The sequence below is a fragment of the Puniceibacterium sediminis genome (assembly GCF_900188035.1).
GTDB classification, from domain to species: Bacteria; Pseudomonadota; Alphaproteobacteria; order Rhodobacterales; family Rhodobacteraceae; genus Puniceibacterium; species Puniceibacterium sediminis.
Map to the genome: position 1 here is coordinate 1 of NZ_FZNN01000016.1, position 57211 is coordinate 57211.

Below are 57211 nucleotides of genomic sequence, written 5' to 3' on the forward strand. Positions count from 1 at the left end.
TCAATGCCCTCGGCACTGCCGAGATCATTCGCGTGGCATAACGCCAGCGGGGTAAGGGGAAGTCATGCCTCAGGCGTGAGTTCTGCAACAATGCCCAGCGGACCGACCGAACATGGGCATCGGCGGCATCACACCCGCACAGAAACTGAAAATGGCCGCGTGAATTCTACGGCAGCACCACGTTAAAAATGGGCGGATTACCCCAACGCGATACGCACGGCACCCTTACTGAATTCAACCGTTCTTCCAGGCCCCATGGATCGTCTCCTTTGGTGAAATAAATGCTATCAAAGGGGCGGCATTAAACCGCGGCAGGTCCAGTCCGACACGGTCCGGCTCTCGTTCAGCACCCATGATCTGCTCTCAGAGCCCCACAGTGTTTAATCCCGTAACTGTCGGTAGACACTGGCCCATTTGCCAAATTCATTCGGTAAGTCACGCCAGGGTGCCCCAGTCCGAGCGATCCAGAAAGTCCCGTCAAGAACAGGACCTGACCTTGGCCGCTGGTCGTTGGCGAATAGGATCACATCCGACACGAGTTGGTCCGCTTGCCGGGCGAGCGGACCAACAAGAATGAGGGCGGCAGGGCGTTCAAAGACCCTGCCGCTTCCGGCCAGATCCCGGGTTTTCAGATCATCGATTTCAGGGCACGTTCGATCCCGCGTACCTCTGATAACCCGCGCAGGCGTCCGATCAGGGGATAGCCGGGAGCGGTCCTGCGAGTGACGTCATCAAGGATAGCGTGGCCGTGGTCGGGCCGGAAGGGCAGGGTGATGCTCTGGTCGCGCTCTATTTCCAGTACCGCGCGGACAATTGCGACCATGTCGACGTCGCCGTCAAGATGCGGTGCCTCGTGAAAGGATAGCCCATCCGCCTCGCGGCGCGTCGAGCGCAGGTGAAGAAAATAGACTCGGTCGGCATGGGCCTTCAGCATTGAGGGGAGATCGTTTTCCGCGCGCACACCGTAAGACCCGGTACAAAAGGTGAAGCCATTGGCAGGTGATGGTGACATCGCTGCAATAGCCTCCATATCGGCAGCGGTGGACACGATCCGGGGCAGACCAAAGATCGGGCGGGGCGGGTCATCGGGGTGGATGGCAAGGACGATGCCAGCCGCCTCTGCTGCGGGCAGCACAATCGCAAGAAAGGCGGCAAGGTTCGCGCGCAGATCGTCCGGGCCGATCCCGTCATAGGCGGTCAGTCTGGCTTTAAACCCTTCTGCAGTATAACTTTCTTCGGACCCCGGCAGACCGGCGAGGATGGTGGCGGTCAGCGCGTCACGGTCGGCTTGGGTTATTTCGACCGCGCGGGTCGCGGCGCGGGCGCGCATGTCGGGGTCGTGGTCATCCTCGGCCCCCGGACGGCAAAGCACATGGATGTCAAAGGCGGCAAAGTCGGTGGCGTCAAATCGCAGGCAGCGCGCGCCATCGGGCAGTTCGTACCACAGGTTGGTGCGGGTCCAGTCCAGCACCGGCATAAAGTTGTAGCAGACTGTGCGGATGCCGCAGGCGCCAAGGTTGGTAAGGCTTTCCGCCCATGCCAAAGCGTGGCGTTCCCAGCCGGGGGCGGCGGTTTTGATGTCCTCATGTACCGGAATGCTTTCGACCACGTCCCAGGTCAGGCCGACGGCGGTAATCATGTCGCGCCGTGCGATGATTTCGTCGCACGGCCAGACGGTACCGTTCGCCAGATGATGCAAGGCGGTGACAATTCCACTGGCCCCAGTCTGGCGGATCTCTTGCAGGCTGATGGCATCGTCTGGTCCGAACCAGCGCCAGGCTTGTCTCACATCATTCTCCGTAAATTGGGTGGTTTGGTCAGACTTCGGGAAGGCTGGCCGGGGTGAAGAGGAAGCCGTCAAAGGCGGTATCCCCCACGTCCGACAGTTCCATCAGGGTGTCGCTGACATTGGTGAGGTGCTGTCGCATGGCCAGCCGGGCGCGGGCGCTGTCGCGGGCCTGAAGGGCAGCAAGGATTTCGTGGTGGTCGTCAAGCCATTGGCGGCGATAGCTTTCATCGAAGATGCGATCGTGCAGCTGTGCCCACATCCGGCTTTGGCGACGTTTGGACCACAGCGTTTCGACCATTTCGACAAGGACGCCATTCTGGGTCGCCTCGGCGATCAGGCGGTGAAAGGCTTCGTCGCCGGAATAGTCGTCCGACTTTGCTTCGATCCCGCGGCGCTCGGTTTCAAGCGCCTCGCGCATCCGGGTGATATCGGCCTTGGTAACCATGGCGGCGGCAAATCCGGCGATCGCGCTTTCGATCAGCTGGCGCGCCTGAAGCAGTTCAAACGGGCCGATGTCGTCATGGGGGGGCTGCTCTTCGCCCTTGGGGTCGCGCATGAGGTAAATGCCCGAACCCTTGCGGACCTGAACGATGCCCTCGACTTCGAGCATGATGATTGCGTCGCGCACAAGGCCACGGCTGATTTTCATGTATTCGGCGATCTGGCGTTCCGTAATCAGCCGATCCCCCACAGCGTAGCCTTCGGAGACGATGAGTTTCCGAAGGTCGCGGGCAACGTCCTGATAGAGGCGGGCTGAATTCTTCATCCTGATGCCTTCCTTACTAATCACATGACAGACGCGCGGACAGGGGTTTATCTGCAAGAGTTGCCGGATTTGATCAATGCGGCGGGATGCCCGTCGCGCCATGGGGGCTGGGGTCTGATCCCCGGCCCCCCAAACGTGACGGACAACCCATCACATCCGTTTTGCTGCGTCTAGTTCGCCGCTTTCTGGATGCGGTCGATCAAATCGCCAATGCGTTCGCTACTGCCAGCGGTTTCTTCGATCATCGGGCTGACGGCTGCCATGAACGGGGCCTTGTCTACCTCGTGGATGGATACACCCATGTCGGCCTTGGCCTCTGCAAAGGTGGCATCGACGATGCCCTGCCACTGGTCGCGCTGGAATGCCATGGATTCCTTGGCCGCTTCGTTCAGAGCGGTTTTTTCTTCGTCGCTCAGGTCATCCCAGGCGCAGTTCGAGATCACGACAACCGAAGGTACCATGGTGTGTTCGTCCAGCGAATAATGCTTGGTCACTTCGCCGTGGCGGCCGGTGGTCAGCGCGGTCGGGTTGTTTTCGGCCCCGTCGACGACACCCTGCTGAAGCGCGGAATAAAGTTCACCCCAGGAAATCGGGGTCGGGCTGGCGCCAAGCAGTTCAACCATGCGGATGGCCGAGGGGCTGGGCTGCACGCGGATCTTCATGCCCTTGAGGTCATCGGGGCTGAGGATCGGCTTGTTGGCATAGAACGACCGCGCGCCTTCGGTGAGGTAAGAGATGCCGCGAAAGCCATGATCGACCGAGGCGTCCAGCACGTCCTGACCGATTTCACCATTTATAACGTTCCAGAAGTGTTCTTCGCTTTGGAACAGGAAGGGCAAGTTGAAGGCGGCGTAATCGGTGTCAAAGGCTTCGAGCTCGGAGGTGTTCGATTTCGCCATGTCGAGCGAGCAGTTCTGCACCAGCTCCATCGATTCGCGCTGGGTACCAAGCTGCGAGTTGGCGTAGACGCGGATTTTCAGATCACCGTTGGTCAGTTCCTCGACCCGGTCCGCCATCAGCTGCATTGCCACGTGAAGCGGGTGTTCCGGCGGGTTGTTATGGTTCAGACGCAGGGTTTTGGCGTCGGCGGCGGTACCGAGTGCAGTGAGCGCGGTGGCGGCCAGGGCCAGGGTGCGCAGCGTATTTCTCATTTGGGTCTCCCCCCATTTGTATTAGCCGGAAGATCGGTTTCCAGCGCAGATTGGTCAACTTATTTTGACCTTTCAGCCAAGGAAGGTCTAATTTCAACGCCATGATGTCAACCAAAATTTAAAATAGGTTGACCAAAGCAAGCCGCTTGGTCATGGTCGCGCCACTGTTGAAACGGCGCGGCCGTTACATCACACGAAGATCCCGGAGGAGGGGGCATATCATGACATTGGCATTCCGTGCGGGAGGACGTCCCGCATGAAACAGGCCCTTGATTCATTGCAACGAAGCGTAATCGTTGTTGTTTTCGTCGTGCTGGTCATCTGCGTCAGCTGGCAGGTCATCACCCGGTATATCCTTGGTGTGCCATCTACCATCACGGACGAAATCGCCCGCTTTTTGTTCATCTGGCTGGCGCTGTTAGGCGGGGCCTATACCTATGGGCAGGGTCGGCATCTGGCGATCGACACAATCGCCAGATCCCTGACCGGGCGCAACCGACTGATTGTCGAGGCCTGCATAACCGTCCTGGTCGCCGCTTTTGCTGCCTGTGTGCTGGTCTGGGGCGGTTTGCAGCTGGTGTTTCAGACGCTGTCGGCCGGGCAGATATCGCCGTCGCTGCGTATTCCCATGGGCTATGTCTATTGCGCCGTGCCGATCAGTGGGGTCGTCATCCTGTGCTACGCGGTATCGCAGTTGATCACGCTGGCCCGCGGGCGGTTGCCCGACGCAATCACCCAAGATGTACCGCCGGTAGAGTGAGGACAGTCAGATGAACTGGGCAGTAATAATCCTTTTCGGGTCGTTCTTTGTGCTGATGGCGGTGGGTGTTCCAATCGCCTTTTCCATCGGCATCTCGGCCACTCTGACGTTCCTGCTGTTCATGAGCTTTGACCAGTCGGTCTTTGTTGTGGCGCAGCAGATGGCGTCGGGGCTGGACAGCTTTACCCTTCTGGCGATCCCGTTCTTTATCCTTGCGGGCAACATCATGAACCGGGGCGGGCTCGCCATACGGCTGGTTGCGCTGGCGCAGGTTTTGGGCGGGCGTCTGCCGGGGGCGCTGGCGCATTGCAACGTAATCGCCAACATGATGTTCGGGTCTATTTCCGGCTCTGCCGTTGCCTCGGCGGCGGCTGTGGGTGGGGTGATGGCGCCGCTACAGAAGAAAGAGGGCTATGACCCAGCGTTTTCCGCTGCGGTCAACATCGCATCTTCGCCGACGGGGTTGCTCATCCCGCCGTCGACCACCTTCATCGTCTATTCATTGATCACCGGCGGCACGTCGATTTCGGCGCTGTTCGTCGCGGGGTATTTGCCGGGAATACTGATGGGCCTGTCGCTGATGATGGTGGCCGGGTTCATCGCGAAAAAGCGGGGCTATCCGCTGATGCCACGCCCAAGCTGGCGTGAGGTCGGCATCACCGTGCGTGACGCGATCCTGCCGCTTGGCCTGATCGTTGTTGTCATGGGCGGGATCGTCGGGGGCATCTTTACCGCGACCGAGGCATCCGCGGCGGCGGTTATCTATTCGTTGTTTCTGGCGCTGATCTGGTACGGAGAGTTGAAGATCCGCGACCTGCCGAAGATCATTCTGGACAGCGCCGTGACGACGACAACCGTACTGCTGATGATCGGCGCGTCGATGGCGATGTCGCGGGCGATGGCCTTTGGCGACATTCCCTATACCGTTTCGGATCTTTTGCTGGGGTTGTCGGACAATCCGCTGGTTGTGCTGCTGTTGATCAACGTGGCGCTGCTGGTTGTGGGCACATTCATGGACATGACGCCGGCCCTGCTGATCTTTACGCCGATCTTTCTGCCGGTGGTGCAGAATCTCGGCATGGACCCGGTGCATTTCGGCGTGGTGATGACGCTGAACCTGTGCATCGGGGTCTGTACGCCCCCGGTGGGGTCGGTGCTGTTTATCGGCTGTTCCATTGCGAATGTGCCGATTGACCGGGTCATCAGGCCACTACTGCCGTTCTACGCGGTGCTGATCGCGCTGTTGCTGCTGGTGACTTATGTCCCCGACATCAGCCTGTTCCTGCCGCGACTTATCCTCAATTACTGACACGGGGCTATGCCATGAAGACACTGAAAACCTGGGCGCTGGACGGGCAGGATGCCACTGGTGTGACGTTGACACTGGGGACCCGTGGGCAGCTGCGGATCGCGGTGCTGGAGGATGCGCTGTTCCGCGTTTCGCTGGTGCGGGATGCAGGTTGGAGGCAGGGGCGCACCTGGTCCATCGCCCCCGATGGGGACACACCTTGGGAAGGCCGGTCGCGCGATAGCGTGGAAGGGTTCAGTTGCCCCGGGTTCACTTTGGATCAGGGCGAATCCACGCTGACAATCGCCACGGGCGCGGTGCGGCTCACTGTGTCGACGCCGCTGTGCCTGACATGGCAGGCGTTTCACGATGGCGCATGGGTGACCTTTGCCCAAGAACGCCCGACAAGCGCCTATATGGCGGGTATTCGCGACTACCGGCATTCACATTTCCTGCTGCGCCGCCCCGGAGAGCGGTTCTATGGTTTGGGCGAAAAGACCGGGGAGCTGGAGCGGTCAGGCAGGCGCTATGAGATGCGCAATCTTGACGCCATGGGCTACGACGCGGAAACCACCGACCCACTGTATAAACATCTTCCGGTGACACTGACCAAAACGCCGGATGCGGGCAGTTATTCGCTATTTTACGACAACCTCGCGACCTGCTGGTTTGATCTGGGCAATGAGCTGGACAATTATCACCTGCCGTTCCGTGCCTACCGGGCCGAAGACGGCGATCTGGATTATTATCTGCGCTGGTCGCCCGACCTGCTGGGGCTGGTCAAGGGGCAGGCGCGGCTGACCGGCGGCACCGCCTTTCCGCCCCGCTGGGCGCTGGGGTATTCCGGGTCCACGATGAGCTATACCGACGAGCCGGACGCACAGGTACGGCTGAACACTTTCCTCGACCGGCTGGCAGAATATCGCATCCCCTGTGACAGTTTCCAGATGTCATCGGGATATACCTCGATCGGGGCAAAGCGGTATGTGTTCAACTGGAACACCGCGAAGTTTCCCGACATCGACAGCATGACGGCCAGTTTTGCGGATGCTGGTGTGAACCTTGTCGCGAATATCAAGCCGTGCCTGCTAAAGGACCATCCAAGGTATGATGAGGTGGCCGAAGCCGGGCTGTTCATCACCGACAGCGAAGACGCTACGCCCGAGATTTCGACATTCTGGGATGCAGAAGGGTCGCATCTGGATTTCACCAATCGGGCAACCGTGGACTGGTGGAAATCCAACGTGACGACGGCCTTGCTGGACCATGGCATCGCGTCCACATGGAACGACAACAACGAATACGAGGTCTGGGACGATACGGCGATTTGTGCGGGCTTTGGCAAATCCATCGACGTCAGTCTGATCCGCCCGCTGCATTCGGTGCTGATGACCCGTGCATCCGAAGAGGCGCAGATCGAACATGCGCCGGATGTCCGGCCCTATCTGATTTCGCGTGCCGGTGCGCCGGGCATCCAGAGGTACGCGCAGACCTGGACCGGGGACAACCGCACGGCGTGGAAGACGATCCGCTACAACACCTACATGGGCCTTGGCTTGTCGATGTCGGGCATATTCAACGTCGGGCATGACGTTGGCGGCTTTTCCGGCCCAAAGCCCGGGCCGGAACTGTTCCTGCGCTGGATTCAGAACGGCATTTTTCACCCCCGATTCACCATCCATTCGTGGAACGACAACGCGACGGCCAATGAGGCCTGGATGTACCCCGAGATCCTGCCGCAGGTGCGCGACGCGCTGGCGCTGCGTTATGCGCTGGTGCCCTATCTTTACACGCTCCTTTACCGAGCGGTTACGGCGGATGAACCGATGCTGCGGCCCACCTTTCTTGACCACGAACAGGATGCGCGCTGTTTTGAGCAGAGCGATGATTTCATGCTAGGCCGCGATCTGCTGGTTGCCAGCGTGATGGATGAGGGCGCAACCGAACGGCGTATCTGGCTGCCTGCGAATGTGACCGGCTGGTGGGATTATCACGCCGGCACCTGGCATGAGGGCGGGCAAGAGATCACGCTGCCGGTCGATCTGGGGTCGATCCCGCTGTTTGTGCGGGGCGGGGCGGTCATTCCGCTGGCCGAAGGGGCGGCGCGGGCGGATGCGGCATCGGGTGCGCGGGTGCTGGCGGTGTTCCCGGCAATGGGTGCACAGGATGGCACATCGCTGCTCTACGAAGATGATGGGCAGGCCGCGGATGCGCTGGACGGCAATCACTGCCTGATCATGGCGCGGCTCTCAGGGGATCAGGCGCTGAAGCTGGAATTGTCGATGACGGGCGCATACACGCCGGGCTTTGATAGCGTAAAGGTTGTGCTGCCACGGGGCGAAAAGCGGATCCTGTCGGCGAATGGCATCTCCGTGGCCACAGGTGATATAGTGACACTTGGCGCCACGTGATGGAAACCGTGCGCCTGCCCCCAACTTATGATCGATCCGCGCTGAGACCTCGCATTCTGCATCTTGGCTTTGGCGCTTTTGCCCGGGCGCATCCGCTGGTTTATCTTGACGGCGCGATTGGGGTTGGCGGGGTTGCGCAAGACTGGGGTGTGGTGGCCGTGCGGCTGAATTCGGGGGTCGGGGATCTGACGGCGCTGGATGCGGCGGATGGGCTATATACCGTGCTCGAGGCGGACGGCGACAGCGTGACCGCCCGCCAAATTGGTGCAGTTGTGGCCACTTGCCACCCCGCACGTGATGGGCACGATGCGCTGCTGGCTCTGTTCGCCCTGCCGTCGATGTCCATCGTGTCGCTGACCATCACTGAAAAGGGGTACTGCCTGTCGGGCACATCGCTGGATCGGAATCATCCCGCGATCCGCGCTGATCTGGCCGATCCCGGTGCCCCGCGTACCGCCATCGGCGTGATTGTCGAGGGGCTGTCGCGGCGGCGGGCGGCGGGGCTGGGCGGATTAACCGTTCTGTCCTGTGACAACCTGCCAGAGAATGGCAGGCTTGCGCGGGCGGCAGTGCTTCAATTCGCACGGGCCCGCGACGCGGATCTGGCGATCTGGATCGAGGCGCATGTAACGTTTCCCGCCACCATGGTGGATCGGATTGTGCCGGCGCTGGACGCCGAAGGGCGCGAGCTGATCACCCGCATGACTGGCGAACCCGACCCTAACGGCATTGTCTGCGAGCCGTTCCGCCAGTGGGTGATCGAAGATGACTTTGCTGCCGGTCGCCCCGCTTGGGAGAAGGCCGGAGCCCAACTGGTGTCCGATGTCCGTCCCTATGAAGAGATGAAGCTGCGGATGCTGAACGGGGCGCATACCTTTCTTGCCACGCTTGGCGCGCTGGCAGGGCATGCAAAGATTGCCGACTGCATGGGGGATCCGGTTTTTCGCCGCGCCGCTCGGCAGCTGATGCTGAGCGAACAGGCGCCGACGCTTGCGCAATTGCCGGGGGTGGATCTGCCGACTTATGCCGATGCGCTGCTGGCACGGTTTTCGAATTCGCGTCTGAACCACCGGACGACGCAGATTGCGACCGACACCTCGGCCAAGCTGCCGCAGCGGATCTTGGCGCCTGCGCGCGTGCATCTGGATGCAGGTAAAGGCTGGCCGCTGCTTTCGCTCTGCATTGCGGGGTGGATGGCCTATGTGCGTGAGGCAGCTGTTGATGCGACTGCGCTGCCGCTGTCCGACCCGCTTGCCGAACGTCTGCGCGACATTGCCACAACCAAGGATGCTGATATCTATTTGCGTCGTATGCTGGCTCTGCGAGAGGTCTTTCCCGAAGATCTGGCAAAGCGCGGCCCGTTTTGTGACGCAGTCGGCGGTGCCTATGCGCGGATCACGGCTGTGGGCGCGCGTGCCGCTGTGCAGGAAAGACTGCGCTGAAAGCCGGTGCCGCGGCCGTGTGACATCGCCATTGGTTCCTGAGCCGACACGACTTTCCGCCCCGGACCATATTTTTTCTGCTTTGGCGCTCTGCCTCTCGATTTTCGGAACGGGGTTGGGTATGCCATTGTAGACAACAAAAAAGGCGTGAAACACCATGGCAGACCAGAAGACCCCCGATATCGTTTACACCAAGGTGGATGAAGCGCCGGAACTGGCGTCGGCATCCTTTCTGCCGGTCATCCGGACCTTTGCGGCGGCAGCCGATGTAACGATCGGGACGCGCGACATTTCGCTGGCGGGCCGCATCATCGCGGCATTCCCGGAAAACCTGACCGAGGCGCAGCGCCAGTCCGATGATCTGGCAATACTGGGTGAGCTGGTGAAAACGCCGACGGCGAATGTCATCAAGCTGCCGAACATCTCGGCCTCTGTGCCGCAGCTGGTTGCCGCGCTGAAGGAATTGCAGTCGCAGGGCTATGACATTCCCGACTACCCGGAAAACCCCGAAACCGACGCCGAAAAATCCGCGCGCGCCCGGTTTGACGCGATCAAGGGGTCGGCGGTGAACCCGGTTCTGCGCGAAGGCAATTCGGACCGTCGCGCGGCGATCGCCGTCAAGAAATACGCCATGGCAAACCCGCATTCGATGGGTGTCTGGACGGCGGACAGCAAAACGCATGTATCGACCATGGGCGCCAATGATTTCCGCGCCAACGAAACATCGGTCACGCTGAGCACTGCGCAGGCCGGTGCCGCGCGGATCGAACATGTGGCCAGGGACGGCACTGTCACCGTGCTGAAGGACGCTGTGAGCTTTCCTGCGGGCACGGTTGTGGACGCGACGTTCCTGTCGGCCAAGGCGCTGGATGCCTTTCTGGTCGAACAGATCGACGCGACCAAGGCGGATGGTGTGCTGTTTTCCATCCACCTGAAGGCCACGATGATGAAGGTCTCGGACCCGATCATCTTTGGTCACGCGGTCAAGGCGTATCTCAAGCCGGTGTTTGACAAATACGCAGCCGAACTGGACGCCGCAGGCGTGGATGCGAATTCCGGTCTGGGGAGCCTGCTGGAGGTGGTCGCGACCGCCCCCAAGGGTCAAGAGATCCTGGCCGAAATCGACGCGGTGATGGCAACGCGCCCGCCGATGTACATGGTGAATTCCGACAAGGGCATCACCAACCTGCATGTGCCGTCTGACGTGATCATCGACGCATCGCTGCCCGCGCTGATCCGCGCCGGTGGCAAGGGCTGGGGCCCGGACAACAAGGAACACGACACCAATTGCGTGATCCCGGACAGCTCCTACGCTGCGGTCTATGCCGAGGCGATCAACGACTGCAAAAAGAACGGCGCGCTGGACCCGACCACCGCAGGCACGGTGCAGAACGTCGGCCTGATGGCGCAGAAGGCCGAGGAATACGGATCACACCCGACAACCTTTGAAATCGCGGCGGACGGCGTGGTGCGGATGATCGCGGCCAACGGCGATCTGCTGCATGAACACACGGTCGAGGCTGGTGACATCTGGCGTTCGGCATCGACCCGCAAGGCCCCGATCGAAGACTGGGTGCAGCTGGCCATCGACCGTCAGGCGGCTGAGGGCTGCGAGGCGATCTTCTGGCTGGACGAAGGCCGTGCCCATGACGCCGAGCTGATCAAATACGTCAAGCCCCTGCTGGAAGCCAAGGGCGTGTCGGACAAGTTCCGCATTCTGGCCCCGGCCGAGGCGACAAAGGTGTCCTTTGCGACGATCCGCGCGGGCAAGACATCCATCGCGGTCACCGGCAACGTGCTGCGCGACTATCTGACCGACCTGTTCCCGATCCTGGAGCTGGGCACCTCGGCCAAGATGCTGTCGATCGTCAAGTTGATGAACGGCGGCGGGTTGTTCGAAACCGGGGCAGGGGGATCGGCCCCCAAGCACGTGCAACAGCTGGTCGAACAGAACCACCTGCGCTGGGATTCGCTGGGTGAATTCTGCGCGCTTGGTGAAAGCCTGAAGTACCTGGCCGAGGTCAGTGGCAACGCCAAGGCCCGCATTCTGGGCAAAGCCGTGGATGTGGCGACGCAGGGCGTGCTGGACCACGACAAATCCCCGGGCCGCAAGGTCGGTCAGCCGGACAACCGCGCCAGCCACTACTACTTTGCGCTCTACTGGGCGCAGGCGCTGGCCGGGCAGTCGGACGACCCCAGAATGGCCGCGCATTTCGCGCCGATGGCCAAGGCGCTGGCCGATAATGAAACGGCAATCCTTGCCGAACTGACGGCGGATGCGGGCAAGCCTGCGGACATCGGCGGGTATTATCACAGCGACCCGGCCAAGACGGCGGCGGTCATGCGGCCCTCGCCGACGATGAACAAGATCATCGGCTGATACGAAAAAAAGCCCCGCCAGAGTCATTCTGGCGGGGCTTTCCTTTGCCCGGGTACCGGTAGGGCCGGTGTTACCGTTTGGCGGCGTAGTAGGCGACCTTGCGTTCCAGATAGGCCAGAAATTCCGAGATCGAAAAGGCCAGTGCAAAGAGCACGATAAGCACCGCCCAGAAGTGGGTCATCAGGAAATTGCTGGCGTAGAGTTCGAACAGCGCACCGAAGCCGACGATGGAAATCAGCAGCTGGCCGATGATCACGCCCTTGACCGCGCGGATCACCCCGATGCGCACGCCACCGAGGATTTCCGGCAGGGCGGCCCAGAAGTAGATCTTCACAAAGGCGTCCAGTGGTGAGGCACCAAAGCTGGTCGCCATTTCGACAAGCGAGCGGTTGATCTGGCGTACGCCCGCGCGGGTGTTGAGGATGATGATCCAGATCCCGAACAGCGTCGTGGTGATGATGATCGACGTCAGGCCAAAGCCGAACAGAACCATCAGCACCGGCACAAGGGCGGTGAGCGGCGCGCTGACAAAGATGTTCACCCAAGGCAGCAGCAATTCGTCCAGCAGGCGGCTTTTGCCCATCAGGATGCCGGTTGGAATGCCGATCACGATGGAAAAGAACACCCCGGCCAGAAAGGCCTGCGCCGTTTCGGTCAGCGCGGTCACAAAGGCCGGTGTGCCGATGATCTTGAACAGGGTCACAAAGACCTCTGACAGGGGCGGGACGAAAAAGGTCGCCCCTGTCTGCCCGATGATTTCCCACAACAGCGCCCAGAGCAGCAGGGACGACATGGCGGGGAGCTTGTGTCCGTAAATCCTCATGTCCGTCCCCTATTCGACATAGTTGCGCAGCGAGGCCCAGATTTCATCCACGATATCAAGGTATTCCGGGTCGCGACGGATGTTGCCGACGCCCTTGGTACGGAAGCTGGTGGGGCGGATGATTTCGGACACGCGGCTGGGGCGGGGCAGCAGGATCGCGATCTGATCCGAGACATAGACCGCTTCTTCGATGGAATGGGTCACGAAGATGAAGGTCTTGTTCTCATTCTCGACCAGCGCCAGCAGATCCTCCTGGAACTTGCGGCGGGTCTGTTCGTCGACCGCCGAAAAGGGTTCGTCCAGCAGCAGCACTTTGGAATCGACCGACAGCGCGCGGGCGAGGCCGACACGTTGACGCATCCCGCCCGAGAGTTCATGCGGAAAGGCGCGTTCGAACCCGGCAAGGCCGACATCGCGGATGTATTTCTCGGCCTTGGCTTCGCGTTCAGAGCGGGGCACCCCGCGCAGTTCAAGGCCAAAGGCCACGTTGCGCAACACGCTGGCCCAGGGCAGCAGCGCGAAATCCTGAAAAACAAAGGCGCGGTTGGGGCCGGGGCCTGACACCGCCTTGCCGTTCACGATGATTTCGCCGCTGTCGGGTTTCAGCAACCCGGCGATGATCTTGAGCAGGGTCGTCTTGCCACAGCCCGACGGCCCCAGAAGCGATGTCAGCTGCCCGCGCGGGAATTCCAGCGACATGTTCTTGAGCGCCTCGACCGCGCCGTAATTCTTGGACACACCGCGTACGGAGACGGCGATGTCCTGATCCGACGGCTGCGCGTCGTCAAACGCCTGTCTAGTCTGTGACATAACCACGGTCATTCCCTTCAAAGAGTATATTTTCTATTTTTTCCAGCAGGTTGAGGAACAGCACCGCCAGAAGGATGATCGAGAAGATCGCCGCATACATGCTGGGATAATCCGCGATCGAACGGCTGTAGGAGATGATGTCGCCAACCCCGGTCGGCGTGATCTTGAGTTCCGACAGGATCGCCCCGATGAAGCCCGCGGAAACCCCGAGCCGCAGCCCGGAAAAGATCACCGGCGAGGCGGCGGGGATGATGATCTTGAGCAGGACATCGCGATCCTTGGCCAAGAACGACCGCCCCATTTCCTTGAGCGATTCGGGCGTGTTGCGCACCGCGCTGGAGGTGTTGAGCACGATGACCGGCATCGCCATGATGCAGACCACGAAGACCTTGGACGTGAGGCCAATGCCGTAGGCCATGACCAGCAGCGGGATCAGCGCGGCCAGCGGGGCGGCCTGCATCACGATGAAGATCGGTGAGAACAGCCATTCGAATTTTTCGCTGAGCCCGATCCAGAGGCCAAGGCCGATGCCAAGCACGGTCGAGATCGCCACACCGACGATCAGGGGCTTCAGCGTTTCGGCGTAGGCGTGAAATATGCTGCCATCCAGCGTCATGCGCAGCAGCGAATCCATCGATTCAAGGAAGGTCGGAAAGGCATAGCTGACCGGGATGCGGCCAGCGATTTCCCAGGCGCCAAAGACGACGGCAGCCGACAGGATCTTGAGGAGCAGGGATCTGTGTATCATGAAACCTCGGGTGTCGGGTTCGGGTGGCAGAAGGGCAATGTGCCCCCGACCGGATTATTGGCCGGGGGCAGGAAGCGCTTACTTTGCCGCAGCGTCGAGCGGCGCGAGGTACCAGAAATCCTCGATGTTCAGTTCTGCGGGATTCCCGTCAAGCTGACCGGCGGCAGTGTACCATTCAAGGTCAGCCTGAGCGGCCTTGCGGCCCCCACCGTTGGGATCATACAGCCCGCCTGCAACGGCTTCGGTATAAAAGCCGTCGAGTTCACCAAGGATTTCAGCCGGCAACTGACCGATGGGACCATCGGGGTTGGTTTCGCGGCTGATGATGGTGGGATCGGCGGACATGTCCTGCCAGACGCTGAGCAGGGCAGAGACAAGGATATCGACCTGTTCGCTGTTTTCCTTGATCCAGTCGAGGTTGGCAAAGAGCGCCTCGTCGCTGGCGTCCACATCGAACATCGGCAGGACGTTGAAACGGTCATCCGCTTCGGCGATGATCTTGTTCTTGTTGGACAGGTCCAGAATGGTGGCTTCGGCCTGACCTGCCAGCATTGCCACGACGCGGTTGGACGACCCCGGCACATAGGACCGTTCACCGAACTTGATGCCGATGCGTTCCTCGATCACGTTGGCGATGGAATCCGTGCCGCCGCCGCGCGAATGCAGCATGATCGGATGCCCGTCGAGCTGTTTGAGGTCGGTGTATTCCTCGACCGCGACCGGGAAAAACTTCAGCTTGGAGAGCTGAAAGATGATCCGCAGGGGCGCTTTGGACCGCTGCATGGCCGCGTAGGGCGTGCCGAAACCGATGTCCATCTGACCGCTGAGAATGGCCTGAATGGCCAGCTCTTCGTCGGCAAAGGCGGTCCATTCATAGTCCAGCCCGTTGGCCTTGGCCCGGTCCAGCGCCACGAAGAATGCGGCGAGTTCGTCCGAGGGTGTTTCCGCCAGCGCGATCTTCAGCGGCTCGGCGGTGACGGCTGTCACCATCGTCGATATGGCCAGCGCGGTGGCTGCGATATACTTTCCGAAATGCATCATTGTTGTTCTCCTCCCAGTGAACTTTTTCGATGTGTTGGTCGTGCCGGTTAGGGCCGACTCTCCGACTGCCGTCGTTTTTGTGGCTTCGTTTCAAGCTTCTCCAAAAAGGCGGTCGGATACGGAACGCAGGTGCGTTCGCATGGCTTCGTAGGCGGCGTCGGGGAACCGCGATTCAATCGCCTGAACGATGGCGGCATGTTCGGCAAAACTGGTGTGGGTGGCCGGGGGGCGGGGGGTGTCGCGGATCACACTGCCCCAGACCACGGCGCGCCGCACCTGGTTGAGATGTTCGAACAGGGACACCAGCAAGAGGTTGTCGCTGGCCTCGGCGATATGGCTGTGCAGGTGGTCGTCCTGTTCCTCGTACTCGGCCCAGGTGGTGGCGGAACGGGCGCGTTCCATCGCGCGCTTCATCTGCGACAGATCCTTGCCCGAGGCGTTGATTGCCGCCTCGCGGGCGATGGCGGGTTCGATCACCAGCCGCGCCCGCATCATCCGGAAGGGCGTGAGGTTGCGCCCCAACTGGACCAGTTCATCCGAGGCGCGGTTGCCGTCGGGTTCCGCAACAAAGGTGCCCTTGCCCACATGCCGCCAGATGAATCCTTCGCGCTCCAACGCATCCAGCGCCTTGCGCAGCTCGGTGCGGCTCATCTCCAGCCGGACGGTCAGGTCGCGTTCGGCGGGCAGCCGATCACCGGCGGTGTAATCACCCTCCTGGATGAATTCCCGCAGCTTTTCGACCATTGGGTCAGCTTTCAAGGCGCGTTCGGAATACTGCAAGGTCACCCCTTATTGGTGCACCAATGTGGTGCGATTCAGCAAAGATATGCCAAACCATTGACGATTACATCGAACAGATCAAGTATTTTATGATTGGTTGGGATTGATTTATGCAAAACGCTCGGCTATCCAAATGGTGAAATTGCAGCCACGAGAGGTCATAAATGCCAGATTTTGTTATCCCCGCTCCGCCCGTTCCGACGATTCCTGTCGTCGGTGGCGGGGATTTTCCGGTCCGCCGCGTCTACTGCATTGGTCGGAACTATGCCGCGCATGCCATCGAGATGGGGCACGACCCCGACCGCGAGGATCCGTTCTTTTTCCAGAAGAACCCCAACAACCTCGATACCACGGGCGAATTCCCCTATCCGCCGCACAGCTCGGATGTGCACCACGAGGTGGAACTGTCGGTGATGCTGAAATCCGGCGGCAGCAATATCCCGGTCGAATCGGCGCTTGACCATGTCTATGGCTACGCGCTGTCGCTGGACATGACCCGCCGCGACCGTCAGGGCGAAATGAAGAAGGCAGGCCGCCCCTGGGAAATCGGCAAGGCGTTTGAACGCTCTGCGCCCACCGGCCCCGTGCATCCGGTTGCCGAAGTCGGCCACCCGGACAGCGGCGCCGTTACCCTGAAGGTGAACGGAGAGCTGCGTCAGGAAGGTGACTTGAACCAGCTGATCTGGAAGGTGCCGGAAATGATTTCCTACCTGTCGGAATACTTCGAACTTGCGGCGGGCGATGTGATCATGTCGGGCACGCCGTCCGGCGTCGGTCCGGTGGTCAAGGGCGACAGCATGGAAGTCGCGATCGAGGGCCTTGGTTCCATGACGGTCGTCGTCGTCTGATAACCACGGCACTTTGGCGTCGGCAGTTACCTGCCGACGCAGCCGATCTTGACGGACATCGCAGGGCCCCGATTTATTGGCCCGCTGCTATTTAATAGACGGCTGGGTCCCCGGGCATTTCATTCGGAGGCAGATCCGGCTGCTCTTGGGGCACTTGCACAGGGTTCTCTGGCGGATTTGCGGGCGGCTCTTCGTTGGGCTGCTCAACAGGCGATTCGTTGGGCGTGTCGTCCGGAATGGACTGCGGCGCATCGGGGTCGTGTGGCATGACTGATATCCTTTATTGTGGTGAATCAACGAATTTTCCCCATCCCCGGTTCCCCGCCGGTCGCCCCAGACAGTTAGCCAGAACCAACGGGCGGCCCTGTCTGCTGCTTTCTTGTGCATAAGAGCTGAACGGCAAAGCGTGTGGCGAGAGACAGCCCTACACGTATAACGGGTTTTGCGAGCCGTGAGAGCCAGTTTGGTTTCATTTCAAGTATATGAAATTCAAATACTTATCCCATCATGGATGGCTTTTCGCATGTCTGAGGCGCCCTCAATGTATAATAACAGCTTATATTTCTAGTCGAATAATAATCCTGTTCTATACTGGCTTTTCAGCGCCGCCGCGGGCCAATTGGGGTCAAGGATGCACCAAAGAACGTGCGTCCACCTCTTGTAACCGACAGGATCCCGCAATGCTGAAACAATTTCTCCTCGCCTCCACCACCACGCTGTGCCTTGCCGGTGCGGCCTTTGCCGAAGTGGCCCCAATCAAGGCCGACGGTTATGCCGCAGCGCTTGACGGGACCTTTGCGCCCCATGCCATGCCGACGATGTCCGGCGAAGTCGAAGGCTTTAACATCGACCTGGCCGCCGCCATTGCCGACAAACTCGGCGTGCCGGTCACTGTCACCGCGGCACAGTTTTCGGGTCTGATCCCGGCGCTGCAGGCGGGGACCTATGACTTTCTGGTCGCGCCCACCACTGTCACCGAAGAGCGTGCGGAAAACCTGCTGTTTACCGAAGGCTTCATGGACACCAACTTTCGCTTTGTTGTCCCCACCGGGTCAGAGGCTGCCGGGTTTGGCAGTCTTGAGGCATTCAAAGGCATGACCATCGCGGTCAACAAGGGGTCGGTCTACGAACGTTTCCTGGAAGAAAAGACCCCCGAAATGGGTTGGACCATCGTCAGCTTCGGCACCAACACCGACGCTATCCAGGCGGTTCTGTCCGGCCGTGCCGATGCCAACATGGCGGGCGCGACAGCATCGGCCTGGGCGGCCAAGAAAAATCCGCAGGTTGAACTGTCCTATGAACATCCCACCGGTCTGGTCTGGGCCATGCCGTTCCGCAAGGATGATGCGGCCACCCGCAACCTGATCGACAGCGTGCTTGAGTGCCTCAAATCCGACGGGACCATGGTCGCCCTGTCTGAAAAGTGGTTCGAAGTGACGCCAACCGAAGGCACAACCATCGTGACCCCGACCCCGGGCTATGGCGTGCCGGGCTTTGCCGGATACGAAGACAGCGACCACGCAGTGACCTGCGATTTCTGATCCTGCCCGATAGGAAATGGCGGGGCCTTTGGGGCCCCGCCGAACAACAGACGCGCTAACCGCAAGGCGACACAGATGACCCAAGGCCGCACCATGCTCGAGATCACGGCTCTCGAAAAACGGTTTGACCAGACCGCAGTCCTGAGGGCCATCGACCTGAAGGTCAGGGAAGCCGAGCTGGTCTTTGTGATCGGCCCGTCGGGTTCCGGCAAATCCACCATGCTGCGCTGCTGCAACCGGCTGGAAGAGCCGACATCCGGCGCGATCATGATCGACGGGCAACGGATCACCGACATCCCCCGGCGTGATCTGGACCGGATGCGCCTCAAGGTCGGGATGGTGTTCCAAGGCTTTCACCTTTACCCGCATATGTCCGTTCTGAAAAACGTCGTTCTGGCGCAGACCAAGGCGCTGAAACGTCCCAAGGCCGAAGCCGAAGCGCGCGCGCTGGAAATGCTTGATCAGGTAGGGCTGAAGCACAAGGCCGAGGCCATGCCAAATGAGCTGTCCGGCGGTCAGCAGCAACGTGTCGCCATCGCGCGGGCGCTGGCGCTGGACCCCAAGGTGATGCTGTTTGACGAACCGACCTCTGCGCTGGACCCCGAGCTGGTGGGGTCCGTGCTGAAGGTGATGAAGGATCTGCGCGCCAAGGGCATGACCATGCTGGTGGTCAGCCACGAAATGGCCTTTGCCCGAGAGGCGGCCGATCGCGTGGTTTTCATGGACGGCGGATACATCGTTGAACAGGGCACGCCCGAAGAGGTCTTTGGCAACCCGAAATCCGACCGCCTCAAAAGCTTTCTGGCGCGGGTATCCAATCCGAACGAGGATGCAGCCTGATGGGGTTCCTCGATACCTTTTTCAACATGCAGGTCATTGCGAATTACCTGCCTGATCTGATCGACGCGGTGTGGGTGACGCTTGGGCTTGCCGTCGCGACGATCATCAGCGGCGTGCTGGGGGGTGCGCTGATGTCGTGCCTGCGTGTGGCCGGGGTCCGCTGGGTGAACTTTTTCATCATCGTCTTTGCCGACGTGATGCGGGCGCTGCCGCCACTGGTGTTGATCCTGATCCTGTTTTTCGGGATGCCGTCGCTGGGGATCAACCTGTCGGGCTGGATGGTGATCTACATCGTACTGACGGCGGTTCTGATCGCCTTTTCCGAAGAGGTGTTCTGGGGCGGACTGACCGCGGTTACCGCAGGCCAGTGGGAAGCGGGCCGCGCCACGGGCCTGTCCAAGGCGCAAACGCTGTTTTACATCGCCTTTCCGCAGGCCGCCCGCATGGTGATCCCGCCGCTGATCAACCGGGTGCTGGCCACCACAAAGCTGACAGCGCTTGGGTCGGTCATCGGGGTAAAGGAAATCCTGTCGGTCTCTTCGTCCGCCCAAAGCTTTTCAGGCTCGGCCACGCCGCTGACAATGGCCGCCATTGCATATCTCGTCATCTTTATCCCTGCCGTGATCGTATCCCACCGGATCGAACGGCATTACCACTACGCGACTTAGGGGACACAGATGGAAGCGTTCCTCAACACATTCTTCAATTTCGAAATCATGGCCCAGTCGGCGCCGCTGCTGCTGAAGGGCGCGCTGATGACGCTGAAGCTATGTTCAGTCGTGATTGTCTTTGGCCTGATCGGCGGGCTGATGCTTGCCCTGGCGGCGCGGTCGCACAGCCGCCTGCAGAAATGGTGCGCGATCGTCTGGATCGACTTCTTTCGCGCCCTGCCGCCGCTGGTCCTGCTGGTGTTTGTCTATTCCGGCCTGCCATTCGCAGGCATCAGGCTAAGCCCCTTCATGGCCGTGGTCATCGCGTTTTTCCTCAACAACTCTGCCTACTTTGCCGAGGTGTTCCGCGCCGGAATCGCAGCCATCCCCAGGGGCCAGTCAGAGGCCGCCCGCGCCACCGGCCTGTCGCCCGCACAGGTCATGTACCATGTGGTGCTGCCGCAGGCGGTGCGCAACGTCCTGCCCGACCTTCTGTCGAACACGGTTGAGGTGGTGAAACTGACCTCGCTTGCCTCTGTCGTGTCGCTCTCCGAGCTGCTCTATTCGGCCAATATGGCCCGATCTGTCACCTATAATGCCTCGCCGCTGGTGTTTGCGGCCGGCCTTTATCTCCTCGTGCTTTGGCCGCTGGTGCGCGTGATTTCGCGCTATCAGCGTGGCCTTGCCGTGAAATGACCCGAAAGGAAACTGTTATGACCAAGATGATGATCGGCGCTGCCCAGATTGGCGGCATCCAGAAGGACGAAACCCGCGAACAGGTCGTCGCCCGCATGATCGCCCTGATGGACGAAGCCCATGGCAAGGGCGTCGGCTTTCTCGCCTTTCCCGAAATGACGCTGACCACCTTCTTTCCGCGGTTCTATGTCGAGGATCGCGCCGACTTTGACCATTGGTTCGAAACCGAGATGCCGAATGCCGCCGTTCAGCCGCTGTTTGACCGCGCCCGGGAATACGGCATGGGATTTACCTTTGGCTATTGCGAGCTGACCCCGGAGGGCGAGCATTTCAACACCTCGATCATCGTGTCGCCCGAGGGCGAGATCATGCTGAGCTATCGCAAGACCCATCTGCCGGGCCATGCCGAGTTCGAGCCCGAGCGCACGCACCAGCATCTTGAGAAACGGTATTTCCTGCCGGGGGATACCGGATTCAACGTGGTGCGCAGTCAGGGCATCATCATGGGCATGTCGATCTGCAATGACCGCCGCTGGCCCGAAAGCTGGCGGGTGATGGGCCTTCAGGGTGTGCAGCTGGTATCAATCGGCTACAACACGCCGTCGCAGAACAACCTGTCCAAGGACGAAGGCATAGAGCGGCGGATGTACCACCACGAACTGTCGGTCTGCGCCGGTGCCTATCAGAATTCGACCTATGCCATCGCGGTTGCAAAATGCGGCATGGAAGACGGCAACCACATGTTCGCTGGATCGATTATCGTGGACCCGGACGGATTTGTGATAGCCAAGGCACAGGGCGAAGGGGATGAGCTGATCGTGGCCGATGCCGATTTCGACAAATGCGCCTTCGGTAAATCCACGATCTTTAACTTTGACGCGCACCGCCGGATCGAACACTACGGGCTGATCGCGACACAGACCGGCGTAAAGGAACCTTTGAAATGAATTTTGATACTGTCATTCACGGTGGCACGATCGTCACTGCCGACGGACAGTTCAACGGCGATGTCGCCATCACCGAGGGGCGCATCACGGCCATTGCAGAAACCCTGGACGGCGGGGCCGAGCGGATCGACGCGGGCGGCCGTCTGGTCATGCCCGGCGGGATCGAGGCCCATGCCCATATCGCGCAGGAAAGCTCTTCTGGTGTGATGACGGCGGATGACTATCTGTCCGGGTCGATCTCTGCGGCGTTTGGCGGCAATTCGTCGTTCATTCCCTTTGCAGCGCAGCAGCGCGGCCAAAGCGTCGATGACGTGATCGCCACCTATGACGCCCGTGGTGCGCGCTCGGTGATTGATTACAGCTATCACCTGATCATCTCTGATCCGACAGAGGAGGTGCTGCGCGATCAGCTGCCCCGCGCCTTTGCCCGTGGCATCACGTCGTTCAAGGTTTTCATGACCTACGATCTGATGAACCTTGGCGATGGCGGCATGCTGGATATCCTCGAGGTGGCCCGCCACCACGGCGCGATCACCATGGTCCATGCCGAAAACAACGACATGGTGAAATGGATGAACCGCCGTCTGGCCGACAAGGGGCTGACAGCGCCAAGATACCACGCGATTTCCCGCCCCGAACTGGCCGAGGAAGAGGCGATCAACCGTGCAATCCAGCTGGCAAAACTGGTCGATGCGCCGCTGTTTATCGTCCATGTCTCGACCGCAGGCGGGGCGGAAATTGTCCGGCGTGAAAAGTTCAACGGCGCCAAGCTTTTTGCCGAAACCTGTCCGCAGTATCTGGCCCTGACGCGCGAAGATCTTGACCGTCCCGGGATGGAGGGGGCCAAATACATGTGCTCACCACCGCTGCGCGGGCATGACACGCAAGAGACGCTATGGCATCACATTGCCATGGGTACCTTTGAAAGTGTTTCATCCGACCATGCACCCTATCGCGCCGACGCGACCGGGAAATTCCTGAATGGCACGGACGTTGCCTATCCCAAGATCGCAAACGGCATGCCGGGCATCGCGACGCGCCTGCCCTATCTGTTTTCCGAAGGGGTGGTAAAAGGCCGGATCACGCCGGAACAATTTGTGGCGCTGTCGTCGACCAATGCGGCCAAAACCTTTGGCTGCACCACCAAGGGCCGCATTGCGCCGGGCATGGATGCCGATATCGCGATCTGGAACCCGGATGTCACGCACACCGTCACGCAGGCCGATCAGCATGACAACATGGATTACACCCCGTTTGAGGGCATGGTTCTGACCGGCCTGCCCGAAGTGGTGATGAACCGCGGGCGCACCATCGTGTCGCATGGCGCGCTGAAGGCCACCGAAGGGATGGGCCGGTTCTTTGGCCGTGCGCCGGTCGATTTGCGCGGCAAGCCGGGCTTTACCGCACCGGAATTCGATCCCAGCCAGAATTTCGGGTCTGTACTGCGATGAAGATCCTGGTCATCAATCCCAACAGCGCCGCCAGTGTGACGCGGGGTATCGCCGCCGCTCTTGCTCCGCTGGGCGATCATTTTGCCGTCACTGACCTGCCGCAATCCCCCGCGACCATTGCCAGCGACGAAGACGTCGCCCGCGCGGGAATCGGTGTGGCAGAACTGGTGCAAAAGATGGCCGCCGACGCCTATGTCACGGCATGCTTTTCCGATCCCGGGCTGGATCTGGCCCGCAGCCTGACAGGCAAGCCGGTCTTTGGCATTCAAGAGGCCGGGATCTTGACCGCCATGGCGCGTGCCGATCTGTTCGGGATCATTGCGCTGGGGCCAAAATCTATCCCGCGCCACCGCCGCAAGATCCGGATGATGGGCGTCGAGGCGCGCCTGGCGGGCGAACTGGCGCTGTCAGGTGTTTCCGCCGAGGCATCGGGCCGGGACGAAACTGTTTACGCCGAGGTCCGCGCCACCGCCGAACGATTGGGCGAAATGGGCGCTGGGGCGATTGTTCTGGGTTGCGCCGGCATGGCCCCGATCCGCGCGCGGCTCGAGTCCGACACCGGCCTGATCGTGATCGACCCGGTGATGGCAGGCGGCGCGATGGCGCTTGGGTCCGTTCTGGGATGACCCGCCAGGGGGATATGCCGGATGTCTCGCTCAGGCTGCTGGAAATCTTTGCCGGAATGATGCGCTGCGCCACCACCGTCGAGACAGCAGAGTTTCTGGGCATTTCGCAACCGGCCGTCTCCGCCGGGTTGCGACAGCTGGAAACCCAGCTTGGCATTTCGCTGTTCGAACGCGCAGGGCGGCGGCTGTCCCCGACCATGGAAGCGCGCGATCTTTTCGAAGAAATCCGCCCGCTGTTTGGCATTCTGCGGTCGTTTTCAACACGTGCGCGGGATATGCGTTCAGGGCGGATCGGGCGGTTGCGGGTCATGTCGACGCCACCGCTGGGATATTCGCTGGGGCCCAAGGCGCTGCGCGCCTTTCACGCTGCCCGGCCCGATGTCACGGTAAGCTATGATGTGCGGCGGCTGGAAAACGTTCTGGATGCGGTGCAGACGGGTCTCGCGGACATCGGGCTCGTCCTGAACGAGGAAAAGCTCGAAACGGTGAATTCCGAACTTCTGGGGCGCAGTCACATGGTCGTGCTGATGCCTGAAAGCGATCCGCTGGCGTCCGAGGATTCTGTCACGGCCAAAATGCTTTCGGGGCGGTCCATTGTCGGCATCGATCAGGCCTCGCAGCTTGGCCGGCTGGTGGCGCGCGGGTTCGACGTGGGCGGCGAAAGTTACCGCTGCGGGATCGAAGTGCGCTATTGCCAGACCGCAGCGGCGCTGGTGGCCGAGGGTATGGGCGTGACCGTCGTCGACCCCTTTTCCGCCGAACCCTACCTTGGCCGCGGGCTTGTCGCACGCCCCTTTAGCCCGGCTTGCGAGGTCCGCGCGCTGATCCTCACGCGCAAGGGCGTGCCGCATTCGGGTTTGTTGCTGAACTTCATGGAAGAATTGCGTCGCCAGCTGGCCGCGTCAGATTCAGGGCGTGGCGGCCTCACGAAACAGGAAATCCGCTAGCCGTGCTCCGTCAGTTGCCCGCAAAAAGCTGACGCAGACCGGCATAAATCAGACGCAGCGACAGCAGGACAAGAACCACGTCGAGCGCGCGTTTAAAGCGACGGTCGTCCAGCCGGTTCAGCAGCGTCTTGCCCACCAGCGTGCCACAGAATCCGGCCGCGATCATCGCCACGACAAAGGCCCACCAATCGGCAAAGGCAAAGCCAAGCAGACCGAATGCGATGGTCTTGACCCCGTGCTGCACCGTCATCAGCGCGGCATGGGTGGCCACATGGTCATGGCGCGGCAATGCCTGCGATTTCGTGAAGGTGGCCACGAAAAGCCCCGTCGCGCCAAAGAACATGGTCAGAAAGCTGGACACCGCGCCGACCAGAACCGGCCAGTCGCGCACTCCCCGGGGCGGGCGGCCCAGCACGGACCATAACACAAACGACCCGACGCCGATCTGCACCCATTCCGCGGGCAGGTTGACGACCAGCGCGCCCCCCGTCGCGGCTCCGATCACCGACCCCAGCGTAAAGGCAGGCAGCGCAGGCCAGAAGATATGCCGGAATGTCACCAGCGCACGGCCAAGGTTCGACCCGATCTGAATCACGCCATGCGTGGGGATCAGCGCCGCAGGCGGCACCAGCGTCGCCATCACCGCCAGCAGCATGCCGCCGCCGCCGATGCCAAAGGCCACGGTGATCAGCGACCCTGCAAAACTGGTGGCCATGAGGACCGCAAAGACAAGTTCGGACATCCCGTCAGGCAAAAGGATGGCCGGCAGGGTCAACATGCGCTTGCCCCCGGCGCCGGGACGAGTAGCCTCGCGCGCGATGACCTGACGGAGCGACCCCCATGCGCGTGGACTACCTCGGACTCGAAGCCTTTGTGGCGATTGCCGATTACGGATCGTTTCACCGCGCCGCCGACGCGCTGCACCTGTCGCAGGCCGCGCTGAGCCACCGTGTGCGCAAGATCGAAGAGGATCTTGGATCGCCCCTGTTCACAAGGTCGAGCCGCGAAGTTTCGCTGACCCCGACCGGGCAGGGGTTGCTGCCCGAAGCGCGCCGGTTGCTCAAGGCGCTGCAGGACACCTATGAATCCGCGCGCGCCGGCGCGCAGCGGCAGGCGCGGCGGCTGGCCTTTGCCTGCCTGCCGTCGATTGCCAATTCGGTTCTGACACAGGTTCTGATGACCATGTCCGAAGACCGCCCCGAAATCGCGTTCGAACTGTTGGATATTCCCGTCGGGCGCATAGCCGAGGCCGTGCGCAGCGGAGCTGCGGAATTCGGTCTGACCATCGTATCGGCGGAACTGTCCGACCTGCGGCTGCGGCCACTGGTCGATGAGGATTACCGCCTGTTTGTGCACCATGAACACCCCTTCGCCGCGCGGGATGAGGTACCGGTCCAGGAACTTGAAGGTGTCAGGCTGGCGCGCATCCGCTCGCATTCCAAGAACAGCGAATTGCTGGACCTTGCCTTTGGCGAAATGCGCGACCGCCTGCGCTGGCAATTCGAGGTGCAGAATGCCACCGTCGCGATGCGGCTGGCCGCGCAGGGGGCCGCCATGACGATCCAGCCGGAATCGGCCATCGCCATGGCCCCCGCGACGCTGGTTTCGGTGCCGATCGCCGGGATACGGTTGCAGCGCACGCTTGGCGTCGTGTCGCGGCGGGGTGTGCCGCTGACCGACAATGCCTCGGATTTGCTGGCGCGGATCGAAACCGACATGCTGGAAAATTTCCGCGCCCATGTGGCGTCGGGCTTTGACCGGATGTCGCGGCCAAAGGGCTGACTGCCTTTGTTGGACGGCTGCGCGCGTCACAAAAGCCCGTCCAGATCAACAGGGCGTTCGGTGCCGCAATGGCCATTCGGATGGGCGCGGCGAATGACGGGCGAAGCAACCCGGTCCGAGACCTGAAAATCCCACACCGCCGCGCCGCCGGTCCGTTTGAAGTCATCAAGCAGCGCCGGCAGCGTCGACAGATCGTCGATGCGCTGCCCGCCCACGCCAAAGCCGCGCGCGATGGCCGCCAGATCGGTACGGCCAAAGACCGCGCCGGCATCGGACAGCCCTTCGTCGCGCAGCTTGTGAATCTCGGACCCATAGGCGCCGTCGTTCAGCACACAGATCAGGATGTTCAGCCCGTGGCGCTGGATGGTCTCTAGTTCCTGCATATGCATCAGGAGCGAACCGTCGCCGTCAAACATCACCACCGTATCTCCGGGCCGCGCGGCTGCGACGCCCATGGCATAGGAAATACCGTTCCCGATGGCACCGAACTCGCGGATGGTCAGAAAGGTGTCAAACGCCCGGTCCATGTGTGCGAAATAGAACGAACAATGGCCAGAAGAATTCACCATCTGCCAACTCTGCGGCAGCACGCGGTCCAGCGCCGCCACCACGTCACGCGGGTCAAGAACGTCGGGTTCGTGTGGAAACTCTGCCGTATCAGGACGCGCCGTGGCGATGGCATCGGCCAGCCGGTCATTGCGCCAACCGTCCTGCGGCGCCACCGCTGTGGTCAGCGCCTCGACGCTTAGCCTTGCGTCGCCGCGCAGGTGGTGGCTCGCGGCAACTCTCCCTTGGCTAAGCGCACGGGGATCAATGTCGATCTGGATGATCTCGGCATTGGGAAACAGCTTGCCCTTGTCCAGATTGTGCTGCGTCAGCCGACAACCGACAGCGATCACCAGATCGGCCTTTTCAAACAGCGCGCGGGCCAGAGTGGTGGAAAATCCGCCCGCAATGCCGACACTGAACGCATCGCCGTGGAACAGCCCGCGTGCGGGCAGGGTCGTGGCGAGCAGTGCGCCGGTCTGTTCAGCCAGTGCCCGGCAGGCACCCACCGCGCCCGACGCCGCAGCACCAAGCCCCGCCATCACGACAACCCGTCGCGCCGTGTCGATACGCCGGGCGATGGCCGCGACGTCCGCCGCGTTTGGCGGGATGGGCGCGGGATGCGGCAGGATCGTCTGCGCATTCGGCGGCAGATCGGCGGCGGAGTCCAGTGATTGGTTCTGAAGGTCCATCGGCACGCCAAGCACAACCGGGCAGCGTTGCTCCAACGCTACGACAAAGGCGTCGCGGATTTCAGTGGTCATGCGGGGGATGTGGTGCAGGCGGCGGTAGATCGCGCCGGTTGCGGTGATGAACGGCGCCTGTTCCAGCTCCTGATTGTACCAGGCGGCCCCCAGCGGCGATTCCCCGGCAAAGATCACCAGCGGGATGCCGGCGCGTACGGCGGCGGGCAGGGCGGTCAGCACCTGCGTCAGGCCCGGGCCGCAGGTCACGGTCGCAATCCCGACCTTGCCGGACTTACGGGTATAGGCGGTGGCGGCGGCCACTGCGCAGTGTTCGTGCCGCACATAGACCATTCGCACGCCGCGTTCGGCCAGCGCCGTTGCCCAGTTCATGTTGGCATCGCCCAGAAGGGCAAAACAGGTGTCGACCCCTTCGGCAACAAAGCTGTCAGCAAGGGTTTCGAACACATGATGGGCCATGGGGTGGTTCCTTTGGGTCAGGCGGGTCGTCGGGGTGTCGCTATAAATTCCGGCCGGGCGCGTTCCAGCGGTCCCCGGCAACCCGCAAGATGGTTGTGCCGGGCATCAGACCCGGCATACGGGCCGACATAATGCGCGGGTCCTGCGTTAACGCAGCGCAAGGCGGCGGTGTTGGGGTTATGACAGGCATGGGATTCTCGCGCGATTCCGTACTGTATGCTATCGTATGCCGCGCTCGCGGTTACGCAAAGCCCTTCCATACATGGTCAGGCACCATGACTTCGCCGCGTGCCAGAAGCCGTGCAGTGCGCACCAACCCGGCCGAGCGGATTTCGATACCGTCGCCGTTGCGTTCGAAATCCACCAGCACCTCAAACGTGCCCGCGGGGTGTTCGATGGCCACCATGAGCGGCGTTTCGGCGCCCACCAGCCCTTGGGTCAGCCCGTCCGCGACGGTGCCCGGCAGGATTGAACAGGTGGCAATACACTGCGCGCCGGTGACGGCCATCGACGGATGGCAGGACCACGGCATGAAGTAGCGCGCCGTCACGGAACCGCCGTTGCGCGGTTTGGCAAGCAGGGTAATCTTTGGCGTGACCGATTTGGTCACATCGCCAAGGCCCATCATTTCACCCGCTTTCAGGCGGATCGGCTCGATACGTTCGTAAAAGCCGCGGTTCTCATCCAGTTCGGCCTGCGTTTCATATCCGGTCAGGCCGAAATCTTCGGCGCGTGCCAGCATCACCGGCATGGCGACGTCCATGCAGGTCACCTCGACTCCGTCGATCACGTCGCGGATATTGCCGGTGGGCAGCAGCGCGCCGGTGACCGACCCGACTGTGCCCATGAAGCCCATGCGGATCGGCGCGGCGGTGCCGGGAACGCCGGCAATCGCGTAATCGCCGTCATACTGCACCTGTCTGCCCGGCGTCTGCACCACGGATTCGACAATCGCACCGGTGTTGACGGCGTGGATGCGCACGGTGGTTTCGCCGTCCTGCGCGGGGATCAGTCCCATCTCGATCGCGGCGGGTCCGACACCGACAAGGATGTTGCCACAAGTGGGGCGATAGTCGACCTCGCGCTTTTCGACGGCGACCTGGGCAAAGAAGTAATCCACGTCGCAATCATCCCGTTCGGACCGGCTGAGCATGGCGACCTTGGTCGTCACGGCATTGCCCCCGCCCACCCCGTCGATGTTGAGCGGATGGCCGGCACCCACAGCGGCCATCAGGACTTCGGACAGGGTTTCGGTATCGGCGGGTAGATCCGAGCGGAGGAAATAAGGCCCGCGCGAAGTGCCGCCCCGAACGAAGTGATAGGGAATGGCAGTCTGAGTCATGGTTGCGCCCTCATGTGATGGGACCTCATGTAAAGGGCCAGGGAAGATCGAAATGCGCCTGCAGCAGACCCGGCGGGAAATCACGCCCGAGGATGTAGCCAAGGAACAGGATAAAGCCGAGCCCAAGCGCCGAGGCGATCATCGTATGCCGCCAGCCGAACCGCCCGCGCACCCGGAAGAAGGCGATCAGGAATACCGTCAGCGACAGGATCAGACCCACGGTAAAGGTCGCGACCACCAGCCCGACGAACCAGCCAAGCGTATCCCACAACCCGTGCGGTGCCTGACCTTCGCCACCGGCCTCAAGGTCGATGAACACATCGTCGGTGGCAGGTCTGGTCGCCATGCGGAAAAGCAGCGCAAGGCCACCGGCCAGCGTCACCGCGCCGATGGTCAGCGGAAACACCTGATCCTGAAGACGGTCGATACCAAAGGCATCCCAGGTCGACACCGCAAGGTAGAACACCGCGAGACCCAGAAACAGTGCCGGCGCTGTCTTGCTCGCCGTGGGCGCTTCGATGTTTTCGCGGATGTTCTTGGCCGCTTTGATGCCGACGACAACCGACACCACGGTCAGGACCAGCAGCGCGATCGAGATCGGCGACAGCAGGTAATCCCAGCCGGCCTCGGCTGAACGGCGGAACCGCGACCCGGCGATCTGATAGGCCTGATTGACGAACACCTCGGTCTGGTTGGACAGCACGAACCCGATGAGAAAGGCAGGCCGGGAATAGTCGAACCGGCGCAGAAAGATACCCAAGGCGCCGATCCCGACCAGTGCTGCCAGATCCAGCGCGGACTGGCGCGACTGGAAGGCCGCAAAGGCGATGATCATGAACAGGTAGGGGGCAAGGACGGTAAAGCGGATCGTCGTCAGCTTGGCGATGTATTTCGACAGCACGATGCACAGGCCCGCGCCAAAGACGTTGGCCAGCGCCAGCGACCAGACGATGGTATAGGTCACGTCAAGGTTGTTGCGCACCATCTGCGGGCCGGGCGTCATGTTGAGCAGGGCAAGACCGCCCAGAAAGATCGCCATGGACCCGGATCCGGGGATGCCAAAGATCAGCGTGGGCACCAGCCCGCCGCCTTCCTTGGCGTTGTTCGAACTTTCGGGCGCGATCACGCCGCGAATGTCGCCCTGACCGAACATCGACTTGTCCTTGGCCGTCTGCACGGCGGAACCGTAGGCGAGCCAATCGACAACCGAGCCGCCCAAACCGGGGATCACCCCGACCAGCACGCCGATGGTGGCGCAGCGCATCGACAGCCAGCGATGCTGCCACCAGTCGCGCAGGCCCTGCGTCCAGCCATCGCCCAATGTGCCGCCTTCGGCAATCGCGCGGTCCTGCCGCAAAAGCGAGACGATTTCCGGGATCGCGTACATGCCAAGACCCACAATCACCAGCTGGAAGCCGTCGACAAGATAGGGCAGGTCATAGGTCGACATCCGCAGGCTGCCGCCCGCCGGGGCCGCGCCGATGGTGCCGAACATCAGCCCCAAACCCGCCGCGACAACGCCTTTTAGCGGGATGCGCCCGGCAAGGATGGCGACCATCGACAGGCCCAGAATGGTGATCATCAGCATTTCCGGCAGGCCAAAGGCCAGGATCAGCGGTCGTGCAATCAGGATAAAGAACGACAGCACCACCGCGCCGAACAGCCCGCCGAACAGCGACGATGCAAAGGCCGCCGACAGCGCCCGCGCGGCATGGCCCTGTTTGGACAGGGGAAAGCCGTCCAGAACCGTGGCCTGACTGGCCGAAGAACCGGGTATGCCCATCAGCACAGATGAGAAGGTGTCAGATGTGGGAATGACCGCGATCAGGCCAACCATGAGCGCGAGGCCCGCGACGGGCTCCATGCCGTACATGAAGGGCATCACCAGCGCGAGGCCGGCAATCCCGCCTAGCCCCGGCAGAACGCCGATCGACAGGCCCAACAGCACCCCCCCGATGAGGTACATGAGCTGTTCTGGTTGGAAAATGAGGGTGAGTGCTTTGCCGAGCTCCGGCAAGGCCTGCATGAAAACGTCCAAGGCTGACTCCGCCGGCTGAAATGTTGCTAAGCACCCCGCCCGAAACCTTCGGGCAGGGATTTGTCAGGTTTCGCCGTGGATCACTCCATGGTGATGTCGTAGTCGGCCTTGAGCCAATCCAGCACGTATTGCTTGGCCTCGGGTGTGATTGACGTCGCCTGTTTGGTTGCCTCGACGGCTGCCGCGCCGGTCATCTGCGGATAGACCCCCAGCACTTCGGCGGCGTCATCCTTGAAACCCTCGGCCGTCACGATCGAGCGTAGCGCGTCGGTATAGGTGGCGACAGTTTCCGCCGATGCCGAAGACGGCAAGAAGATCGTCTTCTGGTTGGCAAAACCGGCCACAAAGAACGCCTTGTAGGCATCCCATGCGACGCCTTCGGTTTCACAACCATCGGTCGCTTCGCAGACTTCCTTGAACGTCGGCAGGTCCGGGAAGGTCGGATCGCGCACGATCACGCCGTTATCATCCAACGATCCCCAGCTGAAGATCGGCACGGCCTGTCCGCTTTCGACCAGCGGCAGCACGTTGGCGATATAGGCCGAGGATGTCTGGTAGTCGATGTTGGCTTCGCCGCGTTCAAACATCAGGCGGCCATCGCCGCGACCCTTGACGCCGAAAACCGGATCGACCTGAAGGCCAAGCATCTTGAACGCCAGCAGCGGAACAAGGTCCAGCGTCGTCGCGCCCTGGCTGCCGTAGAGGTAGAATTCCTCTTTCAGGTCATCCATGTCACCGTCGAACTTGGCACCCAGATCCGGCGGCAGATAGACAACGCCGCCCGTGGCCGATGCCAGAACCGGCTGCCATTCGGCGTATTCATAACGCACGCGCGGATCACCCAGCAGATAGGGGAATTTGGTCGAACCGGAATCACCAAAGATGGTCAGGCCATCGCCCTGATCCTGCTGGCCCTGGAACCAGTTCGCGCCTTCGGTCGATCCCGCACCGGGACGGTAGCGCACGACCATGGTCGGCGAACCCGGCAGCGCCGCTGACAGGCGCGGGGCGTAGAAGTTGGCCCACTGCGCCGAACCGCCCGATTCCGAGAAGGGAATGGTGTATTCGATTGTTTTGCCGTCGAAGGACTGCGCCAGGGCCGTCTGCCCCGTTGCGGCAATCATGCCGGCGACAACAGTTGTGATGATGGAATTGCGTTTCATGGTGTTCCTCCCGTTGGTAACCGTCGCGACCCGTACGAGCCGTCTTTGGCTGTGACCGTTTTTTCGGCCTCGGCCGGAGAATGTCAGCGCTGGCGGCATAAATCAAACTGATTTAAGGAAAGCTATCTTTCATAAAACTAATGAATGAGCGCTTCAGGCCTTTGGCTTTCCGCCACGCAGGCCAAATAGCGCTGCAATGATAGGCGCCCCGAGGATGACAAGCGTCAAGCGCACCAGATGATGCACCACGACAAATCCCAGATCAGCCCCTGCAACGATGGCAAGCACTGTCATTTCCGCCTGACCGCCGGGGGCGAAGGACAGGAATCCTTCGAGTGGGGAGGCGAGGCCCAGTTGCACGACAATTTCGGTCACGCCAAAGGCCAGAAAGGCCAGGATCACGACAAAGACCATCCCGGCCAGCACGTCGCGCCGCAGTTCATACATCGTGACACCGACATAACCGACACCGATGCCCATCCCGATAAAGAACTGCGCGGCCAGGATCGCCTCGCGCGGGGGGCGGTGCTCGATGATGCCGGACAGGGACAGAACCGCCGTCACGATCATCGGCCCCAGGATCGCGGCACCAAACAGCCCGACACGCTCGGCCAGTTTCCAACCGCCGATGGCGGCGACAGCAAGGATGGCCAGTTCGCTCCAGGGCAGGTCCGCGACAGGCGCGCCGATGGGATGCGACAGCGGACTGTCAAAGAAATAGATCAGCACGGCCGGCACGATCGTCACGATGATCAGCACCCGGGTCGCATGGATCAGCGACAGGGCCCGCACATCGGCGCCCGCCTCTTCGCCGAACATCACCATGTCCTGCAACCCGCCGGGCATGGCAGCGAAATAGGACGTGGGCAGGTCAAAGCCGCAGATCTTGTGGAAATACGGCACGCCGATCAGGCCGATGGCGGCGATATAGAGCGGCACAAAGGCCACCGATCCCGCCATCTGCGGCAGCTGGTGGATCACCGCCGGGGTGATCGAGGCACCCACCGCAACCCCAAGGATCGTCCGCGCGCCCTGTGACACCGGTTTGATCCCCCGCAGCGGCGCACCCAGTAGCGCGGCGCAGAGGCAGGCAAACATCGGCCCGAAAAGAAAGGGCAAAGGCAGGTTCAGCGACCAGAACACAAGGGTTCCGACAGCGGCAAGCGCAATCGTCAGGACACGAAGACCCATCAGGCGGCGGCGGGGGGAGGAGGTATGTTGACTCATGTGTATCCAAGTGTATACGACTGGATGCATGAAGAGAAAAGAGAAACTTGAGGTCGTTGGTTCCGAAACGCCCGCGCGGCTGTTGCAGGGGCAAAACGCCTATGAACGCCTGTTCGACGAGATCCGCAGCGGTGTTCTGCGCCCCGGTGCACGGCTGACCGAAACCGAAATTGCCGAACGGCTGGCGATCAGCCGCACCCCGGTCCGAGAGGCGATTCGCAGGCTCGAGGCTGATGGGCTGGTTGATCATCAGCCGCGCACGGGTGCCGTGGTGCGCAGTCTGGATTACCCCGAGATCATGGAGCTGTACGAAATGCGCACCGTGCTTGAGGGAACCGCGGCGCGGCTTGCGGCGCGCGCGGCATCACCTGTCGAGCTGGAAGAGCTTCAGGCGATCAACGCGGAAATGGCGGCGGCGACGGGGGATAACGCGGCCCTTGTGCGGCTGAACCGGCAGTTCCATGCGCGGCTGCTGGATGCGGCGCGAAACCGGTTCCTGCTGAAATCCATGGCCTCGGTCGAAACGACTTTGCTGATCCTCGGGCCGTCCAGCATGGAATCCCCCGAACGCGCGCAACAGGCGCTGGCGGAACACCGGGTCTTGCTGGATGCCCTGATCGCCCGCGACGGGGCGGCGGCGGAAACCGCGATGCGCGAACATATGGAACATGCACAACTGACGCGCCTGCGGATGCTGCGCCAATCAGCGACCGGAGCACTGAAATGACACTGAGCGATCCGAAACAACTGTCCGCCGGGGTCTGGGACGTGGTCATCGCGGGCGGTGGCAATGCCGCCCTGTGCGCCGCGATCGAGGCGGCAGAGGCCGGCGCAAAGGTGCTGATCCTTGAAGGCGCGCCAAAGGCCTATCGCGGCGGCAATTCGCGCCACACCCGCAATTTCCGCTGCATGCACCACGGTGACCTTGGCCCGCTGGTCGAAACCTATGACGAAGATGAATTCTGGCAGGACCTTCTGCGCGTCACCAAGGGCAAGACGGACGAGGGGCTGGCCCGCCACGCGATCCGCACATCGGCAGACTGCCTGCCGTGGATGCAGGCGCATGGTGTGCGCTTCCAGCCGTCGCTGGCGGGCACGCTGTCGCTTGACCGGACAAACGCGTTTTTTCTGGGCGGGGGCAAGGCGCTGGTGAACGCCTATTACCTGACCGCCGAAGACCTTGGCGTGACAGTCGCCTATGAGGCGCAGGTCAAACACGTCGGGATCGAGGGCAATCGCGCCACGCACATAGATGTCGAATTCGGCGGCGCGCTGCACCGGGTTCAGGGGCGCGCCTTCGTGCTCGCCTCGGGCGGATTCCAGTCGGATATCGAATGGCTTGCCCGCGCATGGGGGCCGTCGGCGCGCAATTTCCTGATCCGCGGCACGCCCTATAACCGGGGTGTCGTGCTGAAGGACATGCTGGATCAGGGGGCCGAAACGGTCGGCGATCCGACCCAGTGCCACGCCGTTGCCATCGACGGGCGCGCGCCCAAATTCGATGGCGGCATCGTCACGCGACTGGACTGCGTGCCGTTTTCCATCGTCGTGAACAAGAACGCCGCGCGGTTCTATGACGAAGGCGAAGACGTCTGGCCCAAGCGTTACGCCATCTGGGGGCGGCTGGTCGCGGCGCAGCCCGATCAGGTGGGATATTCGATCATCGACAGCCGTTCGATCGACCTGTTCATGCCCTCGGTCTATCCGCCGATTTCGGCCGACACGATTGACGAACTGGCGCAAAAGCTGGGTTTGCCCGCAGAGGCGCTGGCCGAAACCGTGGCGACATTCAACGCCGCCTGCCGTCCGGGCGACTTTCACCCCCAGAAACTCGACGGGGTGGCGACCAAAGGGCTGGTCCCGCCCAAGACGAACTGGGCGCGGTCGATTTCAGAACCACCCTACTATGCCTATTCACTGCGCCCCGGCGTGACCTTTACCTATCTGGGTCTCAAGGTCGACCAAACCGCCCGCGCAACCGGCCCCGAGGGGCGTTATGACAATATCTGGAGTGCTGGCGAAATGATGGCAGGATCCATTCTGGGGCAGGGTTATCTGGCCGGGTTCGGCATGACCATCGGCACCGTCTTTGGCCGCATCGCCGGACAGGAGGCCGCAAAACATGTCGCTTGATGTTACCCTGCAAACCGACCCGGGCGCGATTTCCACCGATCCGGTCGAAGAAGCCCGCCGTCAGATCGAAATCTGCAACGCCTGCCGCTATTGCGAAGGCTTCTGTTCGGTGTTTCCCGCGATCACCCGCGAAAAGGTGTTCGCGGATGGCGACATCACGCAGCTGGCCAACCTGTGTCACAACTGCCGGGGCTGCTATTACGCCTGCCAGTACACGGCGCCGCATGAATTCGCCCTGAACCTGCCACGCGCTCTGGCCTCTGCGCGCACCGACAGCTGGGAACGCTTTGCCTGGCCGGGCGGCCTCGCGCGCACCTTTCAGGCCCGGGGCGAGGCATTGGCCGCCGCGCTGGTCATCGGCACGGCGCTGATGTTTGCCGCCATCGCTGGGCTGCCGGGCGGGGGCGCAGGGTTCTACGCATGGCTCAGCCACGGCGCGATGGTCGCGATCTTTCTGCCGGCCTTTTTCCTGCCGCTGGTCGCCATCGCCATCGGTCTGCGCCGCTACTGGCAAGAGGTGGGCGGCACGCGCATCACATGGGCCGATCTGCGCGATGCGGGGCTCGCGGCAGGGCGGATGAAGAACCTGTCCGGCGGGCAGGGGCAGGGCTGCAACTTCGAAAAGGAAGAGCGGTTTTCCGACGCCCGCCGCCACGTGCATCAGGCGGTGATGTATGGATTTTTGCTGTGCTTTGCTTCGACATCTGCGGGGACCTTGCTGCACTATCTGTTCGACATGCAGGCGCCCTATGGGTTCTGGTCGCTGCCGAAATTGCTGGGCGTGCCCGGTGGCCTGCTGCTGGTTGTTGGCTGTGCGGGGATGCTGATGCTGCGCAAGAAGGCCGATCCAGAGCTTGGCACACCGGGGCGCAGTTCGGGCGAACGTGGGTTCATCTGGCTGCTGGGCTTTGTCGGCCTCTCCGGTCTGCTGCTGTACGCGGTGCGCGGGACGGGGCTGACCGGTCCGCTGCTGGCGCTGCATCTCGGTGGGGTGCTCGCGTTTTTCCTGCTGACGCCCTATTCCAAAATGGCGCATGGATTCTACCGCTTTACCGCCCTTGTGCGGGATGCACAGGATCGTCGGGCGCGTGGCAATGTCTGATCGTCTCTCGGCTCAGGATGCCCGCAGGCAACTCCGCGCCATTCTGGCAGGTGATCGCTGTGTCCGGCCGGCCTCGGTCTATGATGCGCTGACGGTACGCGCGGCTTCGCGGTTGGGGTTTGAACTGGCGATGCTGGGCGGGTCCGTTGCGGCGCTGGCGGTGCTGGGCGCGCCGGATCACGCGCTGCTGTCGCTCGATGAATTCGCAGGCCTGTCCCGGCGCATCTGCCGGGCCGGCGCGCTACCGCTGATCGTCGATGCCGACCACGGGTTCGGCACAGCGCTGCACGCCATGCGCACGGTCGAGGAACTCGAAGCCGCAGGCGTGGCCGCCATGACGCTTGAGGACACATGCCTGCCCCAGCCCTATGGCGCGACAGGGGCCAGTCTGGTGTCGCAGGGCGAAGCGGTGGCGCGGTTGGACGCCGCACTGGCGGCGCGGACCGATCCCGAGTTTGCCATAGTGGCGCGGACCAATGCGCGGCTTCAGGACGGCGACAGCCTGATCGCGCGGGCGCGGGCATTTGGGGCTGCGGGGGCGGATGCACTGTTTATCACCGGGGCGCGGGATCCGGATCTGGTCGCGCGGGTAAGGGATGCGGCGAACCTGCCGCTGATCGTGCCAAAGCCGCAAGGCCCACTGGCCGAGGTCGATCTGGCCACGCATGGCGTGCGCATCTGCCTGACGCCGCACCGCACGCTGCCTGCTGCAATGGGCGCGGCCTGGGACAGCCTTGCCGATACGCCGGGCGCGCGGGACGTGGCGCGGCCCGACGATCTGATGGCGGATCTGAGCGAGGCCGCGCGATATGATGCGTTGATCGCGCGCTATCTGGCCGACTGAAGCGTCAGAGACGCGACAGGATCAGATCGGCCCGCTTATAAAGATCATCCTCGCCCGGATCGGCCCCAAGATCCGAAATCATCTCCTGCCAGACGGCAGCAGCGGCGGCCATGTGCCCGCCCAGCCCCAGCTCGTCGACAGTGATGGCGACTTCCTTCATCTCGGCGGCGCGACGGGCACCGTGGACCATCATCCGTTCCAGGTTGTAGGTGCCGCGCGTCCGCCATTTGATGTCCGGGTCCGATGCTTCGAGCGAACCGATCACTTCGTCTTCGACCCCGGCGCGGCGGGCAGCAAGGAAACATTCAGCCGTCAGCGCCTCCATCCCCTTGATCATCACGGACCGCAGCATCTTGATCGATGAGGCGCGACCAACTTCGTCCCCGGCGGGTTTGGGCTTCATGTCCAGCGCCTTCAGGATGGCCTCGGCGGCCTCGACATGAGGGCCGGCAATCAAAAGCGGTACGTGATGGCGTTTGGGATAGACCGGCGCCATCACCGCCACATCGACATATCGCCCGCCAGCGGCGCCGATCACCTCGGCCGAGCGGCGCTTCGTCCCGGGCGCGCAGGAATTGCAGTCAAACCAGACCGTGCCCGGTGCGATCAGCGGCGCCGCGGCCTGCGCGGCGGCATAGGCCTGATCGGCGGTGACAACGCAGAATACTGCCTCCACCCCGTCTAACGCTGCGGCCAGCCTGTCCTGTCCGTTGACCGCGTGACTGCCATAGCGGTCCAACAGCGCCTGACGCGTTTCCGGCATGTCCGTCTTGATGTCATAGGCGCGCAGATCACCCGGGCGGGCATCGTTCCACCCGGTCGCAAAGGCCGTTCCCGCCTCGCCAAATCCCACAAATGCCACGTGATCAGGTCGGTTGGTCGATCCAGTCATTTCATCCCCCCTCAGGCTGGCCCAAAGATGGCAGATGCCCCACCAGCAGGCCAGTCGCTATAGACTGTTCTTATGCAAGCGGCAGTGATTTTTAAGGGACTACAGCAATTCAAATCGCGGCGGCAGCCAGATGCCCGGCCTGCTTCTGGTCTGCGACATCGCGATCACGCCTGCGCGCCGCTCTGTCCGCAATATCCCTGAGGTTCAGATCTGCCGGTTCACGGCCTTCGACCATCGGATCGGCGCAGTCTTCAACTCCCGTCACGACTGTCCCGCTTCGCGCAGTTCGGCCACCTCGCAGGGTAAATGTCGCCAGCTGAAACCTGATCTCGTTTCCCCAGAACCTTTGCGACACCAGCCTTTTGCCTGTCGCCCAGCCATACAGCAGCCATACGCTTTCCATACGGAAACCATACGCACTCCATACGCCGCTTTTGGGGCAGCAGGTCGGCTACTCGACCGTCTCGGGAACCGGTTTTCCGGGCGCAGATCGATAGATCAGATCCTGACCTTCGGCGCACGCATGGGCATCCGCCTGAACCTGCAAGGCACCGTGATGCGGCGATTTTATGCACACCGGATCGACCGCGTTGGCATCGCCGACAATGGCCATCGCCTGACAGCGGCAGCCGCCAAAATCGACCGTCTTGCGTTCGCAACTCTTGCAGGGATCCTGCATCCAGTCGGTCCCACGATAGGCCTGAAAGGCAGACCCTTCATACCATATCTTGTGAAGGGGGGTTTCCTTCACGTTATCAAACACCAGATGTGGAATGGTCTCTGCCGCGTGGCACGGCAGCACTTTCCCCTCTGGCGTCACGTTCAGGCCGGTGGTTCCCCAGCCCCCCATGCAGCGTTTGGGATAATCCGAATGGTAATCCGCAGGCACATAATCAATGACCAGCTTGCCCCTCAGCCGCGCACGGGCCTCGATCACGATGGTATCCGCCTCGCGCGCCTGTTCGCGTGTCGGCATCAGCGTATCACGGTTTTTCAGCGCCCAGCCGTGGAACTGCACCGTCGCCACCTCGATCCGCCGCGCGCCCATTTCCAAAGCCATTTCAATGGCTCTCGGCAGTTGGTGCAGATTTCGGCGGTGCAGCACAGCGTTCAGTGTCAGCGGGAATCCGATGGCCTTGATCCACTCGGCGACCTGCATCTTGCGCTTGAATCCGCCCTTGTAGCCGCCGATCTGGTCGGCCATCTCGGCATCGGTTCCCTGAAGCGACAGCTGGATGTGATCCAGCCCCGCCGCATCCAGTTCGTTCAGACGCCGCTCGGACAACCCGATCCCGGACGTAATCAGGTTGATATACAACCCTGCATCCCGGGCCGCCTGCACCAGTTCCACAAGATCCCGGCGCGATGCAGGTTCCCCCCCGGACAGATGCAGCTGCAAAACACCCAGATCGGCGGCCTGACGGAACACCGATTTCCACGTTTCCGTGTCGATTTCCTGATCAATCCGGGCCAGTTCCAACGGGTTCGAACAATAGGGGCAGGACAACGGGCAACGGTGCGTCAGCTCGGCCAGCATGGCGATTGGGGGGCGGGCGGTCATGGCTGAACCTCCAGAAAACGCCTGTCCCGCAGGGCACCCAGGAAGCCAGCGGAATCCTTGGCGATATCCTCGGCGGGGGCGTTGTATTTAGCGGCCAGTGCGGCCGTGATCTCGCCAAAGCTGCGCTGCCCGTCGATCTCGGTCAGGATGGCGTGGCCGATGGTGTCCAGCGTGATGGCGCGTTCGGGCGCAAGCAGCACCCAGGCGTCCCGCACACGGTCACGGTGCACCCGCACGCCGCGGGGCAGAAAGGGTATGTCGTCCGCGGTGATCATGACGCCTTTGCCGTCTTGGCGGCGACTGCCAGACCCTCATGCGGCTGCCACGCGCCCGGCGGAATGCGGGCCGGGGCCACATAGGCCGAATAAAGCGCATCAAGCTGGGACCAAAGCACATCCGTCTTGAACTCCAGCGCCTTTGCCGCAGCGTCCTGCTTTTCCTGCGTGTCCGCCTGATCCAGCACCCAGGCCAAGCCAAAGGCCACGTCCTTGGGGGCCTCCTTCAGGCGGTTCTGGAAATATGAGAGTGAGGAATCATCCGCAAAATCATAGTTTTGCAGCAACCCGGCAATCCGATCCTTGTGGATCTGCGGCGCAAACAATTCGGTCAGGGATGCGGCCACGGCTTCGAGCAGGGACTTGTCGCGCACATAGCGGACATAGGCATCAACGGCGAATTTTGTCGCGGGCAGCACGCCCTTGGTCGAGGCGACATAGTCACGGTCCAGCCCCACGGCTTCGGCCAGCCGCAGCCAGCGCTGAATGCCGCCTTCGTTGGTGTCGGTGCCGTCATGATCCTCGATCCGGCTCCGCCAGATCTTGCGCAGCTTGGGGTCTTCGACGCGGGACATGAATGCCGCGTCCTTCATCGGGATCGAATGCTGGTAATAGTAGCGGTTTATCACCCAGGCGCGCACCTGATCGGGGGTGCAGTTGCCACCGTGCAGCAGGTGGTGAAACGGATGCTTGTCGTGATAACGCTCGGCACCGATCTGGCGCAGGCGGGCTTCAAAATCTTCGCGGCTCTGGGTCATGTGGTGATCTCCATTCCGTCCTGTCCGATGGTCCATCCCGCCGCTTCGGCGCTGGCGCGTTGGCTCGAATCGGGCCGAAGCACAGGGTTGGTGTTGTTCATGTGGACAAAGACCTTGCGGCCCACGTCCAGCTGTTCAAAGGCGGCGATCGACCCGTCCGGCCCGCTCATTGACATGTGCCCCATGCGCTTGCCGGTCTTGGATCCCAACCCCGCCAGAACCATCTCGTCATCCTGCCACAGCGTGCCGTCGAAAAACACCAAAGCCGCGCCGTTCAGACGCGCGCGCAGGTCATCGTTCAGCATGGCGCACCCAGGGATATAATAGGCGTCCGTGTCGCCCGCCTGCAGATGCACGCCGACGGTCTGATCGCCGATCAGGTCGGTCTGCACGGTCTCGCCCTCCAGATACAGCGGCACCTTGCCGGGTACGGGGAACAGGGTTGCCGTCAATCCAGGCGCGATCTCGGCCGGGTGATTCAGCGCGATGGTCGTACGGTTAACCACCTTTTCATTAAGCGCTGCAAAAATCGGGTTTGCGTCCAGCACTTCGTGAATGCCGGGCGTTGCGAAAACGGTAAAGGGCTGCATTTCCCGCAGGGTCAACAAACCCGCCACATGGTCGATGTCACCATTGGTCAGCAGGACAGAGCGCAGCGGCATCTCGCGCAGGCCCGTCGGATGCAGGGCAGGACAGTCGGCCATTTGCTGGCGAATATCGGGCGAAGCGTTGAGGATGGCCCAATCGACTCCATTGGCGCTGACCGCCAGTGAGGATTGGGTTTGTGCGGGAATCTTGCCCGCTCGGGCAAGGTTGCAGTTCTTGCAACCGCAATTCCATTGGGGCAGTCCGCCACCGGCAGCTGCCCCTAGGATGCGCGCGCGGAATGTCATTCAACCCTCCGCGCGCTGATTTTCAGAACAGGACGCCGGCGTCGTCTGCGTCAGGTCCGTACATGTTGATTTCCATGCCGCACTCGATTTCGCGGATGATGGGTTTTGCCCAAGCCATGATATTTCCTCCTCAGGATTTGTTACGTGAACACCTTCGAAGGCTGGGCCATGTTGCGATTCCAGGCAATTCTTATGTTCTAAGAAAAAATAAAAATCGTTTTGTATCAATGCATTAATCCAAATCTGGCGCGGTGCCATCCAGCATGAAACCACGGTTGCGCAGCGTCTTGATCTCGAATCCGAAGTCGGCTGACGGGTCGAGCTTGCGTCGCAGGTAGCCAAGATAGACGTCCACGACATTTTCCGAACTGGTACCTTCCCCGGCCCACAGTGCATCAAAAATCCGGCCGCGTGACTGCGCCTCTCCGGCGTGGCGGGCAAGCAGCTGCAGCAGGCCGAATTCCCGCTCTGTCAGCACCACTTCCCGCGTTGAACAGATCACCTTGCGGGTTGCCGGGTCCAGCCTGGCGCGGCGCGGTTTTTCGCTGTGCGCGCGGCGTTCCTGTACCTTCAGCCGTGCCACCAGCTCATCGAACGAGAATGGCTTGACGATATAGTCGTCGGCCCCGGCCTCAAGGCCCCGGGCGCGATCATCCACCTCGGACAGGGCCGAAAGCATCACGATGGGCAAGCCGATCCCTTCGCCCCGCAATGCGCGCACCAGATCGATGCCGCTGTCCGCGCCGATCATCACATCAATGATCGCGGCGCCAAAAGGATCTTCGCGCAACAATTTCATTGCGGAATCAACTCGATGCTCGGTCACCGTATCATAGCCGTGCAGCGCCAGCCCCCGCGCCAGCGCCGAGGTGATCTCGGGGTCGTCATCAACAATCAGGATGCGGGTCGGGGTGCTCATCCGGTGACCCTAGGCCGCGTCCAGAGGCAAGCCCACCGTGACTTTTGTCCCGGGTGCCACGCCGAGTGCATCGGCGCGGGGCAGCGGGCTGTTAACCGCGATGGTGCCGCCCTGCTGTTCGACCACCCATTTTGCCAGCGCCAGACCAATGCCGAACCCTTCTGCCTTGGCACCGCTGCGCCCCTGCCCAAAGCGTTCAAAAACTGTGGCCTGATCCTCGGCGGCAATGCCGGGGCCATTATCGGTGACGTGGATCAGACCCATGCCGTCCGCCTGTCCGGTGTGCAGATCAATGCGGCCCCCCGCACGGGCATGGCGCACGGCGTTCTGGACCAACCCCGTCACAACCTGGCGCACCCAGTTCGGGTCCCCGATCACAAACAGTGGGGCAGGGGGCGCACAGGTCAGTGTCATGCCCGCGCTGCGGACCTCGGCGCTTGTATCCTCGGCGGCCTCGCGCATGACCTCGCCCAGATCAAAGCGCGCGGCAGACAGGGCAAGCTGCCCGGTTTCAGAGCGTGCAATCCGCAACAGATCGTCAATCCGCCGGTTCAGCCGCAGCGCCCGGTTCTGGATCGTTTCAAAGGAGGCCACATGCGACGGGTCCGCACCGGCAGGAACCTTCAATCCGAGCTGCGCCTCCATCAGAATGACAGTCAGCGGCGTCCGCAATTCGTGGCTGATATCGGCGAAAAAGCGGCGGCGGTTCTCGTCCGTCCGGGCCAGTTCGGCATTGGCCGCGCGCAACGCCTCGGTGCGTTCGGCGATGGTTGCGTTCAGACGGGTCCATTCCTCATCCACCGCTGCCTTGCGCTGCGCAAGCGCGCCCGCCATCCGGTTGGTTTCGTTGAAAAGTTGCCCGATTTCATCCGTCTGACTGTCGGGCAGGGCGATGGCGAAATCCTCCTGCCCGATCTTACGGGCCGCGTCGCGCAACAGATTCAACCGCTCAAATTGCGGCCGAACAAGCCCGAGGTAGAACCCCGTCATAAGCAACAGGGTCGCGGTGGCGATGCCAAACGCGATCCATGTCAGCCTGCGACGCAGATCTTCGATACCCGACAGGATATCGTTGCGCGCGCGCACTTCGTTGGTGATCACGCTGTTCAGCAGGGGGTCGAACCCGATCGCAAAGATGTCGATGTAGCCTTGCAACCGTTCCCGGTCTGCCGCCGGGGACAGAAATGCATCGCGGGTGGAAAGGAACAAGGCTTCCATTCGCGCAATGCCGATGCTCTGCGTGGCGCGGCGCGACTGTTCGTCCAGCCCCAGGGCACGGGCCTCTTCCACCGCCGCCTCTAGATCCTCACGCAGATGGGAAAATGTAAGCGTGACGTTTCTGGTGATGCTGTCCAGCCGGGCCGTGCGTTCTTCGATCGGCAGGATCGACTGGATCGCTTCGGCGGCGACGACGATGAACGTCGACACCTGGGTCGACAGGACCGAATACCGCTCGATTCGCTTCTCAGCGGCCAGAGATGCGTCGATTCGCGCGGATACCCGCTCCATGCCGATCACGATCAGTGCAGTGGTCGCCAGCGCCGCCAAACCCAGCAACAAGGCCCCAAGCCCCAGCCGCGCCCGCAGCGATAAAACTCGTTTTGTTTTGAAATAATCTGAGGGTATTGGCTGATTTTCAGGGGCAGACATTCGATTTTTGCCCACTTCTTTGGCGTATGCACAATAAGTGCGCCAAAATCTGGGGCGTCGCATATAGCGGCCCCCGAGTTCCGGCGAGTTATACAGACATTTACCTCTTTGTATTTCAATAGTGCACTACGACCATTGATTGACTTGACAAGAGGATGCCATGATAGAGCTGTTTTTTGTTACTTGCCTGAGCGTGTCCCCGACGGACTGTCAGGATCGCAGCATGTTGTTTACAGACATCACACCGATGACTTGCATGATGGGCGCACAGCCTGAGCTCGCCAAATGGGCGAATGAACATCCCAACTGGCAGGTTGCCCGTTGGAAATGCCAGATGCTGCGATCCGCCGAGGTCGAGGCCTGATGCGCATTACGCGGCCTTGTATGAATTGATACTGAATGCTGCGGCTTCCGGGCTGGCATATCCAATTGCCACCTGCTGTCGTGGCATCTGATACGCATTCGGGGCGCGTGCTGACATCTGGGCCGAGCTTACAGGCTGCCGTTGATGGCCCGCGCGGCTTCTGTTGCCAGCGGGGCCGCCTGCCTGACGAAATCCTCGGGCGTCCATTCGGACAGTGATCCGGCGACGTGGATCGCGCCCAGCGGCATTCCATCGCGCCGGGTGACCGCGACGCCGATCGCCACCTCGCCCTGCACGAATTCGTCTATCACGACGGCATAACCGTCGGTTCGCGCCTGTCGCACAAGGGCCATTACCGCGTCGGGATCCGTCTCGGTCCTGGATGTGTATTTTTGCAGCGGTGCGCTCATTATGATCTCGCGGGCCTCGGCCTCGGGCAGCGCGGCAAGAACGGCACGGCCACCACCGGTGCAGTAGGTCGGGACGCTGTGGCCAACAAGGGTCGCATAAAAGGTTTCGCGCTTGCTTTGCATCCGCAGCGCATAGATCAGGCGGGTTTCGTCATAGAGGCTGAAATCGACCCGTTCGCGGATCGTCTTGCGCAGTTCAAGCAGAACCGGCGTCGCCTTTTGCACAACGGGATCCAGACGCAACAGGTCCAGCGTGTGATCCAGTAGCCTGATGCCGGGCAGATACCCGCGATCATCCGCGCTGCGCCGCACATAGCCAAGAACCGTCAGCGTATGCACAAGACGCTGCGCCGCCGACCGGTCGATCCCGGCGCGCGTGGCAATCTCCGAAAGGCTGAGCGGGCCGCTTGCCTGATGGAAGGCGCTGAGCACCTGCATGGCCCGGGCGGCGGAGCGGACAAAGAGCCGGTCATCCTCTGCCTGAAAATTGGTCGGTCTGGGGGACTCGGCTCGAAGAATGCTGGGCACTGAAAACCTCTGACTTGACTAATCTTGAAATGGGTTCGTATGATCTGTCAGCGATATAAATATATCGACTAGCGATACGCAAGAATGATCTTCCCCAAACCGGCCAAGATCGAAATTCGACTGAGAGGTCTGTATGAGAGTCGCCCTGGCTGGCTTTCTTCACGAAACAAATACATTCGCCCCGGCGCGGGCGGATTTCCCAGCCTTCCAGTTTGGCGGCGGCTACATTCCCATGACGCGCGGACCGGCAATGATCGACGCGGCGCGTGGCGTGAACCTTGGCATTTCGGGTGCGCTGTCGGTGTCGGACGATCTTGGTTGGGACGTGGTGCCGGTGCTTTGGGCCGGGGCGATCCCCTCCGCCCATGTGACACGTGACGCGTTCGAGCAGATAGCCGATGAAATCGTGGCCGGTGTCGCCGGGGCAGGGCCGCTTGACGGGGTGTTCCTGGATCTGCACGGCGCCATGGTTGCCGAACATCTTGACGACGGAGAAGAAGAGATTGCCCGGCGCGTCCGCGCAGCCGTCGGGCCGGACATGCCCATCGCTGCGGCGCTGGACCTGCATGGCAACATCTCTGAGCAGTTTGTCAGCCTTGTCGATGTTCTGGTGGGTTTTCGCACCTATCCGCATGTGGACATGGCGGCCACCGGGGCCGCTGCCGCGCGCCTGCTGGACGGCATCATGACCACCGGCACGCGCCCGGCCAAGGCGTTCCGGCGCATGTCCTACCTTGTGCCGATCCCGTTTCAGACCACGGATATGGCGCCAGCGGATCGGCTCTATGCCGGGCTGGCCACTGCGGATGTTCTGACCGCATCGTTGTTCATGGGGTTTCCGGCGGCGGATATTCCCGATTGTGGGCCGACCGCCATCACATTCGCCGAAACGCAGGAGGCAGCGAACCGCGCGGCCGACGCGATTGCCGCCGCCTATGAGGCTGCGGAACCAGAGTTTGACAATCTGACCTATACCCCCGCCGAAGCGGTTGAACAGGCCGCACTGCTGGCGCAGCAAGAGGGCAGGGGACCAGTGGTCATTGCCGATACGCAGGACAATCCCGGGGCCGGGGGCGTTTCCGCCACCACGGGAATGCTGCGCGCCCTGCTGGACGCGGATGCGCAAAAGGCTGCCATCGGTCTGATCGTCGACCCAGTTACCGCGCAACAGGCACATGACGCAGGGCAGGGGGCCATCGCCCGGTTCCGCATTGGCGGTCACCCCGGGCTGCCCGACGACGCGCCGGTCGAGGTCGATGCCGTGGTCGAAGCACTCTCAACCGGCAAGCTGAGTGCGACCGGCCCTTACTATGGCGGCACCCGTCTGGACCTTGGCCCTTCTGCCTGCCTGCGGATCGGCGGTGTGCGCGTCGTCGTCACCAGCCGCATCGCGCAGATGGCCGACCGCGAGATGTTCCGTTTTGTGGGCATCGGCCCCGAGGATCAGGATATCCTTGTGGTGAAAAGCTCGACCCATTTCCGGGCGGATTTCGCGCCGATCGCGCGCGATATCCTTGTGGCCTGCGCGCCCGGCCCGATGCCGTTCAACCCCGCCGACCTGCCGTTCACACGGCTGAATCCGGGTTTGCGGCTATCCCCCAACGGTCCCGCCTTTGGGACTGCGCGTGCCAAAGGGGTGCGCCCTGACCCCGGCGGTTAAACCGGCGCGGTCCAATACCATCAAAACGACAACCAACATGGGAAACACAAATGCTGACCTTGAGATCCGCACTGAAAGAAACCCGCGGCCTTGCCGCCGCGCTGCTGACCGGGACCGCGCTGCTTGCGCCCGTCGCCCTGTCGGCACAAGAGGACACAAGCACCATCACCGCCGTGATGCACTCGGGCCTGCGTGTCCTTGACCCGGTTATCACGACCGCACATATCACGCGCGACCACGGCTACATGATCTATGACGTGCTGACGGCGGTCGACGCCGATTTCGCGCCGCAGCCGCAGATGGCAAGCTGGGAGATTTCCGAGGATGGCCTGACCTATACGTTCACCCTGCGTGACGGGCTGATGTTCCACGACGGCGCGCCGGTGACAGGTGCCGATGTGGTTGCCTCGCTCAGCCGCTGGGGCAAGCGTGATTCCGGTGGTCAGCTGATCTTTGACGTGACCGCAAGCCTCGAATCCCCGGACGAGAAAACCATCGTCTGGACCCTGACCGAACCGTTCGCGCCGCTGCTGGACGTGATTTCCAAGCAGTCCGCCGTTCCGCCCTTCATCATGCCCGCGCGTGTGGCGGCGACGTCTTCGGACGAGACGATCACCGAATATGTAGGCTCCGGCCCCTTTGTGTTCAACGAAGCGGAATACGAACCCGGCGTGAACGTGACCTATGACAAGTTCGACGGCTACGTGCCGCGCGACGAACCGGCGTCCTGGATGGCCGGTGGCAAGGTCGTGACCGTGGACAAGGTTGTCTGGACGACGATGCCGGATGCCCTGACTGCGATCAACGCGCTGTCAGCGGGCGAGATCGACTATCTTGAGCAGGTGCAGATCGACCTGCTGCCGATCCTGCAAAGCAACCCGGATGTCACCGTCGAAAAGCGCGATGAGCTGGGTTATGTGACCATCGGGCGGCCGAACTTCCTCCACCCTCCGTTTGACAACAAACTGATCCGTCAGGCTGCGATGGCCGCACTGGATCAGGAATCCATGCTGGCGACGATGCAGGGCGACCCCGCATATTACAACGTTTGCGGCGCGATCTTTGGCTGCTCCACACCGCTGGGTGACGAATCCGGTTCGGAACTCGTGACCGGTGGCGCGAATATCGAAAAGGCCAAGGCCCTGCTGGAAGAGGCCGGATATGACGGCACACCCATCGTGCTGATGGCGCCGACGGATGTGACCAGCCTGATCAACCAGCCGGTCGTGGCCGCACAGGCGCTGCGCGAAGCAGGGTTCGAGGTCGATATGCAGTCGATGGACTGGCAGTCGGTCGTTCAGCGCCGCGCCCAGCAAAGCCCGGTGTCCGAAGGTGGTTGGAACATGTTCTTCACCAACTGGATGGTCCCCGAAGTGTCTGATCCGCTGATCAACGTGATGGTCAACGGACGCGGCGACGACGCATGGTTCGGCTGGCCCACAGATCCCGAGATCGAAGAGCTGCGCGCCGATTTCGTTGCCGCCAAGGATGCCGCGACCCAGAAAGAGGTGGCCGTCAAGATCCAGGAACACGTGATGGACAACGTGAACTACATCATGATGGGCGAATACCTGATCCCTCAGGCGCGCCGGAACACCCTGCAGAACATGATCCCGTCGCCGGTTCCGGTCTTCTGGAACGTGACCAAAGCAGCGGAGTGATCCGCATCGGAGGGCGCGCCATCTGCGCCCTCCACCCCGCGCCTGCGCGCTGAACCACCCCGACTGACGTTCCGAAATCACGTCGTCCCCCGTCAAGGCCCGACCCCCGTCAAGGAGTGCCCAGAGCATGTTCCTCTACATCCTCAAGCGTGTGCTGGCGACGATCCCGGTGATGGTGATTGTTGCCATCTTCGTGTTCCTGCTGCTGCGCCTCACGCCGGGCGATCCGGCAGCTATTCTGGCCGGGGACGCTGCCACACCAGCTCAGCTTGAGCGCATCCGCGACAGGCTGGGCCTGAACGATCCGCTGCTGACGCAGTTCTTCACCTGGATGGGCCAGTTGCTGCGCGGCGATCTGGGTGTGTCGCTGCTGTCCAACACATCCGTCGCGGGCATGCTGGCCGACCGGCTGGGCCCGACCATCAATATCGCGCTGATGACCATCGTGATTTCGGTCGCTATGGCCGTTCCGATGGGGGTGATCGCCGCATGGCGCCACCGCACCTGGGTCGATTTCCTTGTTATGTCATTCTCGGTCCTAGGCTTTTCCGTGCCGGTCTTTGTCATCGGCTACATCCTGATCCAGATCTTTGCGATCGATCTGCGCTGGGTCCCGGTGCAGGGCTACAAATCGCCCGCCGAAGGGTTTGGTGCCTTCTTCAGCCGCGCGATCCTGCCGTCGCTCACGCTCGCCACGATCTACATCGCGCTGATCGCGCGGATGACGCGCGCCTCCATGCTTGAGGTCCTGGGCGAGGATTACATCCGCACCGCCCGCGCCAAGGGCGTGCGCGAAAACGTCGTGCTGTTCCGCCATGCCCTGCGTAATGCCGCGGTGCCGATCCTGACGATCATCGGCACCGGCTTTGCGCTGCTGATTTCCGGCGTGGTGGTGACCGAGTCGGTGTTCAACATTCCCGGCATCGGGCGGCTGACGGTCGATGCGATCCTCGCGCGCGATTATCCGGTGATCCAGGCGATGATCCTGCTGACGGCGGGCATCTACGTCTTTGTGAACCTGCTTGTCGACGTCTCATATTCCTTCTTCGATCCAAGGATCCGCTACTGACATGACTGAGATCCCAACATCGCGACACAGCGCCTTTCAGGTGCTGACCGGTCTGTTTTCCCTGCCTGCGGGTGCGCGCATCGGTATCGGCCCGATGATCGCGGCGGTGATCCTTGTGGTCATCGTGCTCGCCGCAGTGCTTGCCCCGCTATATGTGCCCTATGACCCGCTTTCGATGGATGCCATGGCCCGGCTCAAACCCCCGTCCGAGGCGCATCTTCTGGGCACTGATCCTTACGGTCGCGACACGTTCAGCCGTGTGATGACCGGCGGACGCGTTTCCCTGCTGATCGGCATCGGCGCGGCGGTGGTCAGCGTTGCGGTCGGCCTGATGATCGGCCTTGTTGCCGGGTTCTTCCGGGTGGCCGATGGCGTGATCATGCGGATCATGGACAGCCTCATGGCGATCCCGGCGATCCTCCTGGCCATCGCGCTGGTGGCGCTGAACGAGCCAAGCCTGTCTTCGGTCATCATCGCGATCACGGTGCCAGAGGTGCCGCGCGTCGTGCGCCTTGTCCGGTCCGTCGTCCTGTCCGCGCGTGAAGAACCCTATGTCGAGGCTGCCATCGCGCTGGGATCGTCGATGCCAAAGATCCTGATCCAGCATCTGATGCCCAACACCTTTGCGCCGCTGATCGTGCAGGGCACCTATATCTGCGCCTCTGCCATTTTGATCGAAGCGATCCTGTCGTTTCTCGGGGCGGGTGTTTCGACCGAGATCCCGACATGGGGCAACATCATGGCCGAGGGTCGCGTTTATTTTCAGATCAAGCCGGGGCTGATCTTCTGGCCGGGGCTGCTGCTGTCGTTGTGCATCCTGTCGATCAACCTGCTGGGTGACACGGCGCGCGATCTGCTCGACCCACGCATGAAAAAGCGGGAGGGCTGAGCGATGGAGTTCAAATCCAGAGACTTCAGCGCGGCGAAGCGCATCCTCAAGATCCGCAAGTTGAATGTGGGCCTGACCGGGCGTCCGAAGGCGGCACCGGTGCTTGACGGGATCGACCTTGATATCCGGGCGGGTGAAACGCACTGCCTTGTGGGGGAATCCGGGTCGGGTAAATCCGTCACCTCGCTGGCGGCGATGGGTCTGCTGCCCCCGGACGCGCTGGAAATCCAGAGCGGGCTGATCGACCTTGAAGGGTTCGACATCACCGCGGCAAGGCCCGCGCAGATGCGCGAATTGCGTGCCCGCCGCATCGCGATGATCTTTCAGGAGCCGATGACGGCGCTCAACCCCGTGCTGCGGGTGGGTGAACAGATCGAAGAAGTGCTGAACATGCACACGGACCTGTCGACCGCTGATGCCAAGGCGCGCACCATCGACATGATGGAACAGGTGCATCTGCCCGACGTGCAGCGCATCTATTCCGCCTTCCCGCACCAGCTTTCGGGCGGACAGCGCCAGCGCATCATGATCGCCATGGCGCTGATCCTCGACCCCGATCTGCTTATCGCGGATGAACCGACAACGGCGCTGGATGTGACGACGCAGTTGCAGATCCTGAAACTGATCGCCGAAATGCAGGAACGCCACGGCACCGCTGTTCTGTTCATCACCCATGACATGGGCGTCGTGGCCGAAATCGCCGACACGGTCAGCGTGATGCAAAAGGGCCGGATCGTGGAATCCGCGCCGATCCGGGATCTGCTGACCCATCCAAAGGAAGACTATACCAAAAAGCTGTTGAAGGCTGTTCCCAATCTTGCCCCGCGCCCGTCACGCGGGGTGTCCGCCAAAAGCGATGTGATCACCGTTGCAGGGCTGGACATGACCTATGGCGGTGGTGGCTTCTTTCGCAAATCCGAAGGGGTGAAGGCCGCGCGCGACGTGAATTTCACGATTGCACCGGGCCGCACGCTGGGCATCGTGGGGGAATCCGGTTCGGGTAAATCCACCGTGGCGCGCTGTATCATGCGGCTGATAGACCCAACGGCAGGCAAGGTCACCGTCGCGGGCACCGAAATCGCCCAGCTGTCACGCCGCCAGCTGCAACCGCATCGCAAGCATTTCCAGATCGTGTTTCAGGATCCCTACCGCTCGCTCAACCCGCGCTGGACCGTGGCGCGCAGCCTGTGCGAGGGGCCGATCAATTTCGGCACGCCCCGAGATGCGGCGATGGATCATGCCGCCGAGCTGATGGAGTTGGTGGACCTGCCGCGCGACGCGCTGGACCGTTATCCGCACCAGTTTTCCGGTGGCCAGCGTCAGCGCATCGCCATCGCCCGCGCCGTCGCTATGAAGCCCGACCTGCTGGTCGCGGACGAAGCCGTATCGGCGCTGGATGTGAGCGTGCAGGCGCAGGTGCTGGACCTGCTTGACGACATTCAGGAAAAGTTCGGCGTTGCCATGCTGTTCATCACCCACGACCTGCGCGTCGCGGCGCAGATCTGCGACGAGGTGCTGGTGATGCAAAAGGGTCTTGTGGTCGAACACGGCCCGGCAGGAGGGGTCCTGTCGAACCCTACGCATGAGTATACCCGAAACCTGATCGAGGCGGCGCCGGGTCGCCGCTGGGATTTTGCCAATTTCCGCGCGCTCGACAGCGCGCCCGCCAACCAAGGAGCCACCGCATGAGCGTCATCCCCGGAATCGAGGCTTTTGCCGACGATCTAACAGCGATCCGTCAGGATTTTCACGCCCACCCAGAACTGGGGTTCGAAGAGATCCGCACATCGGGGATCGTTTCCGAAAAGCTGCGCGCCTATGGCGTGGACGAGGTACACGAAGGCATCGGCGGCACCGGTGTGGTGGGGCTGATCCGGGGGCAGGGGGGTGGCAATCGCCGCGTCGGCCTGCGCGCCGATATGGACGCCCTGCCGATCCACGAGGCGTCCGGCGTTCCTTTCGCCTCGACCAACCTTGGTCGCATGCACGCCTGCGGCCATGACGGGCACACAACCATGTTGCTGGGCGCGGCGCGCTATCTGGCCGATACACGCGACTTTGACGGCACCGTCGTGCTGATTTTCCAACCGGCCGAAGAGGGTCTGGGCGGCGCACGCCGCATGATCTCCGAGGGGCTGTTCGACAAATTCCCTTGTGATGAAATCTACGGAATGCACAACGATCCGAATTCCGAACCCGGCGTGGTCAGTGTGACCCCCGGCCCGGCGATGGCGGGGGCGTCGTTTTTTGACATCACGATCAAGGGCACTGGCAGCCACGCCGCCATGCCGCATCAGTCCAGGGATGCCATCGTTATCGGCACCACGCTGGTGCAGCAGTTGCAGACGATCATCAGCCGCAACACCCCACCCACCAAACCGGCCGTCCTGTCGGTGACGAAATTCAACTCTGGATCGGCCTATAACGTGGTGCCGGACACGGCGACCATCGCGGGAACGATCCGTTATTTCCACGCCGAAGTGTCGGAAATGGCAAACCAGCGTATCCGCGAACTCTGCGCCGGGATGGCACAGGCCTACGGGGTCGAAATCTCGGTCGATCTGCGCAATGTCTTTGATGTGCTGATGAACGATCCCGACCTCACCACCGCCTATGTTGCCGCTGCGGCGGGCGTGGTCGGCGCTGATATGGCGTCGGAATCCACCGAACAGGCGACGGGTTCCGAGGATTTCGCCGACATGCTCAAGGTCGTGCCCGGCGCCTATTGCCGCGTGGGTCATGCCGGCAGCATCCCGCTGCACAACCCTGCCTTTGTGCTCGACGATGCGATCCTGCCTGTGGGCGCCTCGATCTATGCCCGCATCGTCGAGACGCGCCTGCCGATAGGGGGCGCCGCCTAGGGCCGGGGACACGACCCCTGCTTCTTCTGTTTCCAAATACGCAAAATCCCCCGGCAGGCCCTGCACGCAGGCCGGGAAAGGAGCCGCCTCATGACCAACCCGCTTGACCTGCCTTTCGACGCTGACGAAATGCTGACGGGGCTGAAGCCCTGGATCGAAACAGAAAGCCCGACGTTCGACGCCGCCGCAGTCAACCGCATGATGGATCTGGTGCAGCACGAACTGGCCGCGCTTGGCGCCCGGGTCGAACGTATCCCGGGCCGCATGGGGCTTGGCGACAGCGTCCGCGCAACCATGCCGCATCCACGGGCGGGGCAGGGCGGTATCCTGCTGCTGGGGCATATGGATACGGTCCACCCGGTCGGCACGCTGGCAAAGCTGCCGTTCCGGCGTGACGGTGATATCTGCTATGGCCCCGGCATCATGGATATGAAGGGCGGCAACTACGTCTTCCTTGATGCCCTGCGCAAGCTGCTGGCGGCGGGCGTGGAAACGCCCCTGCCGGTCACGGTCCTTTTCACCCCCGACGAAGAAATCGGAACCCCCTCGACCCGCGCCCTGATCGAAGCCGAGGCGAAGCGGCACAAATACATCCTTGTCCCTGAACCTGCGCGCCCCGATGGGGGTGCCGTGATCGGCCGCTATGCCATCGCGCGCTTCAACCTGCAGACCCGGGGCAAACCCAGCCATGCCGGATGGGCGCTGAAGGACGGGCGGTCCGCCATTGCGGAGATGGCCAAAAGTGTGGCCGTGATCGAAGGCATGACCAGCGACGACTGCACCTTCTCGCTTGGCGTGTTCAACGCGGGGCTATGGGTCAACTGCGTGTCATCGGTCTGCGATGCCGAGGTGCTGTCCATGGCCAAGACGCAGGAACTGCTGGACGAAGGTGTCGCCAGGATGCTCGCGCTCAACTCGGACGAAGGCGATGTGGTGATGGAGGTCAGGCGCGGCGTCACGCGCCCTGTCTGGGAACCGGACCAGCCCGGCACCATGGCAATGCTGTCGCTGGCCCAAGAGATTTCCCGCGAGATCGGGTTCGAGATGTCAGGCGCCTCGGCGGGTGGCGGATCGGACGGCAATTTCACCGGCTTCCTTGGCCTGCCGACGCTGGATTCCATCGGGGTGCGCGGCAAAGGTCTGCACACGCTGAACGAACATATTTTCGTGGACAGTCTGGTGGAACGCGCCAAACTCGCCGCCGCGCTCTATTGCCGGTTGGGGGCCTGAGATGTCTGACGCCCTGTCCCGTTCCATGCAGATCCATAAACACGTGGTGGAAACCGACCGTGGTGTTGTCGCCTCTCAGCACCGGCAGGCCGCCGAGGCCGGGGCCGAGGTGCTGCGCGCGGGCGGTGATGCCGTCGATGCGGCCGTCGCCTGTGGTTTTGTCTGCGGTGTGCTGGAACCCTGGATGTCCGGACCTGCGGGTGGCGGGGCGGCGATGCACTGGCGCGCCGACACGGGGCAGGCGCATGCGCTGAATTTCGGCATGCGTTCGCCCGCCGGGCTGCAGGTCGGGGATTTCGCACTGTCAGGCGAAGGCGTCGCGGGCGACCTGTTCCCATGGGAACGCGTGGTCGAGGATCGCAATGTCATGGGGGCCAAGGCCATCGCCGTTCCGGCCATGGTCGACGGACACGCGGCCGCGCACAAACGCTGGGGCAGGCTGCCCTGGGCCGAACTGCTGGCCCCCGCAATCGAACACGCGAAACGTGGAATGGCGATCGACTGGTACGCCTCGCTCATCATCGCCTCGGCCACCCGTGACCTTGCGCGTGATCCCGATGCCGCCGCGATGTTCCTGATGGATGGCCAGTGGCCGTGCCCCTTTTCATGGACTGCGCTGGCCACGGACCGCATCAATCAGGCCCGGATGGCTGATAGCCTGGATACCCTCGCCCGCGATGGCGCTGCCGCCCTGCATGGTGGCGATCTGGGAGCGGCCATGGCGCAGGACGTGCGCGACAAGGGCGGCTACCTCACTTCCGAGGATCTGGCCGCCAACCGCGCGCAGTTTCATGCACCCCTGTCCGTGCCGTACCGCGATGCGCTGTTCCACGTCATGCCGGGGTTGACCGCCGGTCCGACCTTTGCCCGCGCGATGGAGCATCTGGCGGGCGAAGATCTGCGCACCCCGGATGACGCCTATCCGGCCTATGCCCGGGCGATGTTTGCCGCCTACGGTGACCGGCTGGCGTCCATGGGCCATGACGGCGAAAACCCTGCCACCCCGGGCTGTACCACCCATTTCTCGGTCGTGGACCGGGACGGCAACATGGTGGCGCATACGCAGACGCTGCTGTCGTTGTTCGGGTCACGGGTGGTTTCACCTTCGACCGGGTTCCTGATGAACAACGGCATCATGTGGTTCGACCCGGAACAGGGGCGGCCCAATTCGCTGGCCGCCGGCAAGCCTTGCCTGATGAACGTCTGCCCGGCGCTGGGTGAGGCCAATGGCAAGCGCTTTGCCCTTGGGGCATCTGGCGGGCGCAAAATCGTCGGCGCGGTTGTTCAGCTGGCGTCGTTCCTTGCCGATTTTGATATGGATCTGGAAACGGCCTTTCACCAGCCACGGATCGACGTGTCGGGTGGCAAGGGCATCACAGCAGATGCGGCCCTGTCCCCTGCGGTGATGAAGGCATTGGAGGCCGTTGCGCCCCTGACCGAAGTTCGCCGGTCCCTGCTGCCTTATCCCTTTGCCTGCCCGGCGGGGGTGCTTGATACTCGTGACAAACGCTATGGT

Annotated in this window: 53 protein-coding genes and 1 pseudogene (1 of these 54 cut by a window edge); 28 read left to right on the forward strand and 26 right to left on the reverse strand. The window is 62.1% G+C overall.

The window, feature by feature from the left end; all coding sequences use genetic code 11:
- Positions 1-386 precede the first annotated feature (386 nt).
- The 4 genes and pseudogenes from CHB75_RS15835 to CHB75_RS15850 all read right to left on the reverse strand — a co-directional run.
- Positions 387-485 (reverse strand): annotated as a pseudogene (locus tag CHB75_RS15835) (transposase); the annotation flags it as partial.
- Between the two features lie 143 nt (positions 486-628).
- Positions 629-1789, reverse strand: a complete 1161-nt coding sequence (gene uxuA, locus CHB75_RS15840; protein ID WP_089272244.1) for a mannonate dehydratase — start codon at positions 1787-1789, stop codon at positions 629-631.
- Between the two features lie 28 nt (positions 1790-1817).
- Complete coding sequence (locus tag CHB75_RS15845) at positions 1818-2555, reverse strand: FCD domain-containing protein (protein WP_089272246.1); 738 nt, start codon at positions 2553-2555, stop codon at positions 1818-1820.
- 170 nt (positions 2556-2725) lie between these two features.
- A complete protein-coding gene (locus CHB75_RS15850; protein ID WP_089272248.1) occupies positions 2726-3706 on the reverse strand; it encodes a TRAP transporter substrate-binding protein in 981 nt (326 codons plus the stop codon).
- Positions 3707-3962: 256 nt separating this feature from the next.
- On the opposite strand from CHB75_RS15850, the gene CHB75_RS15855 reads away from it, so the two are divergent.
- The 5 genes from CHB75_RS15855 (at position 3963) to CHB75_RS15875 (ending at position 11987) form a co-directional block, all read left to right on the forward strand.
- Positions 3963-4466 carry a TRAP transporter small permease gene (locus CHB75_RS15855; RefSeq protein WP_089272250.1) on the forward strand — a complete coding sequence of 168 codons (504 nt, stop codon included), beginning with the start codon at positions 3963-3965 and terminating at the stop codon, positions 4464-4466.
- Positions 4467-4476: 10 nt separating this feature from the next.
- Positions 4477-5775 carry a TRAP transporter large permease gene (locus CHB75_RS15860; RefSeq protein WP_089272252.1) on the forward strand — a complete coding sequence of 433 codons (1299 nt, stop codon included), beginning with the start codon at positions 4477-4479 and terminating at the stop codon, positions 5773-5775.
- Positions 5776-5789: 14 nt separating this feature from the next.
- Positions 5790-8165, forward strand: a complete 2376-nt coding sequence (locus tag CHB75_RS15865; protein WP_089272254.1) for a glycoside hydrolase family 31 protein — start codon at positions 5790-5792, stop codon at positions 8163-8165.
- On the forward strand, positions 8165-9607 hold the full coding sequence (locus CHB75_RS15870) for a mannitol dehydrogenase family protein (protein ID WP_089272256.1): 1443 nt from the start codon (positions 8165-8167) through the stop codon (positions 9605-9607). The genes CHB75_RS15865 and CHB75_RS15870 overlap by 1 nt, the downstream gene beginning before the upstream one ends.
- A gap of 157 nt (positions 9608-9764) precedes the next feature.
- Positions 9765-11987, forward strand: a complete 2223-nt coding sequence (locus CHB75_RS15875) for an NADP-dependent isocitrate dehydrogenase (protein ID WP_089272258.1) — start codon at positions 9765-9767, stop codon at positions 11985-11987.
- Positions 11988-12057: 70 nt separating this feature from the next.
- Here CHB75_RS15875 and CHB75_RS15880 read toward each other — a convergent pair whose 3' ends face one another.
- The 5 genes from CHB75_RS15880 to CHB75_RS15900 form a co-directional block, all read right to left on the reverse strand.
- Positions 12058-12810, reverse strand: a complete 753-nt coding sequence (locus CHB75_RS15880) for an ABC transporter permease (RefSeq protein WP_089272260.1) — start codon at positions 12808-12810, stop codon at positions 12058-12060.
- A 9-nt stretch (positions 12811-12819) separates the two neighbouring features.
- A complete protein-coding gene (locus tag CHB75_RS15885; protein WP_089272262.1) occupies positions 12820-13620 on the reverse strand; it encodes an ABC transporter ATP-binding protein in 801 nt (266 codons plus the stop codon).
- Entirely contained in the window at positions 13607-14368 is a 762-nt protein-coding gene (locus CHB75_RS15890; RefSeq protein WP_089272264.1) for an ABC transporter permease, read from the reverse strand. Before CHB75_RS15890 ends, CHB75_RS15885 begins: the two co-directional genes overlap by 14 nt.
- A 78-nt stretch (positions 14369-14446) precedes the next feature.
- The gene (locus CHB75_RS15895) at positions 14447-15409 is read right to left on the reverse strand and encodes an ABC transporter substrate-binding protein (protein ID WP_217898802.1); all 963 of its coding nucleotides are present in this window, start codon (positions 15407-15409) and stop codon (positions 14447-14449) included.
- Positions 15410-15499: 90 nt separating this feature from the next.
- Positions 15500-16189, reverse strand: coding sequence for a FadR/GntR family transcriptional regulator (locus tag CHB75_RS15900; protein WP_245841014.1), 690 nt, complete (start codon positions 16187-16189; stop codon positions 15500-15502).
- Positions 16190-16353: 164 nt separating this feature from the next.
- Between CHB75_RS15900 and CHB75_RS15905 the strand changes: the two genes are divergently transcribed.
- Entirely contained in the window at positions 16354-17037 is a 684-nt protein-coding gene (locus CHB75_RS15905; RefSeq protein WP_089272268.1) for a fumarylacetoacetate hydrolase family protein, read from the forward strand.
- A gap of 91 nt (positions 17038-17128) precedes the next feature.
- Here CHB75_RS15905 and CHB75_RS21730 read toward each other — a convergent pair whose 3' ends face one another.
- Positions 17129-17305, reverse strand: coding sequence for a hypothetical protein (locus CHB75_RS21730; protein ID WP_176439167.1), 177 nt, complete (start codon positions 17303-17305; stop codon positions 17129-17131).
- 412 nt (positions 17306-17717) lie between these two features.
- On the opposite strand from CHB75_RS21730, the gene CHB75_RS15910 reads away from it, so the two are divergent.
- From CHB75_RS15910 to CHB75_RS15945, 8 genes are all read left to right on the forward strand, one after another.
- Positions 17718-18578: a transporter substrate-binding domain-containing protein gene (locus CHB75_RS15910; protein ID WP_089272270.1), complete on the forward strand. Its 861-nt coding sequence runs from the start codon at positions 17718-17720 to the stop codon at positions 18576-18578.
- A gap of 93 nt (positions 18579-18671) precedes the next feature.
- Complete coding sequence (locus CHB75_RS15915) at positions 18672-19418, forward strand: amino acid ABC transporter ATP-binding protein (RefSeq protein ID WP_089272415.1); 747 nt, start codon at positions 18672-18674, stop codon at positions 19416-19418.
- On the forward strand, positions 19418-20086 hold the full coding sequence (locus tag CHB75_RS15920; protein WP_089272272.1) for an amino acid ABC transporter permease: 669 nt from the start codon (positions 19418-19420) through the stop codon (positions 20084-20086). The genes CHB75_RS15915 and CHB75_RS15920 overlap by 1 nt, the downstream gene beginning before the upstream one ends.
- A 9-nt stretch (positions 20087-20095) precedes the next feature.
- Positions 20096-20764 (forward strand): amino acid ABC transporter permease, encoded by a 669-nt coding sequence (locus tag CHB75_RS15925; RefSeq protein ID WP_089272274.1) that lies wholly within the window; start codon positions 20096-20098, stop codon positions 20762-20764.
- Between the two features lie 17 nt (positions 20765-20781).
- The gene (locus tag CHB75_RS15930; protein WP_089272276.1) at positions 20782-21711 is read left to right on the forward strand and encodes an N-carbamoyl-D-amino-acid hydrolase; all 930 of its coding nucleotides are present in this window, start codon (positions 20782-20784) and stop codon (positions 21709-21711) included.
- Positions 21708-23162, forward strand: coding sequence for a dihydropyrimidinase (hydA, locus tag CHB75_RS15935; protein ID WP_089272278.1), 1455 nt, complete (start codon positions 21708-21710; stop codon positions 23160-23162). The genes CHB75_RS15930 and hydA overlap by 4 nt, the downstream gene beginning before the upstream one ends.
- Positions 23159-23788 carry an aspartate/glutamate racemase family protein gene (locus tag CHB75_RS15940; RefSeq protein ID WP_089272280.1) on the forward strand — a complete coding sequence of 210 codons (630 nt, stop codon included), beginning with the start codon at positions 23159-23161 and terminating at the stop codon, positions 23786-23788. Before hydA ends, CHB75_RS15940 begins: the two co-directional genes overlap by 4 nt.
- Entirely contained in the window at positions 23785-24735 is a 951-nt protein-coding gene (locus tag CHB75_RS15945) for a LysR family transcriptional regulator (protein ID WP_245841016.1), read from the forward strand. Before CHB75_RS15940 ends, CHB75_RS15945 begins: the two co-directional genes overlap by 4 nt.
- A 10-nt stretch (positions 24736-24745) precedes the next feature.
- On the opposite strand, the gene CHB75_RS15950 is transcribed toward CHB75_RS15945, so the two are convergent.
- Positions 24746-25513: a sulfite exporter TauE/SafE family protein gene (locus CHB75_RS15950; RefSeq protein WP_089272282.1), complete on the reverse strand. Its 768-nt coding sequence runs from the start codon at positions 25511-25513 to the stop codon at positions 24746-24748.
- 62 nt (positions 25514-25575) lie between these two features.
- Between CHB75_RS15950 and CHB75_RS15955 the strand changes: the two genes are divergently transcribed.
- Positions 25576-26517: a LysR family transcriptional regulator gene (locus CHB75_RS15955; protein WP_089272283.1), complete on the forward strand. Its 942-nt coding sequence runs from the start codon at positions 25576-25578 to the stop codon at positions 26515-26517.
- A 26-nt stretch (positions 26518-26543) separates the two neighbouring features.
- Here CHB75_RS15955 and CHB75_RS15960 read toward each other — a convergent pair whose 3' ends face one another.
- The 5 genes from CHB75_RS15960 to CHB75_RS15980 form a co-directional block, all read right to left on the reverse strand.
- The gene (locus CHB75_RS15960; RefSeq protein ID WP_089272284.1) at positions 26544-28226 is read right to left on the reverse strand and encodes a thiamine pyrophosphate-binding protein; all 1683 of its coding nucleotides are present in this window, start codon (positions 28224-28226) and stop codon (positions 26544-26546) included.
- A 241-nt stretch (positions 28227-28467) separates the two neighbouring features.
- Positions 28468-29568: a 4-oxalomesaconate tautomerase gene (locus tag CHB75_RS15965; RefSeq protein ID WP_089272285.1), complete on the reverse strand. Its 1101-nt coding sequence runs from the start codon at positions 29566-29568 to the stop codon at positions 28468-28470.
- A gap of 25 nt (positions 29569-29593) precedes the next feature.
- Positions 29594-31606 (reverse strand): tripartite tricarboxylate transporter permease, encoded by a 2013-nt coding sequence (locus tag CHB75_RS15970; RefSeq protein WP_089272286.1) that lies wholly within the window; start codon positions 31604-31606, stop codon positions 29594-29596.
- Between the two features lie 80 nt (positions 31607-31686).
- The gene (locus CHB75_RS15975; RefSeq protein ID WP_245841018.1) at positions 31687-32769 is read right to left on the reverse strand and encodes a type 2 periplasmic-binding domain-containing protein; all 1083 of its coding nucleotides are present in this window, start codon (positions 32767-32769) and stop codon (positions 31687-31689) included.
- A 153-nt stretch (positions 32770-32922) separates the two neighbouring features.
- Positions 32923-33996 carry an AbrB family transcriptional regulator gene (locus CHB75_RS15980; protein ID WP_245841020.1) on the reverse strand — a complete coding sequence of 358 codons (1074 nt, stop codon included), beginning with the start codon at positions 33994-33996 and terminating at the stop codon, positions 32923-32925.
- 28 nt (positions 33997-34024) lie between these two features.
- On the opposite strand from CHB75_RS15980, the gene CHB75_RS15985 reads away from it, so the two are divergent.
- Genes CHB75_RS15985 through CHB75_RS16000 form a run of 4 tightly spaced genes read left to right on the forward strand, consistent with a single transcriptional unit; the run spans position 34025 to position 38075 of the window.
- Positions 34025-34723 carry a GntR family transcriptional regulator gene (locus CHB75_RS15985; protein WP_089272289.1) on the forward strand — a complete coding sequence of 233 codons (699 nt, stop codon included), beginning with the start codon at positions 34025-34027 and terminating at the stop codon, positions 34721-34723.
- Positions 34720-36129 carry an FAD-dependent tricarballylate dehydrogenase TcuA gene (tcuA, locus tag CHB75_RS15990; protein WP_089272291.1) on the forward strand — a complete coding sequence of 470 codons (1410 nt, stop codon included), beginning with the start codon at positions 34720-34722 and terminating at the stop codon, positions 36127-36129. The genes CHB75_RS15985 and tcuA overlap by 4 nt, the downstream gene beginning before the upstream one ends.
- A complete protein-coding gene (gene tcuB, locus CHB75_RS15995) occupies positions 36119-37231 on the forward strand; it encodes a tricarballylate utilization 4Fe-4S protein TcuB (protein ID WP_176439168.1) in 1113 nt (370 codons plus the stop codon). The genes tcuA and tcuB overlap by 11 nt, the downstream gene beginning before the upstream one ends.
- Positions 37224-38075 carry an isocitrate lyase/PEP mutase family protein gene (locus CHB75_RS16000; RefSeq protein ID WP_176439169.1) on the forward strand — a complete coding sequence of 284 codons (852 nt, stop codon included), beginning with the start codon at positions 37224-37226 and terminating at the stop codon, positions 38073-38075. Before tcuB ends, CHB75_RS16000 begins: the two co-directional genes overlap by 8 nt.
- A gap of 4 nt (positions 38076-38079) precedes the next feature.
- Here the strand turns inward: CHB75_RS16000 and CHB75_RS16005 are convergent, their stop codons facing one another.
- From CHB75_RS16005 to CHB75_RS16045, 9 genes are all read right to left on the reverse strand, one after another.
- On the reverse strand, positions 38080-38967 hold the full coding sequence (locus tag CHB75_RS16005) for an NAD(P)-dependent oxidoreductase (RefSeq protein WP_089272295.1): 888 nt from the start codon (positions 38965-38967) through the stop codon (positions 38080-38082).
- 109 nt (positions 38968-39076) lie between these two features.
- Positions 39077-39370, reverse strand: coding sequence for a hypothetical protein (locus CHB75_RS21735; protein ID WP_089272297.1), 294 nt, complete (start codon positions 39368-39370; stop codon positions 39077-39079).
- A gap of 48 nt (positions 39371-39418) precedes the next feature.
- Positions 39419-40528 carry a pyrroloquinoline quinone biosynthesis protein PqqE gene (pqqE, locus tag CHB75_RS16015; RefSeq protein ID WP_089272299.1) on the reverse strand — a complete coding sequence of 370 codons (1110 nt, stop codon included), beginning with the start codon at positions 40526-40528 and terminating at the stop codon, positions 39419-39421.
- Positions 40525-40803 (reverse strand): pyrroloquinoline quinone biosynthesis peptide chaperone PqqD, encoded by a 279-nt coding sequence (pqqD, locus tag CHB75_RS16020; protein WP_089272301.1) that lies wholly within the window; start codon positions 40801-40803, stop codon positions 40525-40527. Before pqqD ends, pqqE begins: the two co-directional genes overlap by 4 nt.
- Positions 40800-41561: a pyrroloquinoline-quinone synthase PqqC gene (pqqC, locus tag CHB75_RS16025; protein WP_089272303.1), complete on the reverse strand. Its 762-nt coding sequence runs from the start codon at positions 41559-41561 to the stop codon at positions 40800-40802. The genes pqqD and pqqC overlap by 4 nt, the downstream gene beginning before the upstream one ends.
- Positions 41558-42454, reverse strand: coding sequence for a pyrroloquinoline quinone biosynthesis protein PqqB (pqqB, locus tag CHB75_RS16030; protein WP_089272305.1), 897 nt, complete (start codon positions 42452-42454; stop codon positions 41558-41560). Before pqqB ends, pqqC begins: the two co-directional genes overlap by 4 nt.
- 22 nt (positions 42455-42476) lie before the next feature.
- Positions 42477-42572, reverse strand: a complete 96-nt coding sequence (gene pqqA, locus CHB75_RS16035) for a pyrroloquinoline quinone precursor peptide PqqA (RefSeq protein WP_089272307.1) — start codon at positions 42570-42572, stop codon at positions 42477-42479.
- A gap of 114 nt (positions 42573-42686) precedes the next feature.
- The gene (locus CHB75_RS16040; RefSeq protein ID WP_089272309.1) at positions 42687-43373 is read right to left on the reverse strand and encodes a response regulator transcription factor; all 687 of its coding nucleotides are present in this window, start codon (positions 43371-43373) and stop codon (positions 42687-42689) included.
- 9 nt (positions 43374-43382) lie between these two features.
- On the reverse strand, positions 43383-44933 hold the full coding sequence (locus tag CHB75_RS16045) for a sensor histidine kinase (RefSeq protein ID WP_245841022.1): 1551 nt from the start codon (positions 44931-44933) through the stop codon (positions 43383-43385).
- A gap of 313 nt (positions 44934-45246) precedes the next feature.
- On the opposite strand from CHB75_RS16045, the gene CHB75_RS16050 reads away from it, so the two are divergent.
- The gene (locus CHB75_RS16050) at positions 45247-45387 is read left to right on the forward strand and encodes a hypothetical protein (RefSeq protein WP_245841024.1); all 141 of its coding nucleotides are present in this window, start codon (positions 45247-45249) and stop codon (positions 45385-45387) included.
- Positions 45388-45515: 128 nt separating this feature from the next.
- Here CHB75_RS16050 and CHB75_RS16055 read toward each other — a convergent pair whose 3' ends face one another.
- Complete coding sequence (locus CHB75_RS16055; RefSeq protein ID WP_089272315.1) at positions 45516-46325, reverse strand: IclR family transcriptional regulator; 810 nt, start codon at positions 46323-46325, stop codon at positions 45516-45518.
- A 133-nt stretch (positions 46326-46458) separates the two neighbouring features.
- Between CHB75_RS16055 and CHB75_RS16060 the strand changes: the two genes are divergently transcribed.
- The 8 genes from CHB75_RS16060 to CHB75_RS16095 all read left to right on the forward strand — a co-directional run.
- Positions 46459-47985, forward strand: coding sequence for a M81 family metallopeptidase (locus tag CHB75_RS16060; protein ID WP_089272317.1), 1527 nt, complete (start codon positions 46459-46461; stop codon positions 47983-47985).
- Positions 47986-48035: 50 nt separating this feature from the next.
- Positions 48036-49646, forward strand: a complete 1611-nt coding sequence (locus CHB75_RS16065) for an ABC transporter substrate-binding protein (RefSeq protein WP_089272319.1) — start codon at positions 48036-48038, stop codon at positions 49644-49646.
- A 127-nt stretch (positions 49647-49773) separates the two neighbouring features.
- On the forward strand, positions 49774-50715 hold the full coding sequence (locus CHB75_RS16070) for an ABC transporter permease (RefSeq protein ID WP_089272321.1): 942 nt from the start codon (positions 49774-49776) through the stop codon (positions 50713-50715).
- A 1-nt stretch (position 50716) separates the two neighbouring features.
- Positions 50717-51604 (forward strand): ABC transporter permease, encoded by an 888-nt coding sequence (locus tag CHB75_RS16075; protein WP_089272323.1) that lies wholly within the window; start codon positions 50717-50719, stop codon positions 51602-51604.
- A 3-nt stretch (positions 51605-51607) separates the two neighbouring features.
- The gene (locus CHB75_RS16080; RefSeq protein ID WP_089272325.1) at positions 51608-53293 is read left to right on the forward strand and encodes an ABC transporter ATP-binding protein; all 1686 of its coding nucleotides are present in this window, start codon (positions 51608-51610) and stop codon (positions 53291-53293) included.
- The gene (locus CHB75_RS16085) at positions 53290-54465 is read left to right on the forward strand and encodes a M20 aminoacylase family protein (protein WP_089272327.1); all 1176 of its coding nucleotides are present in this window, start codon (positions 53290-53292) and stop codon (positions 54463-54465) included. The genes CHB75_RS16080 and CHB75_RS16085 overlap by 4 nt, the downstream gene beginning before the upstream one ends.
- Before the next feature lie 90 nt (positions 54466-54555).
- On the forward strand, positions 54556-55695 hold the full coding sequence (locus CHB75_RS16090; RefSeq protein ID WP_089272329.1) for a M20/M25/M40 family metallo-hydrolase: 1140 nt from the start codon (positions 54556-54558) through the stop codon (positions 55693-55695).
- A gap of 1 nt (position 55696) precedes the next feature.
- On the forward strand, positions 55697-57211 hold the 5' portion of the coding sequence (locus CHB75_RS16095; protein WP_089272331.1) for a gamma-glutamyltransferase. The gene runs 51 nt beyond the window's last position; the window shows 1515 of its 1566 coding nt (coding positions 1-1515); it begins with the start codon at positions 55697-55699; the stop codon falls past the right edge of the window.

Coding starts and splice junctions, on each gene's coding strand:
- CHB75_RS15950 (WP_089272282.1), bottom strand. CDS start 25,513: ATGTTGACCCTGCCGGCCATCCTTTTGCCTGACGGGATGTCCGAACTT.
- CHB75_RS16000 (WP_176439169.1), top strand. CDS start 37,224: ATGTCTGATCGTCTCTCGGCTCAGGATGCCCGCAGGCAACTCCGCGCC.
- tcuA (WP_089272291.1), top strand. CDS start 34,720: ATGACACTGAGCGATCCGAAACAACTGTCCGCCGGGGTCTGGGACGTG.
- CHB75_RS15920 (WP_089272272.1), top strand. CDS start 19,418: ATGGGGTTCCTCGATACCTTTTTCAACATGCAGGTCATTGCGAATTAC.
- CHB75_RS15850 (WP_089272248.1), bottom strand. CDS start 3,706: ATGAGAAATACGCTGCGCACCCTGGCCCTGGCCGCCACCGCGCTCACT.
- CHB75_RS15980 (WP_245841020.1), bottom strand. CDS start 33,996: ATGAGTCAACATACCTCCTCCCCCCGCCGCCGCCTGATGGGTCTTCGT.
- CHB75_RS16060 (WP_089272317.1), top strand. CDS start 46,459: ATGAGAGTCGCCCTGGCTGGCTTTCTTCACGAAACAAATACATTCGCC.
- pqqD (WP_089272301.1), bottom strand. CDS start 40,803: ATGATCACCGCGGACGACATACCCTTTCTGCCCCGCGGCGTGCGGGTG.
- CHB75_RS21735 (WP_089272297.1), bottom strand. CDS start 39,370: ATGGAAAGCGTATGGCTGCTGTATGGCTGGGCGACAGGCAAAAGGCTG.
- CHB75_RS15915 (WP_089272415.1), top strand. CDS start 18,672: ATGCTCGAGATCACGGCTCTCGAAAAACGGTTTGACCAGACCGCAGTC.
- CHB75_RS15910 (WP_089272270.1), top strand. CDS start 17,718: ATGCTGAAACAATTTCTCCTCGCCTCCACCACCACGCTGTGCCTTGCC.
- CHB75_RS16005 (WP_089272295.1), bottom strand. CDS start 38,967: ATGACTGGATCGACCAACCGACCTGATCACGTGGCATTTGTGGGATTT.
- CHB75_RS15985 (WP_089272289.1), top strand. CDS start 34,025: ATGAAGAGAAAAGAGAAACTTGAGGTCGTTGGTTCCGAAACGCCCGCG.
- CHB75_RS16075 (WP_089272323.1), top strand. CDS start 50,717: ATGACTGAGATCCCAACATCGCGACACAGCGCCTTTCAGGTGCTGACC.
- CHB75_RS16080 (WP_089272325.1), top strand. CDS start 51,608: ATGGAGTTCAAATCCAGAGACTTCAGCGCGGCGAAGCGCATCCTCAAG.
- CHB75_RS15885 (WP_089272262.1), bottom strand. CDS start 13,620: ATGTCACAGACTAGACAGGCGTTTGACGACGCGCAGCCGTCGGATCAG.
- CHB75_RS15865 (WP_089272254.1), top strand. CDS start 5,790: ATGAAGACACTGAAAACCTGGGCGCTGGACGGGCAGGATGCCACTGGT.
- CHB75_RS21730 (WP_176439167.1), bottom strand. CDS start 17,305: ATGCCACACGACCCCGATGCGCCGCAGTCCATTCCGGACGACACGCCC.
- CHB75_RS15845 (WP_089272246.1), bottom strand. CDS start 2,555: ATGAAGAATTCAGCCCGCCTCTATCAGGACGTTGCCCGCGACCTTCGG.
- CHB75_RS16070 (WP_089272321.1), top strand. CDS start 49,774: ATGTTCCTCTACATCCTCAAGCGTGTGCTGGCGACGATCCCGGTGATG.
- CHB75_RS15975 (WP_245841018.1), bottom strand. CDS start 32,769: ATGAAACGCAATTCCATCATCACAACTGTTGTCGCCGGCATGATTGCC.
- pqqC (WP_089272303.1), bottom strand. CDS start 41,561: ATGACCCAGAGCCGCGAAGATTTTGAAGCCCGCCTGCGCCAGATCGGT.
- tcuB (WP_176439168.1), top strand. CDS start 36,119: ATGTCGCTTGATGTTACCCTGCAAACCGACCCGGGCGCGATTTCCACC.
- pqqE (WP_089272299.1), bottom strand. CDS start 40,528: ATGACCGCCCGCCCCCCAATCGCCATGCTGGCCGAGCTGACGCACCGT.
- pqqA (WP_089272307.1), bottom strand. CDS start 42,572: ATGGCTTGGGCAAAACCCATCATCCGCGAAATCGAGTGCGGCATGGAA.
- CHB75_RS15880 (WP_089272260.1), bottom strand. CDS start 12,810: ATGAGGATTTACGGACACAAGCTCCCCGCCATGTCGTCCCTGCTGCTC.
- CHB75_RS15875 (WP_089272258.1), top strand. CDS start 9,765: ATGGCAGACCAGAAGACCCCCGATATCGTTTACACCAAGGTGGATGAA.
- CHB75_RS15945 (WP_245841016.1), top strand. CDS start 23,785: ATGACCCGCCAGGGGGATATGCCGGATGTCTCGCTCAGGCTGCTGGAA.
- CHB75_RS15960 (WP_089272284.1), bottom strand. CDS start 28,226: ATGGCCCATCATGTGTTCGAAACCCTTGCTGACAGCTTTGTTGCCGAA.
- CHB75_RS16085 (WP_089272327.1), top strand. CDS start 53,290: ATGAGCGTCATCCCCGGAATCGAGGCTTTTGCCGACGATCTAACAGCG.
- CHB75_RS15855 (WP_089272250.1), top strand. CDS start 3,963: ATGAAACAGGCCCTTGATTCATTGCAACGAAGCGTAATCGTTGTTGTT.
- CHB75_RS15860 (WP_089272252.1), top strand. CDS start 4,477: ATGAACTGGGCAGTAATAATCCTTTTCGGGTCGTTCTTTGTGCTGATG.
- CHB75_RS16050 (WP_245841024.1), top strand. CDS start 45,247: ATGTTGTTTACAGACATCACACCGATGACTTGCATGATGGGCGCACAG.
- CHB75_RS15955 (WP_089272283.1), top strand. CDS start 25,576: ATGCGCGTGGACTACCTCGGACTCGAAGCCTTTGTGGCGATTGCCGAT.
- hydA (WP_089272278.1), top strand. CDS start 21,708: ATGAATTTTGATACTGTCATTCACGGTGGCACGATCGTCACTGCCGAC.
- CHB75_RS15905 (WP_089272268.1), top strand. CDS start 16,354: ATGCCAGATTTTGTTATCCCCGCTCCGCCCGTTCCGACGATTCCTGTC.
- CHB75_RS15870 (WP_089272256.1), top strand. CDS start 8,165: ATGGAAACCGTGCGCCTGCCCCCAACTTATGATCGATCCGCGCTGAGA.
- CHB75_RS15965 (WP_089272285.1), bottom strand. CDS start 29,568: ATGACTCAGACTGCCATTCCCTATCACTTCGTTCGGGGCGGCACTTCG.
- CHB75_RS15890 (WP_089272264.1), bottom strand. CDS start 14,368: ATGATACACAGATCCCTGCTCCTCAAGATCCTGTCGGCTGCCGTCGTC.
- CHB75_RS15925 (WP_089272274.1), top strand. CDS start 20,096: ATGGAAGCGTTCCTCAACACATTCTTCAATTTCGAAATCATGGCCCAG.
- CHB75_RS15940 (WP_089272280.1), top strand. CDS start 23,159: ATGAAGATCCTGGTCATCAATCCCAACAGCGCCGCCAGTGTGACGCGG.
- CHB75_RS16090 (WP_089272329.1), top strand. CDS start 54,556: ATGACCAACCCGCTTGACCTGCCTTTCGACGCTGACGAAATGCTGACG.
- pqqB (WP_089272305.1), bottom strand. CDS start 42,454: ATGACATTCCGCGCGCGCATCCTAGGGGCAGCTGCCGGTGGCGGACTG.
- CHB75_RS15930 (WP_089272276.1), top strand. CDS start 20,782: ATGACCAAGATGATGATCGGCGCTGCCCAGATTGGCGGCATCCAGAAG.
- CHB75_RS15895 (WP_217898802.1), bottom strand. CDS start 15,409: ATGATGCATTTCGGAAAGTATATCGCAGCCACCGCGCTGGCCATATCG.
- CHB75_RS16040 (WP_089272309.1), bottom strand. CDS start 43,373: ATGAGCACCCCGACCCGCATCCTGATTGTTGATGACGACCCCGAGATC.
- CHB75_RS16065 (WP_089272319.1), top strand. CDS start 48,036: ATGCTGACCTTGAGATCCGCACTGAAAGAAACCCGCGGCCTTGCCGCC.